This window comes from Dactylosporangium sp. NPDC005555 (assembly GCF_040605635.1).
Lineage (GTDB): Bacteria > Actinomycetota > Actinomycetes > Mycobacteriales > Micromonosporaceae > Dactylosporangium.
The window spans coordinates 1-57,671 of record NZ_JBEXDG010000062.1; the positions used below are offsets into that span (position 1 = coordinate 1).

Genomic DNA, 57,671 nt, shown 5'->3' on the forward strand with positions numbered 1-57,671 from the left:
CCAACTCCACACCCGCATCCTCGAACAAACCCTCCCCAACCGCCGCAACCGCATCAGCGACCGCACCACCAAACAACCCGGCCGCAAACAACGAAGCTGGACAGCAACCTTCACAGTCACCATCCAGCCCCATCCATCACCCTGAACGCTTAACTCACCGGCATTGCGTCAGAGCGGCAAAATGTCTTCCGGATCATGGAAGATGGCCGCGGCGCCCAGCCACCGGGATGCCACGCGCACGCGTGTGAGTCTGCCGCGCAAGCCGGCAGTGCGTCGCGGAGCGGCGCATTGGGGGGTTCCGGGGGTGAGAATCCCCCCGGCGGGACCCGCGCGAAGCGTGGGGCAGCGAGCCATCGCCGAAGGCGACCGGCGGGAAACAGCGCAGCGAGCCATCGCCGAAGGCGACCGGCGGGAAACAGCGCAGTGAGCGGTCGGCGAGGGCGACACGCGGGTAACAATGCTAAGAACAACGGATGAGTGAGCTGCGCGCCGAGGCGGAAGCCTGGCTGGCCGACGATCCCGACCCCGCCGCCCGGGACGAGCTGCGGGCCGTCCTCGACGATCGCCGGGAGCTGCAGGACCGGTTCGCGGGACCGCTGACGTTCGGCACCGCCGGGCTGCGAGGGCCGCTGCGGGCCGGGCCCAACGGCATGAACCTCGCCGTCGTGCGGGGTGCTGCGGCCGGGCTCGTCCGGTGGCTGGCGGACACGGGGGCCGAGGGGCCGCTCGTCGTCGGGTACGACGCCAGGCACGGCTCGAAAGCGTTCGCGGAGGAGACCGCCCGGGTCGCGACCGGGGCGGGGCGGCGGGCGCTGGTGCTGCCCCGGCCGCTGCCGACGCCGGTCCTGGCGTTCGCGGTGCGGCACCTCGGCGCGGCCGCGGGGGTCATGGTGACCGCGAGCCACAACCCGCCGCAGGACAACGGCTACAAGGTGTATCTCGGCGACGGCTCACAGATCGTGCCGCCCGCCGACCGGGAGATCGAGCGGGCGATCCGGGCCGTCGGGCCGCTGCGGGACGTCCCGCTCGGCGACCCCGGCGAGATCCTCGGCGAGGACGTGCTCGACGCGTACGTGGACGGGGCGCTGCGGGTGGTCGACCCCGAGGTGCCCCGGGACCTCGTCGTCGCGTACACGCCGATGCACGGCGTCGGCAGGGACGTGTTCGTCCGGACGATCACCGAGGCGGGGTATCCGGTGCCCGCGGTCGTGGCGGCGCAGGCCGAGCCCGACCCGGACTTCCCGACCGTGGCGTTTCCCAACCCGGAGGAGCCCGGCGCCACCGACCTGCTGCTGGCGCTCGCCGATGAGGCGGACGCGGACATCGCGATCGCCAACGACCCCGACGCCGACCGGTGCGCGGTCGCCGTGCGCACGACAAGGACGGACGGGCAGCAGTGGCGGCTGCTGCGGGGTGACGAGGTGGGGGTACTGCTCGCCGACCACCTGATGCGCCGCGGCGTGAAGGGCCGGTACGCGACGACGATCGTGAGCTCGAGCCTGCTCTCGCGGATGTGCGAGGCGCACGAGGTGAGCTACGGCGAGACGCTCACCGGCTTCAAGTGGATCGTGCGGGCCGGGGACGACCTGGTCTACGGCTACGAGGAGGCGCTCGGCTACTGCGTCGCCCCCGGCCACGTCCGCGACAAGGACGGGATCACCGCCGCGCTGCTGGTGTGCGAGCTCGCCGCGGGACTGAAGGCCGAGCTGCGCACGCTCGGCGACCGCCTCGACGAGCTCGCCCTGCTGCACGGGGTGCACGCGACGGACCAGCTCAGTGTCCGCGTCGAGGACCTCGCCGACATCGCGGCCGCGATGGCCACGATCCGGCGCAACCCGCCGGCGGCGCTGCTCGACGAGCCGGTGCGCGCGGTCGAGGACCTGCTGCCGGACGCCGACGTGCTGATCGTGCGGGCCGGCACGACCCGGGTGGTCGTGCGTCCGTCGGGGACGGAGCCGAAGCTGAAGGCCTACCTGGAGGTCGTCGAGCCGGTCACCGGCGGGGACGTGGCCGCCGCCCGCGAGAAGGCCCGGGCCTCCCTCGTCGCCCTGCGCACGGAGACCGCGCAGGCGCTGGGGCTCTAGAGCGTCACCGAGAAGGTCGTCGACGCGGCCAGCTTCCGGAACTCCTCGAGCGCCGGCTGGGAGCTGTCCGGCCGCGTGTCGCCCTTCGGCGCGTTCGGCGAGTCGAAGTAGACGAGGGCCTTGATCGCCGGGAACCGGCCGAGCTGCTGGCGGACCGTCGAGTAGATCCACGCCTTCTTCGTGGGGTCGGCGGCGTGCTCGTACACCCCCCACTCCGCGATCATCAGGGGCTTGTTGCCGTGCGTGCGGGTGATCCAGGTGTAGAACCCGGGCCACTTCGCGGGGTCCGAGGTGCGGTCGACCAGGTAGGCGAAGTCACCGTGGCCGTAGCCGCCGGGCCTGGCGAAGAGGTACGGGTCCATGCCGACCCAGTCGACGACGTCGTCGCCCGGGTACAGGTCGCCGAACCACGGCTGCACGCACCACGGCTCGTAGGCCATGTAGACCATCACGAAGACGACGTTGGTGACGCCGGCGGCGCGCAGGCGCAGGACCGTGTGCCGGTACATCGCGGCGTAGTCGCGGGCGGTCATGCCGCCGCCGGCGCGCACGTCGTTCTCCGGCTCGTGGTGCAGCGCGACGAACAGCTTGCCGGGGAACGCCTTCAGCCGGGCCGCGGCGCGGTCGATGCGGGCGTCCTGCCCGCCGGCGGCCACGTCGGCCCAGGTGGTGTCCCAGGCGACCTTCCAGTTGGCGAACAGGATCCGCTTGCGGGACTGCTCGACCACGGCGATCTCGTCGGCGGTCGGCCAGACCTCGTCGCCGCGGTGGTAGGAGTGCAGGATGTCGGCGGGCCGGCCGGTGGTGCGCTCGAAGTTCGCCAGGGCCTGCGACGACCTCAGGTCCGTGAACGCGCCCGGCGCGACGCCCCACAGCAGCCCGCAGCCCGGCACGAGCTTCGCGTCGAGGCCGCAGCGTCCGCCCGCCTTCGACGCGGGCGGCTTCCCCGCTGTCTTCGAGGGCGTGACCGCCGTGCCGAGGCCGGCCTTGTCAGCGTTCGGCGTCGCCGGTACCGGCTGCGCCGCCGACGAAGGAGTCCGGGCCTCGGGTCTGGTGGCGGCCGCGGTGGCCAGGGCTCCGGAGCCGGCGAGGACCCCGACCGTGACGACGACGGCGAGGACCGGATGGGTGCGAAGGAAGGAACGTCGGTGCTTCATCGCCGGTCACCGTAGGCCGCTGCTCGGCCCCTGAGGCAATGGCCGAGCAGCGGATATCCCCCGATCCGGCGACGAAGCTTAAGCCGGACTTCAGAATCTGGGCATGCCGCCGAACTGCCGGTCGCCCGCGTCGCCGAGGCCCGGGACGATGTACATGCGCTCGTTGAGCTTCTCGTCGATCGCGGCCGTGACGAGCCGGATCGGCAGCCCCGAGCCGGCGAGCCGCTCGATGCCGGCGGGCGCGGCGAGCACGCACAGGACCGTGATGTCGGTCGCGCCGCGGTCGACGAGCAGCCGCACGCAGTGCAGCAGCGAGCCGCCAGTGGCGAGCATCGGGTCGAGCACCAGGACCGGGATGCCGGTCAGGACGCCGGGCAGCGACTCCATGTAGGCGCGCGGCTCGTAGGTCTCCTCGTCGCGGGCGAGCCCGACGAAGCCCATCGAGGACTCCGGCAGCAGCGCGAGCGCGGAGTCGGCCATGCCGAGCCCGGCGCGCAGGACCGGCACGAGCAGCGGCGGGTTGGCCAGCCGGGTGCCCTCGGCCATCGCGACCGGGGTCTTGACCTGGAACTGCTCGGTGGCGAACGACCTGGCGGCCTCATACACGAGCATCGTGGTGAGCTCGTGCAACGCGGCACGGAACTGGCCGTTGTCGGTCCGTTCGTCACGCATCGCGGTCAGTCGCGACTTGGCCAAGGGGTGATCCACCACGAGTACGTCCACAGGGACTGAGCTTAGACTCAGGCCATGACCCTCACCGCCGAGGTCGCGCGCTCACAAGGCGCCCTGCGGACCTTCCTGCACGGTTTGCCCGGTGTCGACCAGGTCGGCGCGGAGCAACGCGCCGCCATGCTGAGCACCCGGTCGATCAAGACGACGGCGAAGGCGCAGGCCCTGGACCTGGCGATCCGCATGGTCGACCTGACCACCCTCGAAGGCTCCGACACGCCCGGCAAGGTGCGGGCGCTGTGCGCGAAGGCGGTCCGGCCGGACCCCGCCGACCCCACGTGCCCCAGCGCGGCCGCGATCTGCGTGTACCCGTCGATGATCGCCGTCGCCGCCGAGGCGCTGCGCGGCAGCGGGGTGCACCTGGCCAGCGTCGCGACCGCGTTCCCGTCGGGACAGGCGCCGCTGGCGGTGAAGCTCGCCGACACCCGCGCGGCGGTCGCCGACGGCGCCGACGAGATCGACATGGTGATCAAGCGCGGCGCGTTCCTCGCCGGGCACTACGCCGAGGTCCACGACGAGATCGTGGCGATCAAGGAGGCGTGCGGCGACGCGCACCTCAAGGTCATCCTCGAGACCGGCGAGCTGGCCACGCTCGACAACGTGCGCCGCGCCTCCTGGCTGGCGATGCTGGCCGGCGCCGACTTCATCAAGACCTCCACCGGCAAGATCCAGCCGGCCGCGACGATGCCGGTGACGCTGGTCATGCTGGAGGCCGTCCGCGACTTCCGGGCCGCGACCGGCCGGATCATCGGCGTCAAGCCCGCCGGCGGCATCCGCACCGCGAAGGACGCGATCAAGTATCTGGTCATGGTCAACGAGACCGCCGGGCCCGACTGGCTGGAGCCCGACCGTTTCCGCTTCGGCGCCTCCACCTTGCTCAACGACCTGCTCATGCAGCGGACCAAGCTCGCCACCGGCCACTACGCGGGCCCCGACTACTTCACCTTGGACTAGGGCGATGGACTTTCAGTACGCACCCGCGCCGGAGTCACGCTCGGTCGTCGACATCCGGTCCTCCTACGGCCTGTTCATCAACGGCGCCTTCGTCGACGGGCGGGGTGAGTCGTTCAAGTCGGTCAACCCCGCCACCGAGGAGGCCCTGGCCGACATCGCCACGGCCGACACCGCCGATGTGGACGCGGCGGTGCTGGCGGCCCGGCGCGCCTTCGACACGGTGTGGGGCCCGATGCCGGGGCGCGAACGCGCCAAGTACCTCTTCCGCATCGCCCGGATCATCCAGGAGCGGGCCCGGGAGCTGGCGGTGCTCGAGACGCTGGACAACGGCAAGCCGATCCGGGAGTCCCGGGACGTCGACGTGCCGCTCGTCGCCGCCCACTTCTTCTACTACGCCGGCTGGGCCGACAAGCTGCCGTACGCCGGCTTCGGCCCGGACCCGAAGCCGCTCGGCGTCGCCGCTCAGGTCATCCCGTGGAACTTTCCGTTGTTGATGTTGGCGTGGAAGATCGCGCCGGCGCTCGCCGCGGGCAACACCGTCGTGCTGAAGCCGGCCGAGACGACGCCGCTGACGGCGCTGCTCTTCGCCGAGATCTGCCAGCAGGCGGAGCTGCCGCCGGGCGTCGTCAACATCATCACCGGCGCCGGGGACACCGGGCGGCTCCTGGTGGAGCACGCCGGCGTCGACAAGGTGGCGTTCACCGGCTCGACCGAGGTCGGGCGGGCCATCGCCCGGTCCGTCGCCGGCACCCGCAAGAAGCTCACCCTGGAGCTCGGCGGCAAGGCCGCCAACATCGTCTTCGACGACGCGGCCGTCGACCAGGCGGTCGAGGGCGTCGTCAACGGCATCTTCTTCAACCAGGGGCACGTCTGCTGCGCCGGGTCGCGCCTGCTGCTGCAGGAGTCGCTGGCCGATGAGTTCCTCGACGCCTTGAAGCGGCGGATGGCGCAGCTGCGGGTCGGCGACCCGCTGGACAAGAACACCGACGTCGGCGCGATCAACTCCTCGGCGCAGCTGGCCCGCATCCGGCAGCTGTCGCAGATCGGCGAGGACGAGGGCGCCGAGCGCTGGTCGGCGCCGTGCGAGCTGCCGGCGCGCGGCTTCTGGTTCGCACCGACGATCTTCACCGGCGTGACGCAGGCGCACCGGATCGCCCGCGAGGAGATCTTCGGGCCCGTCCTGTCGGTGCTGACGTTCCGTACCCCCGACGAAGCCGTCGAAAAGGCCAACAACACGCCCTACGGGCTCTCCGCCGGGATCTGGACCGAGAAGGGGTCCCGCATCCTGCACGTCGCGGACAAGCTCCGGGCGGGCGTCGTGTGGGCCAACACGTTCAACAAGTTCGACCCGACGTCACCCTTCGGCGGCTACAAGGAGTCCGGCTACGGGCGTGAGGGCGGCCGTCACGGGCTGGAGGCCTACCTTGAGCACTGAGTCACCGGCACGGCTCGCCGTCCGCAAGACCTACAAACTCTTCATCGGCGGCGCGTTTCCCCGCAGCGAGTCCGGGAGGTCCTACCAGGTGCACTCCGCCTCCGGCGACTTCCTCGCCAACGCCGCGCTCGGCTCCCGCAAGGACGCCCGCGACGCGGTCAAGGCGGCCCGCGCGGCCGCCGGCAAGTGGTCCGGCGCGACCGCCTACAACCGCGGCCAGATCCTCTACCGGGTCGCCGAGGTCCTCGAGGGCCGGCACGACCAGTTCGTGGCCGAGGTGAAGGCCGCCGAGGGCGTCCCGCGCAAGGAGGCCGCCGCGCAGGTGGACGCCGCGATCGACCGCTGGGTCTGGTACGCGGGCTGGTCGGACAAGGTCGCGCAGATCCACGGCGGGGCCAACCCGGTCGCCGGGCCCTACTTCAACCTGTCCGCGCCGGAGCCGACCGGGGTCGTCGCCGTCGTCGCGCCCGCCGCGTCGTCGCTGCTCGGGCTGGTCAGCGTGATCGCGCCGGCGATCGTGACGGGCAACACCGTCGTGGTCGTCGCCTCCACCGACCGGCCGCTGCCGGCGATCTCCCTGACCGAGGTCCTCGCCACCTCCGACCTGCCCGGCGGGGTCGTCAACATGCTCACCGGGAAGGTCACGGAGATCGCGCCGTGGCTCGCGGCGCACATGGACGTCAACGCCATCGATCTCACCGGTGTGACGGACGACACTCTCGCGAAGGAGTTGGAGGTCGCGGCCGCGGAGAACCTGAAGCGGGTGATCCGACCTGCTGACCCCGACTGGACCGCTGACCCCGGGGTGTCCCGCATGCTGGCACTGCTGGAGATCAAGACGGTCTGGCACCCCAAGGGGGTCTGACCGTCGCAGACCGGGCACACTAGGGTGTTTGTGCGCGAGGCCATGTAAGTGAGCAGTGTGCCCGCACGCCGAGCCGACTACGGAGGTCTACAGTGGCCCGCCAGTCTTCCCGTCCGTCCTCATCACGTCCGGCGTCCTCGCGCCCAGCGGCAGCGAAGAAGAGCACGCCGGCCGCGGCTGAGCCAGCCTCCGTCGAGGAGCCGCTCGACGAGGCTCCCGAGGCTCCCGAGATCCCGGACACCACCGCCACGGCCGACGTCGTCGAGGACGTCGACGCGGTCGAGGACGACGAGGTCGAGGACGCCCTGGACGACGACGCCGACCTCGACGAGGAGGACAACCGCAAGGAGCGCTCCGCGCAGGCCGACGCGATGTGGAGCGACGTCAACGTCGAGCCGGTCGAGATCGCGCTGCGCACCGGCGTCGGCTACACGCTGCGGGCCTACCGGCTGTCGACCGAGCTCACCCCGACCGAGCTGGACGAGGAGGAGGACGACTTCGCGATCCTCCACCGCCGCGAGGCGGACGCCGACGAGGACGAGGTCGTCATCCTCGACGAGCACGCGGAGCTGTTCGCCGACGAGGAGCCGGCCGTTTCGACGGCGAAGCCGGCGAAGCCGGCGAAGAAGTCGCGCGACTCGGACGACGACGACTCCGAAGCCGACGACGCTGACGCCGTCGACCTGAACAAATCGGACGACGCCGACGACGACACCGACAAGGCGGACGACGCCGAGGCGGACGAGGAGGCCGAGGCCGACGTCATCGCCGACGACGAGGAGGAGGACGAGGAGGAGCCCGAGGAGGTTCCCGCGTTCCTCAGCCACCGCGGCAAGCTGCTGGTCTTCCGCAGCGCCGAGGGGCTCGTCGAGTTCGTGAAGTCCGACGCGGAGCACGACCTGCGCCAGCTCGACACGTGGGACAGCCTGAAGACCCGCATCACCGCCTCTTCGGTCGCGCCGAAGGACGAGGACCGCTACGAGCTCGACCTCGTCGTGGAGAACCTCCGCGGCGGCCAGGACGCGTGGGACGCCGACCTGCTCATCTCGGCCGGCGAGGTCGCCCGCGACCTGGCGCACGCGCTGCGGCTCGAGCCCGTCCGCACCGCCCTCGCCGCCGACTCCCCCCTCGACGACCTCGACGAAGCGCTTCGCGCGGCGGTCGGCGGCGGCGTCGGCGGCTTCTTCGCCAAGCGGCGGCTCAAGAAAATCGGGGCACAACAGGCAGCGCTCGGCTGGCGGACCATAATCGGCAAGATTTCTGCCGCCGTGGACTGGCGTGATTGATTTGTGACCGACAGGATCTAAGCCGTGGGCATTCTGGCACGGCGGGCACGGCCCGGCCTTTGACCGGACGGGTGCTGCGGTGCGCGACGATCAGCCGATGAGGCAGTTCAACCGAAACGGCTGATCGCGTCATCCGCCCGCAACCTGTTTAGTAGAGGTCGTTCAGTTTGACCTGCGGCAACACACACGGCGGGGCGCCGGGACACGTCCCCGCCGACGTGGTGAAAGCTCAACTGATGTCCCGAGAGGAGGACGACGCGGTGGCGCTCGTTCGGGTGTACTGCGGTCTGGCGTCGGCTGATCTCGCCGAGCCGCAGTCAAGCTCCGAAATCTGGTTGACCGTCGCGGTCGTCGACGACGCCGGCCGACTCATCGACATCTGCGAGGTGAGCGACGACGCCGGCGGCTACGCCGAGCTCAGCGCGCTGCTCGCGCAACGCTCCGGCGGGCAGGGGGGGGTCGCTGTCGCGGCCGAGAGCGACGACCACGTCGTCACCCAGCTGCTGACCGCCGCCGGGCGCAACCTCGCCTTCACCGACGACGACTCGGCCGACGACTATGCCGAGCGCTTCGCCGACGACGAGTCGCCGGAGGAGATCCAGTCCAACGCCGCCGAGCGGCGCGCCGTGGGCCTCGCCCGGGCGCTGCAGGCCGGCGTGCTCTCCGCGGTCGGGCAGTCCCCGCCGCGCGACATGCTGCCGCTCAAGCCGGTCCTCGCCGCGCACGCCGCCGTCGTCTCCGGCCGGCAGAGCGCCGCGGCGACGCTGCGGGAGGTGCTCCGCGAGCTGTATCCGGCCGCGCTACGCGCCTACCCGGACCCGGCCGAGGCCATCCCGCTGGCGATCCTCGACGCGCTGCCCGAGCCGGGCATCCTCGGCGGCGGCGCCGCCGGGCGCAACCGGGACGCCCAAGTCGCGGGCGAGCTCGCCGCGGGCGGGGTCGCCGACGCCGTGACACTCGGCGAGGCCATCACCGCGCTGCGGGTCGCGATCGCCGAGACCCCCCGCCGCACCGGCATCAACCGGGCACTCACCGCCGCGGTCGCCGAGACCATCCGCCAGTCCGTCGCCGCGGTCCGCGCCTGCGACGCCGCCGCCGCCTCGCTCGTCGGCGTCCTCGCCGACAAGATGAGCCCGTCGCGGCAGCCCGGCCGCCAGCGGACCGGCTCGCCGCTGACCCCGGTCGCGCCGCTGCGCTCCGCGCCGCCCGCGGCCACGCCGGCCGCCGCGCCCGCCGCCGTGCCCACGATCGGTGCCGTGCCCGCCGTCGGGCAGGACGCCCCGCCGACCCGCACCCGTGTCGCCGCCCGTGCCGCCGAGGCGGCCCGCGCCGCCGAGTCGACCGCGGCGGCCTTCCCCGCGCAGCCGGCCGGTGGTCGCACCAGTGCCGCGCAGGCGACCGGTGGACGCCGTCGCGCGCAGGCGGCACCCGCGCAGGCCCAGCCGCCGGCGGTCTCCGCTCCTCCGGCCGCGTCCGTCGTGTCCGGTCCGCCCGCGGTGCCCTCGGCCCCGCCGGCCACCGCTCCCGCGTATCAGCCGGCGGCGGCCTCCTACGGACAGCCGGTCACGTCCACGCCGCCCGGCTACACGCCGCCCGGCCAGCCGGTCACCTCGACGCCGCCCGCTTACGCGCCTCCGGTCACCTCCACGCCGCCGGCGTTCGGTCCTCCGGTCACCTCCGCGCCGCCCGCTTACGTGCCTCCGGTCACGTCGACGCCCCCGGCGTTCGGTCCCCCGGTCACGTCGACGCCGCCGGCCTTCGGGCAGCAGGTGCCTTCCGCCCCGCCGGCGTACGGGCAGCCCGTCACGTCGACCCCTCCCGGTTATGGCGTCACCTCGACACCGCCGGCATACGGGGTCACCTCGACGCCGCCCGGGTATCAGCCCGCCGCGGCCCCCTACGGGCAGCCGGTCACGTCCACGCCGCCCGGCTACACGCCGACCTTCCCGGGGGCGTTCGACGCACCGGGCGGGCCGGCACAGGCCACGCCGCCGTATCAGCCGGCCGCCTACCAGCCGCCGACGCCGACCTACGCGCCCGCGCCGCCGATCCCTCCGACGTACCAGCAGCAGCCGGTCCCGGCCTCGATGCAGTCGATCCCGGTCCCGCTGCAGCCGGCGCCGCCGCAGCCCGTGCCGGTGGCTCCCCTGCCCGTCGCGCCCGCCCCGGTCGCGCCGCCGCCGGTCGCCCCGGCCCCGGTGATCCCGCCGCTGGCCGCCACGGAGCAGCCCACGTTCGCGTCGCTGATGCCGCCGCCTCCGCCGGGCATCGCCCCGCTGCTGGCCGACACCGGCTTCGACTTCACCCGCCCCTCCTCCGCGCCTCCGGCCGCACAGGAGAGCGACAGCGGCGCGATCAGGCTCAGTGACCTCAGCTCCCTCGGCGAGCCGCCGACCCTGGCCCCGACCACGGCGGCGCCCGCGTCGCGGACCAGCTGGCCGCCGGCCGGCGCGGACGCGACCGACGCGTTCGACGGCGACCCGCTGAACATGACGACGTCGGCGTTCGCCACCCCGGCGTCCGACCTCAGCAGCCTGCCGCGGATGAGCGACCTGCCGAAGCCGCCGGCCGAGCTGCAGGACCTGGAGACCACCGGCGACTTCGGCCGCCGGTCCGAGCGCTCCGAGCTGCTCAGCAGGTCCGACCTCAGCCGGTCGGCCGCCTCCGAGACCGCACAGACCTCGCAGACCGGGGCGGAGCCCACGCGTGGGCGGCGCGCCAGTCGTGCCGACGAGCCGGCCTCGACCGGACGCCGCTCCCGCTCCGAGCCGGCGGCCCCCGCCGCTTCGGAGTCCGCCGCGACGCCTTCGCGGTCCGAGCGGTCCCGGACGGAGATCCCCCGCTCGGAGCGGTCGCGGACCGAGATCCCGCGGTCCGAGCGGTCGCGCGCCGAGACCCCCCGCACCGAGATCCCCCGGTCGGAGCGGTCCCGGGCCGAGCGCCCAGTCGAGCTGCCCCGCCAGCGTGAGGGTCGCGTCCCGCCGCCGTGGCAGACCGGCGACCTGCCGGCCGAGCCCGCCGGTCTGCGCCTCGTCGAGCCCGCCCCGGTGCCGGACCCGGCGCTCACCGGCTACGGCGACGAGTTCAGCGGTGAATACAGCGGCGAGTTCCGCTTCGAGCCGCCGGCGCTGCGCCTCGTCGAGGACCGCCCCGCCGCCGAGCGGGCCACGGCCCGTAGCAGCGGCACCGGCGCGGGCCGCAGCCGCCGCGCCGCGGCCGCGGAGTCCTCCGCTCTTGCCGGCTCCGGTTCCGCCTCTGGTCCTGGCTCCGGCTCCGGTTCCACTTCCGCCTCCGCTGAGGCGGACGGTGACCTGTTGATATTCGCCGCGGCACGATCCGCGTGGTTCACCGACTGGGACGCCGACAGCGAGGCCGAGGCCCCGGCGGCCGAGCGCCCCGCGGTCAGCTGGGAGAACCAGAACGACTCCGCCTGGCGCCTGGCCGAGGAGGCCAGCCAGCCGAAGCTCGGCGACGAGACCTCGACGGGCCTGCCGCGGCGCGTACCGCAGCAGAACCTGGTGCCCGGCTCGCCGATCAACTCCCCGGAGCGTCCGCTGCGCATCGTCCGTGACGCGGCGCAGATCGCGGCGCACACCACCGGCTACTTCCGCGGCTGGCGCCGGGGCCAGGAGGTCGGCGGCTTCGCGGTCGGCGGCCGCCCCGGTCGCGAGGCCGCGGGCGGCTGGGACTTCAGCCGCGAACGCGAGGCCAGCCGCGAATACCAGGAACGCGAGTTCGAATACCGCTCGGCGCGCCGCTAGATCGCTCTTGGCAAGGGCCGTCCTCGATGTTCGAGGGCGGCCCTTGCTGTTTGCCCGGGTCCGTTGCCGTGCGTGACTCGACGGCTTCGCAACGTCCATGTCGGCCCTTGCCGGTGGACGGGGCATGGGGCGACCGCGAGGATGTCCTTCAGCGCGACGGAGCGTTCCGCGATGCCGCCACCCACACCCGAACGCGTCCCGGCGGCCGTCGGGCGCCTCAGGCCTTCTCAGGCGGCCTTACGGCACGTTCGCCGACCCATCCACCGCAGCGACCGCACGACCCTCGGCGCTACCCAGGCACCGACCGGACCACCACATGGCATTGGCACGAACCGGACCGTCAAACACGGCAGTGGACGGGGACCGCTGCGCCAGCCGCCTCGACGGCGGCCCAGCACCGGGAAGCGGCTCCGGTGCCGGGGGCATCCGCGCCGTTGAAGAGGTGGGAAGACGGGAACACCCGCGCCGCTGAGGGGGAGGGGGTGGGAAACGGGAACACCCGGGCCGCTGAGGGAGGGTGGGAAACGGGAGCGTCCGCGCCGTTGACGAGGGCGGCAGAAACGAGCGCGCACCGTGGCCGCCCTGCTGAGGAGGCGGAAACGGTGCGCGCGCGGAGCGTGCGGGAGAGGGGTGGTGCGTTACGCGGGGGCCGTGGCCCGGGTGCGACGCATCGAGAGGACGTATTCGACGAGGGAGATGAGGACGTTCTTCGTCGACTCGCGGGAGCGTGCGTCGCAGGAGACGACCGGGATATCGCTGGAGATGGCCAGCGCCTCACGGACGTCGTCGGCGTTGTGATACTGCACGCCGTCGAAGCAGTTGATGGCCACGAGGTACGGCAGGCGCCGATGCTCGAAGAAGTCGATCGCGGCGAAACAGTCGGCGAGTCGCCGCGTGTCCACCATGACGACAGCGCCGATGGCGCCGCGGACCAGTTCGTCCCACATGAACCAGAAACGGGTCTGGCCGGGGGTGCCGAACAGGTACAGGATCAGGTCACGGTCGATCGAGATACGACCGAAGTCCATCGCGACCGTGGTCGTCGTCTTGCCGGGGACGTTGCGAGTGTCATCCACACCGACGCCGGCGGACGTCATGATGGCCTCGGTGGTCAGCGGCGTGATCTCCGAGACCGATCCGACGAGTGTGGTCTTACCCACGCCGAACCCTCCGGCGATGACGATCTTCGCTGACGTGACCCGCCCTGGGCGGACTGCCACGTCAGAGCCTCCGAAGTCCACTCAGCACCCTCTCAAGCAGTTCTGTGCCCACCGACTCGTTATCGTCGAGCGAGGTCGGCTCGTACACCGCGACGAGTCCGTCGGCAGCCATGTCCGCCACGATGACGCGCGCGACACCCAGCGGAAGCTGCATGCGCGCCGCGATCTCAGCGAGAGACTGCAAGCGACCGTCGCAAAGCGTGGAAATGTATTGCTGTTCTTGTCCGTGAGCACCGCCCGGCCGAGAGTTGGCCGCGCGCCCGCGCACGGTGGTCTCGACCAGCGCCTCGATCGCAATGTCCAGCTTGGGCCGGGTGCGACCTCGGGTGACGGCGTACGGCCTGACCAACGCGCCGGTTGGTTCATCGCGCTCGGCCATGGTCGCCGTTCACCTCCTCACTCGTCGGGCCTCGTCAACAGCTGATGCGTCAACAGTTATTACGTCCGCTAATGCGTAAAGCACCTAGTTCAGTCTCAACCGAGCATCGATGCGGTCGGCCGGGGTGGCGGTGTCAATGCGTCACCGACCCGGTCGACCAGCAGCGCCATTTCGTAGCCGACCTGGCCGACATCGCACGCCCGGGCCGCGAGGACCGCGAACGAGGAGCCGTCGGAGATCGACATGAGGAACAGGAAGCCGTTGTCCATTTCGACGACGGTCTGCAGCACCGCACCGCCCTCGAAGCAGCGGGAAGCGCCCTGCGTGAGGCTCACCAAGCCGGAAGCGATCGCGGCGAGCTGGTCGCCACGGTCGCGCGGCAGGTCACGAGAGGCGGCCAACAGCAGACCGTCTGCCGAGACGGCTACCGCGTGGGCGACGCCCGGCACTCGGTCCGCGAAGTTGGCGAGCAGCCAACCGAGATCCTGCGTAGATGTCATGCCTCTTGCTCCTTGCCAACCTGCGAGTTTTGAGGCCCGGCCGAGGTGTGCTCCGGGGTTTTCGAGTCGTCGGACCGGGTGCGGCCGCGCTGAACGCCTCGGTGATACGCGGACAACAGACCACGCACGGACTCCGGCGTCCGCCGGTGGACCGTGGCGGGGTTCTTCTCCACCCCGCCGGGGACCAGCTGCGCTTGCGGCACGCGTTTTGGCAAACCCGTGTCGGTCGTCGCAAATTCCTGCTCCTCGGCGAGTGCGGCGGCCGCCTGCCATCCTTCGTCTGCCGCAGTCTGCCAGTTTACCGCCGGACCGCCGGATCCCCGGTCGGCCGAACCTCGCGAAGCTTCACCCGGAACCCGGGTTTCAAATCGCTGCGGCGGCACGTATGCCGTGTCGCTGTAGGTCACCTCGACCGGCCGCGTCGAGGCGCCGTTCGACATGGGTGCCGGCGCCGCGGGAGCGACCGGGGCCGCCGGTGCGGCGGCGACGGGCTCGTCGTCGAAGTTCGGCGCCTTGCTGGTGGTCTGGAACCAGGCCGACTCCAGCTCGCGGAAGATCGGCAGCTCCATCGTCTCGTCGACGAAGCGCTGGCGGGAGTCGCCGGCGTCGCTGTCGGAGGCCGAGGGGTCCCAGTCGAGCCGCACCTTCGGGATCTCCGCGGTCATGTCGACCGGGACCGCGGAGGGCTCGGGCTGCCGGTAGGGATCCGCGGCAGCGTACCGATCGGGCTGCTGCGAAACTCCGGGAGCGCCGGGACCAGAGGAGACCGGCGGCCAGGCGGGCGGTGCCGCCGCGGCCGGGGGCGGTCCACCGGCGTTGTACGCCGCGGGTGCGTCATAGCCGCGCGGGCCGGGCGCCTCGGGGCGCTGCCGCGGGATCTGGCCGCTGACCTCGTCCTCGGCGACCTCGCCGTCGACGGTCCAGTTCTCGTTGGCGCGGCGCTGCGGCAGCGGGTTGAGGTCGCCGGGCGACCGGCGGTCCTGGTCACCCTCGCCGTCGACGCCGGTCAGGTCCGACCATGCGGGCAGGCTGCGACCGGCACCGGGACCCTGCTGCGCCGGAGGCCGCGGGCCGAAGCCACCGTCACGGGGACCGGGGCCGACCTCACGAGACCCGCCGTCGTGGAAGGCGCCGGGTCCACCATTGCCGCCACCGTACGGAGGCTGCCCGTTGGACGCCGGGGGCGTCTCCCGCCGCGGCGGGGCGCCGTTGGCGAAGCCGTTGACCGTCGGCCGCTCACCCGTGTGCGGGCCGGCGCCGAAGAGGCCGCTGCTGGTGAGCGTGCCGAAGCGTGGCCCGCCACCGTTGCCGCCGCCACCGATCGGCGCCGGGCCGCTCTCCAGCGCGAGCGGCGAGGCGAGCGGGGAGCGCGGCGCGGGCGTCGACGGGATCGGCCGGGCCTGGACCGTGTCGTTGGGTCCGACGGCGGGCATGCCCGCGGTCGGCATGCCGGCGTTGGCGCGGCCGGACAGGGCCCGCGGCACGAGGACACCGGCGGGCAGCGTCATGTCGGCGATAGTGCCGCGCTCGCGCGCGGCCCGCAGCTCGACCTTGACGCCGTGCCGGGCGGCCAGCCGGGCGACCACGACGAGGCCCATCATCCGGGAGACGGCGACGTCGACCATCGGCGGGTTGGCGAGGCGCTCGTTGAGCTCGTTGAGCTGCTCGGGCGAGACGCCGATGCCGTGGTCCTCCACCAGCAGGACGGCGCGGTCGCCGACGCGGCGGGCCTCCACGATGACCGCCGAGTCCGGCGGGGAGAAGGCGGTCGCGTTGTCGAGCAGCTCGGCGACCAGGTGGACCATGTCGTTGACCGCGTGGGCGGCCATCTCGATGTCCCGGTCGATCATGCCGAACTCGATGCGCGTGTAGTGCTCGACCTCGGACTGGGCGGCGCGGAGCACGTCCATGAGCGGGGCGGGCTCGCGCTGGATGCGGGTGGAGTCGGCGCCGGCGAGGACCAGGAGGTTCTCGTCGTTACGGCGCATCCGGGTGGCGAGGTGGTCGAGCTGGAAGAGCTCGGCCAGCCGGTCCGGGTCCTCCTCGCCGCGCTCCAGGCGGTCCAGGTGACCGATGAGCCGGTCGACCAGGATCTGGGAGCGGCGGGCGAGGTTGACGAACATCGTCGCGACGCTGGCGCGCAGTGCGGCCTGCTCGGCGGCGGTGCGGACGGCTTCGAGGTGGACGGCGTTGAACGCCTCGGCCACCTGGCCGAACTCGTCGCGGCTGCGGACCGGGAGTGGCTCCGCGATCTGCAACGCCAGCTGGTGCGGCGACATCTGACCGGCCAGGGCCGGGTCACGCAGTCGCTGCACGGCCTGGGGCAGCCCGTACTGCGCGACGGTCAGCGCGCCGTGGCGCAGCTCCCGCAGCGAGCGGGCCATGGACCGGGCCACGATCCAGGCGAAGAGGATGGCCAGCAGCAGCATGCCCAGCAGGGCACCGGCGGTGACGAGCACCTGGCGCTGCAGGTCGTTGCGGTGCGCGGTCGCGGCCTCGATGTTGTGCTCGTCGAACTCGACCTCGATGCCGCGCAGCAGGTTGGCCTTGTTGACCATCGAGTTGTCCCAGTCGGCCGGGCTGAACAGGCCGCCGGGCAGGGTTTCGGTGGTGAGCGGCGTGAGCTGGCCCTCGAACTTGGCGGCCTCACGCAGGTCGGAGCCGGCGATCTTCTTGTCGAAGAGGTCGCGGTGCCACGGCTCGGAGACGACCCGGAACTGCTCCTCGGCCTGCTCCTGGCCGTTGATCGAGGCGTTGAACTCCTTGCGCAGCTGCGGCGTGAAGGCCTTGCTCGTCAGGACCCGCAGCACGACGACCCGCTCGAGGGAGACCTGCTCCTTCATCTCGGAGATCGCCGCGGCGGCGCGCATGTCGGCGCCGAGCGTCGGGTTGTTGGACAGCTCGGCGGCGGCGTCGCGGATGCTCAGCAGGTCGTCGATGAGCGTGCGATACCTGCTCACGACGGTGCTGGCGAGGATCTCCTTGCCGCCCTCGGAGATCTGCTTGCGCATCCCCGGAAGGTCGAGCAACTGGGTGTCGATCGAGGCCAGCTGCTTGCGGAAGTCCTCCGGCGGGTCGGCCAGGCCGGACCGGGTGAGCCGGTAGCCCTTGCTCGCTTCCTCGGACTTCTGGACCTGGCGGTCGAAGGTGGCGCGCGCCTCGACGGCGACGGGCTGCTGGTCGAGCACGCCGAGGAGCAGCGCCGCGTTGGCGCGCTCACTCTGCAGCTCGTGCACGAGGGCCGAGGCCTGGGCCGACAGACCCGACAGGGTCCGGGCACGGTCGGCGTCGTTGGCCTGACCGATGTTGTTGACGAGACCGTTGGTGCCGACCACGATCGTCGCGATGATCGGGACGATCATGATGAGGCCGAGCTTCGACCAGATCGGCAGGTCTCGGAGCCGGCCCACCGGGAGACGCAGACGCGACGAGACCGGCTCCCGCGTCGTTGGCCGTTTGCTCACTTCACCGCCCTCCGAACCGGGGCCTCGTGCATCAGCAGGCACCCGCGACCGGCCGACCCTACTGGGCCGAACCTCCGAGATTCCACCATGTCCCGTCGCAAGAAGAAAGCCCAGGCCTCCCGGTAGCCGTTATGTTTCAGCTCAAGAAAAAAGTCCGTTTACAGCTAACTTCATCCCATCGTTCCCTTACGCTGGGCGATTTACCCGATACACGCGGATGATGGTGGCTGACAAATGCGGACAAAGTCACGACATCAACTTCGCGTATGCGGGCTTGATCACGTCGTTGATCAAGGCGAGGCGCTCATCAAACGGAATGAAGGCACTTTTCATTGCATTCACCGTGAACCACTGCAACTCGGACCATCCGTAGCCGAAGGCCTCCACCAGCAGCGTCATCTCGCGGCTCATGGAGGTCCCGCTCATCAGCCGGTTGTCGGTGTTGACGGTGACCCGGAAGCGCAGGTCACGCAGCAGCCCGATCGGGTGCTCCCGGATCGAGGCGGCGGCGCCGGTCTGGACGTTGGACGACGGGCAGAGCTCCAGCGGGATGCGCTTGTCCCGCACGTACGCGGCGAGCCGGCCGAGGGAATTGTCCGGCGCGACGTCGTCGACGATGCGCACACCGTGTCCGAGCCGGTCGGCGCCGCACCACTGGATCGCCTGCCAGATCGACGGCAGGCCGAACGCCTCGCCCGCGTGGATGGTGAAATGCGAGTTCTCGCGCTGGAGGTATTCGAAGGCGTCCAGGTGCCGGGTGGGCGGGTAGCCCGCCTCCGCGCCGGCGATGTCGAAGCCGACCACGCCGGCGTCGCGGTACTGCACCGACAGCTCGGCGATCTCCATCGAGCGGGCCGCGTGCCGCATGGCGGTCAGCAGCGTGCCGACCCTGATCGGGTTTCCCGCGGCGGCCGCCTCGGCGGAGCCCTCCCGGAAGCCGTCCAGGACCGCCTCCACCACCTCGGTCAGCACGAGGCCCTGGGCGAGGTGCTGCTCCGGGGCGAAGCGCACCTCGGCGTAGACGACGCCGTCGGCCGCGAGGTCCAGCGCGCACTCCCGGGCGACCCTGGCGAGGGACTCCCTGGTCTGCATCACCGCGACCGTGTGGGCGAACGTCTCCAGGTAGCGTTCCAGCGAGCCGGAGTCCGCGGCGGCGACGAACCACTCCCCGAGCCCTTCCGGGGTCGCGGCGGGCAGCTCGTGGCCGATGGCGGCGGCGAGGTCGAGGATCGTGGCGGGGCGCAGGCCCCCGTCGAGGTGGTCGTGGAGGAGGGCCTTCGGCGCGCGACGGATCTCGTCGTAGGTGGGAGCAACCATGGAACGACACTAGTAGCGTGCACGCCTCCGTCATCACACATCTGCGGTGTCCGGTCTGCGCCGGCTCCCTCAATGCCGCGAACCGGGCACTGCGCTGCGCCGCCGGCCACTCGTTCGACCTCGCGCGGCAGGGCTACGCCGACCTGACCGCCGGCCGATCCGTGCACGCCGGCGACAGCGCCGACATGGTGGCGGCCCGGGAGGCCCTGCTGGAGGCGGGGCACTTCGATGTCGTGTCCGACGCCGTTTCCGCGGCGGCGGCAGGTGTACCGGGAAAAGGCCTGATCCTGGAGGTGGGCGCCGGCACCGGCAGGTACCTGGCCCGTGCGCTGGGTCCGGCCCGGGTGGGCCTGGCCGTGGACGTGTCGAAGGCGGCGCTGCGCCGCGCGGCCCGGGCCGACCCGCGGATCGGTGCGGTGCGCGCCGACGTGTGGCGGGGCCTGCCGGTGCGCGACGCGACCGCCGACGTCCTGCTCGACATCTTCGCGCCGCGGTCGGGCGCGGAGTTCGCCCGGGTGCTGCGCCCCGGCGGCGTCGCGGTCGTGGTCACCCCCGCCCCCGGCCACCTCGCGGAGCTGGTGGCGGCGCTGGGCATGGTCGGCGTCGACCCGGCGAAGCCGGAGCGGCTCGCGGCGAGCCTCCAGCCGTGGCTCACCCACCTGGGCACGACGCCGCTGCGAGCGGACCTGACGCTGGACCGCGCCGCCGCGGCCGCGCTCGTCGGCATGGGCCCGAGCGCGTGGCACACCGACCCGGCCGAGGTCACCGCCACCCTGGCCACGATGGCGGAGCCGATCACGGCCACGCTGGAGGTGCACCTGAGCCTCTGGCAGGCAGCCTGAGTCAGGTGGAAAGGTCGACGTCCTCCCATCCCGGCGGGTCCCCGTGATAGGGGCCGGTGAAGACGACCGCCCACTCCAGGGCCCAGCGACGCTGGCCGACGGCGTTGGAGTCGAGCTGCCCGGGCAGCGGCAGCCGCCGGCGCTCCGCCTCCAGATATGACCAGTCCAGGCAGTAGTAGAGGTCGAGCTGCGCCGCGGCGGCGCCCGCCCCGCGCGGCGCGGCCAGGGTGCGCTGCCGCCAGGCCGCGAAGGTCTCCCCCTGCGGCAGGTTGGGCAGCCGCTCCATGAGCCCGCCGGCCGCCGGCAGCAGCGGGTCGAGGTCCATGGCGATGCCCAGCAGCCAGGACAGCGCGAACAACGCCTCCAGGTGCAGCGCGAAGGACCGCCCGTCGCCGTCGCCGTCGGAGACGAACTGCCACTCGGGCGGGGTCAGCCGCTCCTCCAGCCGCGCCTCGCGCAGCCACTGCGTCGCGAGCTGCGACGGCATGCCGAAGGCCCGGGCGAGGACCACGTTGAGGATCGCGGCGCGCGCCTCGATCTCCTCCCCGGGACGCAGCTCCACCTGGTCGCCCGGCTCCCAGGCGAGGGGGAAGTTGGGCGGTGGCAGGGGGAGCCGCAGGCGGTGCAGCTCTTCGAGGCTCGCCTCCCGCACCCGCTGCGGATCCGGCGCCGTCACGGTCACCCGGGCACTGTAGCCGCCCGGCCAGGCGGTGTCTCCAGTGCCGTTCCTAGGCGTCCCGGCGGGCCAGGTCCGGTCCGAAGGCGGGCAGGCAGACCGCGACGTACTCCGCGCCCTCCGGGGTCGGGGTGGTGTAGCGGATCCGTTCCCCCGCCCGGGTGACGATGGCCTGACCCGCCGCGACGTCGAAGTGGCCGCCGTCGTGCTCGACCCTGACCGTGCCGCGGAGCACGATCGTGAACTCGTCGAACTCAGGGGTCTGGAAGGGCTCGGTCCAGCCGCCGGGCGCGATCATCTTCGCGATCGACACCGAGGACTCGCCGGAGTTGACCCGGCCGACGTATTCGTCGATGACCTTGCCGCCCGGGACCGGGATCTGCGTCGGGGCGTCGATGAGCTGGGGCATCAGGAGATCCTGTCGAGAATCAGGGGTCGGGACGGTGGCGGCGTGTCGGAGATGGCGACGGCGTCGCGGGCCACGGACAGCGCCGCCGGCAGCTTCGCCGCGTCCTCCGCCCGCAGTTCCATGATCACATCGCCGGCCCGGACGGCGTCGCCGGGCTTGCGGTGCAGGACGATGCCGGCCGAGGCGCTGACCGGATCCTCCTTGCGGGCCCGGCCCGCGCCGAGACGCCAGGCGGCCACGCCGACAGCGTAGGCGTCCATGGTGGCGACGAAGCCGTCGCGGTCGGCGGTGATCGTCTCGACCTCGTGCGCCACGGGCAGCGGCGCGTCCGGGTCGCCGCCCTGCGCGCGGACGAGGGCCCGCCACGAGTCCATGGCCCGCCCGTCGGCGATCGCGGCCTGCGGATCGGCGTCGCCGAGACCTGCCGCGTCGAGCATCTCCCGGGCGAAGGCCAGGGTCAGCGCGACCACGTCCTGCGGACCACCTCCGGCGAGGACCTCCAGGGACTCCTCGACCTCCACGGAGTGCCCGACCGTGCGGCCCAGCGGGACCTCCATGTCGGTGAGCAGGGCGACGGTGGTCACGCCGTGCGCCTTGCCCAGCTCGACCATGGTGCGGGCCAGTTCCCGGGCGTCGGCGACCTGGCGCATGAACGCGCCCGAGCCGAACTTCACGTCGAGGACCAGCGCGCCGGTGCCCTCCGCGATCTTCTTGCTCATGATCGAGCTGGCGATCAGCGGGATGGCCTCGACCGTGCCGGTGACGTCGCGCAGCGCGTACAGCTTCCGGTCGGCGGGCGCGAGCCCGTCGCCGGCGGCGCAGATCGCGGCGCCGACGGTACGCAGCTGCTCGACGAACCGCTCGTTGGACAGCCTCGTCCCGAAGCCCGCGACGGCCTCGAGCTTGTCCAGGGTGCCGCCGGTGTGCCCCAGCCCGCGCCCGGACAGCTGCGGCACCGCGGCGCCGCAGGCGGCGACCAGTGGGGTCAGCGGCAGCGTGATCTTGTCGCCGACGCCGCCGGTGGAGTGCTTGTCGACCGTCGGCCGGCCGACCCCGGACAGGTCCAGCCGCTCCCCGGAGGCGATCATCGCCGCGGTCCAGCGGGCGATCTCGCCGGCGCTCATGCCGTTGAGCAGGATCGCCATCGCGAGCGCGGACATCTGCTCGTCGGCGACGGCCCCTTTGGTGTACGCGTCGACGACCCAGTCGATCTGCGCGTCGCTCAGCACGCCCTTGTCGCGCTTGGCGCGGATCACGTCCACGGCCGCGAAGGTCATCCCATGCTCCAGTCCTGGTCGATGCCCGCCGGCCTGGGGGTGTCCCCGGCCCAGCGGGAGGTGCCCTGCGCGTCCACCACGACCACCCGTGGCGTGCGGATCCGGCCCCAGGCCACGGCCTCCCCGGCGGTGGCCCAGGTCGGCCCCTCCTCCAGGATGCCTGCCGGCTCACCGTCGGCGGTGCCGGACGATCGCTCCCAGTAGGCGGTCCAGACCTGCCTGACGTCGGCCACGTCGGGGTGCACGAACACCGTCCCCGTCCCGACCTTCAACGCGAGCGCGGCCGGGACGGTGGGCGCCGGGGGCGCCGTGCCCCCGCCGATCCGCCCGAGGTCGCGGTCGTCGAACGCGTACGGCAGCAGCGCCGACATCGGCAGCGGACCGTCGGCGTGGTCGATGAGGCAGTCCGGGCCGCCGTGCTCCCACAGCAGCTGCCGGCAGCGCCCGCACGGCATGAGCGGCTGCCCGTCGCCGTCGACGCAGGCCAGGGCCACCAGCCGGCCGCCGCCGGTGACCTGGAGGTTGGAGACCAGGCCGCACTCGGCGCACAGGCCGAGACCGTAGGAGGCGTTCTCGACGTTGCAGCCGACGACGACCCTGCCGTCGTCGACCAGCGCCGCCGCACCGACCGGGAACTTCGAGTACGGCGCGTAGGCGCGCGCCATCACGGTGACGGCCGCCGTGCGCAGCGCCACCCAGTCAACGTCCGCCACGCTCAGCCTCCACGCCGGTACGGCTTGCCGTCCGCGGCGGGCGGTCTGAGCCGCTGGGCCGCGAGCGCCAGCACCACAAGCACGGTGATGTACGGCGCCGCCTGCACCATCGCGGTCGGGATGGTGTCCACAGCAAAGAACAATACGTAGGACAGGACGCCGAGGACGGCGGAAGCGATCGCCACGACTCTGTTGCGGCGGATGAACTCCCACACGGCGAGCGCCAGCAGCAGCGCCCCGACGAGGATGAGCAGGGCGTGCACGGACTCGCTGCCGCGCCGCAGCTGCAGCGCGTCGGTGTAGCCGAACAGGGAGGCGCCGACGGCGAGGCCGCCCGGCCGCCAGTTGCCGAAGATCATCGCGGCGAGGCCGATGTACCCGCGGCCGCCGGTCTGCCCCTCGCGGTAGATGGCGGAGGTGACCGTGGACAGGTACACGCCGCCGAGCCCGGCCATCGCGCCGGAGATGACGACGCCGTAGTACTTGTAGCGGTAGACGTTGAGGCCGAGGCTCTCCGCCGCGTGCGGGTCCTCGCCGACGGAGCGCACCCGCAGGCCGAAGGCGGTCTTCCACAGCAGCCACGCGGAGAGCGGGATCAGCAGCACGGCGAGGATCGTCACCAGCGAGACCTCGTGGAGCAGGCCGCGCAGTACCCCGGCGACGTCGCTCACCAGGAACCACTCGTGGTCCTCGATGCCCTTGAGGCTGTCGACGCCGGGCACCGAGATCCTGGGCACCTGGTCCACGACCTGCGGCGACTGGGTCGCGCCGGCGCTGCCCCAGGTGATGTACGACAAGTAGCGCACGACCCCGGGCGCCAGGATCGTCATCGCGACGCCGGAGATGATGTGGTCGACGCCGAACGTGACGGTGGCGACCGCGTGGACGAGACCGCCGATCGCGCCGCCGAGGATGCCGATGAGCAGCCCGATCCACGGCCCGAACTCCAGGCTGCCCCACGCGCCGAACCAGGTGCCGAGGATCATCTGGCCCTCGAGGCCGATGTTGACCACGCCGGCGCGCTCCGCCCAGAGGCCGCCGAGACCGGCGAGCCCCAGCGGGACCGCCGCCTGGAGCGCGGCCTGGATGGCGCCCGACGACGTGACGTCGGGGGCGCTGGCGAGCTGGTGGACCAGGGACAGCCCGACCAGCGCGCCGGCGATGATCAGCAGGATCGTGCCGGTGGACATGCGCCGGCTGCGGGGCTTGGCCGCGGGCTGCGCCGCTGCCGAGAGCATCGTGTCGGTGCTCACTTCGACTCCTCCACTACCGCGGCTGCGGGCACGGCCGCGGCGGTGGCCACGCCGACCCGCCGTTGCTGCGCCCGCCTGCCGACGCGGGCCGCGAGCTCGTAGGCGATGACGACCGACAGGACGGTGACGCCCTGCATGATCAGGATGATCTCTTTCGGGATCCCGTCGAGGTCGAGGATGATCTGGGAGCTCGCCAGGAAGCCCCACAGGATCGCGCCGAGGGCCATGCCGATCGGGTGGTTGCGGCCGAGCAGGGCGACGGCGATGCCGGTGAAGCCGATGCCGCCGAAGCCCTCCGTGTAGGTGTGGCTCTCCCCGAGCATCCGGGGCAGGTTGACCAGCCCGGCGACGGCGCCGGAGATCAGCATCGCGGTGATCACCATGCGCTTGGCGTTGACGCCGCTGGCGACCGCCGCGAAGGGGTTGTAGCCGGTGGCCCGCAGGTCGAAGCCGAAGCGGGTGCGGTTGATGGTGAACCAGTACGCGACGCCGAGGATCACGGCGATCGCGAAGAAGCCGAGCACCTTCTGCTCGGTGCCGGAGACAATCGGCAGCCCGGGCATCCAGGAGCTCTCCGGCAGGATGCCGGTGGTCTTGATCTGAGCGCCGGGCTCCGTCACGCCCCAGTGGTCGTTGAGCAGCCAGGTCACCAGCAGGCCGCCGATCGCGTTGAGCATCAGCGTGGAGATGACCTCGCTGACGCCCCGCTGGGTCTTCAGCAGCGCCGCGATGGACGCCCACAGCGCGCCGACGATCATCGCGACCACGACGATGAGCACGATCCGCAGGCCGCCGGGCATCCACTTCATGAACGACGCGCTGGCCAGGGCGCCGGCGAAGAACGCGGCGACCTTGGACTGTCCCTCGACGCCGATGTTGAACAGGCCCATCTTGAAGCCGAACGCCACCGCGACGGCGGCGATGTAGAGCTCGCTGGCCTTGTTGAGGATCTCGACCTTCTGGTCGGGCTGCGTGCCGAACTCGTACATGTGCTGGAAGGCCAGCAGGGGGTCCTTGTCACTGATCAGCAGCGCGACCGAGGAGATCGCGGCGGCGATGACCAGTGCGGCGACCGGTGCGATCAGCTGCGGGAGCAGCTTCGCGACGTCGATCCGCCGGGCCCCGACGGCGGGAGCGGCGCTCATGCCGCCACCTCCGCTGCGCTCCGGACCGTTCATGAAGGGATCTCCTCACCTGTGGCGCCGGTCATGGCGACGCCGAGCTGCTCGGGGGTGACGGTCGACGGGTCGGCGTCGGCCACCAGCCGCCCACCGTAGATCACCTTCAGCGAGTCGGACAGACCGATCAGCTCGTCCAGGTCGGCCGAGATGAGCAGCACGCCCATGCCGGCGATCCGGGCGTTGCGGATGTGGTCCCAGATGGCGGCCTGGGCGCCGACGTCCACACCGCGGGTCGGGTGGGCGGCGATCAGCAACTTCGGCTGATGGCTCATCTCCCGGCCGACGATGAGCTTCTGCTGGTTGCCGCCGGACAGCGCGACCGCGGCGACGTCGATGCTGGGGGTGCGCACGTCGTACTCGGCGACGATCCGGGTGGTGTCGCGGCGGGCGCCGCCGACGTTGATCAGGGCGCCGATGGCGTTGGGCTTCTCGGTCTGGTGGCCGAGGATGCGGTTCTCCCAGAGCGGGGCGTCGAGCAGCAGGCCCTGCCGGTGCCGGTCCTCCGGGATGTAGCCGAGGCCCGCCTCGCGGCGCTGCCGGGTCCGCCAGCCGGAGATGTCGGCGCCGTCGAGGACGACGGTGCCGGTGGATCCGCGCATGCCCATGATGGCCTCGGCAAGCTCGGCCTGGCCGTTGCCCTCGACGCCGGCGATGCCGACGACCTCGCCCTTGTGGATCGTGAAGGTGGCGCCGTCGACGAGCGGCCGCCCGTCGGGGGCGCGGACCGTGAGCTTCTCCACGGCCAGGACCGGCACGTCGGTGACGGTCGACTCGCGCGCCTCTGGGCTGGGCAGCTCGCTGCCGACCATGAGGGTCGCCAGCTGGCGGGCGGTGACCTGGTCGGGCTTGACGGACGCGACGGTCGTGCCGCGCCGGATGACGGTGATGTCGTCGGCGACGCCGCGGACCTCGTCGAGCTTGTGGGAGATGAACAGCACGGTCAGGCCCTCGCGGATGAGCTCGCGCAGGTTGCCGAAGAGCTCGTCGACCTCCTGCGGGACCAGCACCGCGGTCGGCTCGTCGAGGATGAGGATGCGGGCGCCCCGGTAGAGCACCTTGAGGATCTCGACCCGCTGGCGGTCGCCGACACCGAGGTCCTCGACCAGCGCGTCGGGCTCCACGCCCAGCCCGTACCGCTCGGAGATCTCGCTGATCTTCAGCTTCGCCCGGTCGCCGATGCCGTGCAGCTTCTCGGCACCGAGGACCACGTTCTCCGTTACCGTGAAGTTGTCGGCCAGCATGAAGTGCTGGTGCACCATGCCGATGCCGACCGCGATCGCGCCCTGCGGCGAAGAGAACCTCACCGGGCTGCCCTCGATGAGGATCTCGCCCTCGTCCGGCGGCTGCATCCCGTAAAGGATCTTCATGAGGGTCGACTTGCCGGCCCCGTTCTCACCGACGATCGCGTGGATCGTGCCCTTGCGAACGGTGAGGTTGACGTCCGAGTTCGCCACGACGCCGGGGAACCGCTTGGTGATCCCCTTCAGCTCGACGGCGGGTGGGTCCGCGGTCACGAGATGCTCCTTCAACGAGTGATGGCGGGGGACCGGATCACAGTCCCCCGCCTCACGTCCAGCTATGGATTACTTGGTCGGCACCGTGATCTTGCCGGAGACGATGTCGGCCTTGAGCTCGTCGAGCTTGGTCTTGATGTCGTCGACCTGACCGCCGGAGGTGGCGTAGCCCACGCCGTCCGCCTTGAGGTCGAAGACCGTCGCGCCCGCCTTGAACTTCTCCTCGGAGAAGTCCTTGACGAAGTTGAACACCGCGTTGTCGACCCGCTTGAGCATCGAGGTCATGATGACCGTCTTGAGCGACGCGTCGGTCACGGTGTTGTACTGGTCGGAGTCGACGCCGATGGCCAGTGCGCTCTTGGCCTTGGCGGCCTCGAAGACGCCGGTGCCGGAGCCGCCCGCGGCCGCGTAGATGATGTCGGCCTTCTGGTCGTACATACCGGTGGCCGCGGTCTTGCCACCCGCGGGGTCGTTGAAGCCCTTGCAGGCCTCGGCCGGGGTCGACAGGTAGTTGGTCAGCACCTTGACGTCGGCCTTGGCGGCCTTGGCGCCCGCGGTGAAGCCCGCCTCGAACTTCTTGATCAGGTCGACCTGGCAGCCACCGATGAAGCCGACCGTGCCGGTCTTCGTCTTCAGGGCCGCGGCCGCACCGACCAGGAAGGAGCCCTGCTCCTCGGCGAACACGAGGTCGGCCACGTTGTCGGCGGTGGTGCCGCCGTCGACGATGGCGAACTTGGTGTTCGGGCAGTCCTTCGCCGCACGGGCGAGCGGGCCGTTCTTCGCGTCCGCGCCGTCGTAGACGAAGCCGACCGCGATGACCGGGTTGTAACCCGTCGTGCAGAGCAGCTTCAGCCGCGAGTACTTGTCGTTCTCGCTCTCGCCGGCGACCGCGGCCAGGTCCTTGACCTCGATGTTGAGGTCGGTCTTGACCCGGTCCAGGCCGGCTGCGGCGGAGTCGTTGAACGACTTGTCGCCACGGCCGCCGATGTCGAACGCGAGGCCGACCTTGACGCTCTTCTTCGTCGCGCCGCTGCTGCTGCCGCTGCCCGGGTCACTGCCCTTGTCATCGCCGCAAGCGGCCATGCTCCCCAACGCGACAATCGCCACCGCGGCGGCCGCGAGAACCTTCATCCCACGCACTCGGCGCAAGACGGTCTCCCTTCACCAAAGCACCGCCCCAACGCGGTGAATCCCAACGGCGGGAGCGTACGCCCTCGGACCGGCAGTTCCCCCGTTTGCTGCCGGGTTGGGAGGAGTGCGTTATAGGGCCGTGACGTGCCGGAGGTCCTTTGAGCCTACCGAGATCGATCTTGTAACGCCCGCTTTACTTCCAAAAGACGGCAACGGCGGCGTTAACGAGCGTTAAACCCACCAAAGCCAGGAAATGCCCCCGGTTGACCTGCTCGCGCTTGCGCGAGAAGAACGCCATGGCGAAGATCGCCAGGCCGATGACCGCCTTGACGGCGAGCTTGGCGCTCGGCGGCTCGTCGCCGTCGCGCAATGGCGCCGACAGCGCGATGCCGGTCACCACCTGGACGATCGCACCCCACAGCATGGCGTTGTTGATCCGCAGCGGGCCGGCGAGGTACTGGGTGATCGATCCACCCAGCAGCAGCGCGAAGCCGATGAGATGGGCAAAGAGGAGGATGAGCCGCAAAGGTTCCACCTGGGCAACGTAGTGGTTCCTTGACTCTCCAGCCGCTGGAGGGTCCACGATGGCCGCATGAACATCGGCGAGCTGTCGAGGCTGTCCGGGCTGCCGGTCAAGACCATCCGGTACTACTCCGACGTCGGACTGGTGCCGGAGGCCGATCGCTCCCCCGCCGGGTACCGCCGCTACGACCACGACAGCCTGGTCCGGCTGGACTTCGTCCGCACGCTGCGCGAACTCGGCCTGGACATCGCCACCATCAAGCGGGTCCTGGAGCGCGGCGAGGACCTCGGCGCAGTGGCCGCCGCGCACGCCGAGGCCCTCGGCGTGCAGATCCGGGTGCTGCGGTTGCGCCGCGCGGCCCTGCGCGCCGTGTCCCGCCGCGAACCGACCCCGGCGGAGCTGGACCGGATGACCAGGATCGCCCGGGCCGGCACGGACGAGCGCCGGCGGATCGTGGACGAGTTCTTCGACAGCATCTTCGCCGGGATCGCCGAGACCCCGCAGGCCGCGCAGTTCACCGCGCGGATGCGCAGCGTCTCCCCCGACCTGCCCGACGACCCCACCGACGCGCAGGTCGACGCCTGGATCGAGCTCGCCGGGATGCTCCGCGAGCAGGACTTCCGGGCCCGGCTCCAGGAGATGAGCAAGCGGAGCTTCGACCCGGGCGAGCGCCGGCTGACACCCACCGACATGTCGGAAATATCATGGTTCACCGGGCACATCGCCGAGCACATGGACGCGGGCGTCGCGCCCGGCAGCCCGGCGGCGGTCCCGGTGGTCGCCGCGGTGCTGACCCGGTGGGGTGTCGCCGACGAGGACCGCGATCAGCTCATCGACCAGCTCACCCTCGCGGTCGACGAGCGGGCCGAGCGCTACTGGCGGCTGATGGCGGTGATCAACGGCTGGCCGCCGATCCCGGCGACGATGCACCGGTGGGAGTGGTTCCTGAACGCCCTCCGGGAGTGCCGCGGCCCGTTAGCGTGACCTGGTGGAGTGGTGGCGGCACGCGGTCATCTATCAGGTCTATCCGCGCAGCTTCGCCGACGCCGACGGGGACGGCGTCGGGGATCTGCCGGGCATCACCGCCCGGCTCGGCCACCTCGCCGACCTCGGCGTCGACGCCCTGTGGCTCTCCCCGTTCTACCGCTCCCCCATGGTCGACGGCGGCTACGACGTCAGCGACCACCGCGACGTCGACCCGGTCTTCGGCACTCTGGCCGACTTCGACGCCCTGCTCGCCGAGGCGCACCGCCTCGGGCTGCGGGTGATCGTCGACATCGTGCCCAACCACACGTCCTCGCGGCACCCGTGGTTCGTGGACGGGCGGCGCGACCGGTACGTCTTCCGCGACGAGCCGAACGGGTGGCAGTCGCTCTTCGGCGGCCCCGCCTGGACGCGGGTCGCCGACGGGCAGTGGTACCTGCACCTGTTCGACCCCGAGCAGCCCGACCTGAACTGGCACAACCCGGAGGTCCGCGAGGAGTTCGACGACATCCTGCGCTTCTGGCTGGACCGGGGCGTGGACGGCTTCCGGGTCGACGTCGCCCACGGCATGATCAAGGACCTGGCCGGCGTGACGCTCTTCGACCACGAGGACGTGCACGAGATCCACCGCCGCTGGCGGAAGATCCTGGACTCCTACCCGGGCGAGCGGATGGCGGTCGCCGAGGTGTTCGACACCGCGCCGGCCCGGGTCGCCCGCTACGTGTCCGTCGGCGAGCTGCACCAGGCGTTCAACTTCGACTTCCTGGAGGCGCCGTGGGAACCGGCGGTCCTGCGCCGCATCATCGACGCCTCGCTCAGGGCCGCGGCCGCGGTCGGCGCGCCGCCGACCTGGGTGCTGTCCAACCACGACCGGCGCCGGCACGTGACCCGGTTCGGCGGCGTGCGGCGGGCCCGGGCGGCGGTCCTGCTGATGCTCGGCCTGCCCGGCAGCGCCTACCTGTACCAGGGCGAGGAGCTCGGCCTGCCGGAGGTCCTGGACCTGCCGGACGAGGTGCGCACCGACCCGCAATGGGTCCGCTCCGGCGGCGAGGAGCCCGGCCGGGACGGCTGCCGGGTGCCGTTGCCCTGGTCCGGTGACGCGCCGCCGTTCGGCTTCGGCCCGGGCGGCTCGTGGCTGCCGCAGCCGGCGGACTGGGCCGGCCTGACGGTCGAGGCGCAGCGGCTGGACCCGCACTCGACGCTGTCGCTCTACCGGGACGCGCTGCGGCTGCGCCGGCCGTCCGACGCGCTGCGCTGGCTGGACGCGCCCGACGGGGTGCTGCTCTTCGAGACGGACACGATGCGCGTGGCGGCGAACCTGAGCGGGGTCCCGATCCGCGTAATGCCGGCCACCCCGCTGCTGAGCAGCAACGAGATGGCCGGCGAGCTGCCACCGGACACGACCGCCTGGTGGACGATCTAAGCGGTCAGCCTGGCCGCGATCCGGGCGAAGCCGGCGCGGATCTCCTCGATCGACGGGGCTTCGTGCGTGTGGTCCGGGTCGTCGTGGTCGTGGTCGTGGTGGCCGTCGCCGTAGTCCGCGAGCTCCTCGTCGAGCGCCGCGGTCTCCACGTCCTCGTTCTCCGCCGCCAGGCGGGAGGCGGCGATGTCACCGAGGATCTGCTCGGCGGTGACGTGCGGCTGGAGCGGCTCGACCACCGCCATCAGGTCCTCGTCGGCCACGACGGCCTCGGCGAGGGCGAGCGCGTGCGCCCGCTCGTAGGGCCCGGCCACGACGGGCTCCCACTCCTCGTCCTCGTTCAACGGGCCGAAGGTGATGATCCACGGCAGGGTCAGCGCCGGCGCGTCGGCCGGCAGGTCCAAAGTCACAAGTGCACCCACGGCGCCCATCATGACCCCTCGCGCGGCTCCGGTGTCGCCGAACCGCCGGACGGCGCGATCCGCCCGGCCATGTCGGCGGCCACCGCCACCGAATCGGGGTCCGCGCCACCCGGGTGGGGTGGGTGGTCGGCGCGCACCTCGGCCGCGACCCGCTGGGTGGTCTCCGCGGCCTCCTCGACCAGCTCGGCCGCGCGCAGCGCCGCCTTCACGTCGCTGCGCGGCTCACCCCCGGCCAGGTCCTTGGCCCGGCCGTGGGTGTCGGTGGCGGCGAGCGCGGCGGCGAACAGCAGCAGCTGGTGCAGCAGGTACATGTAGAGCAGCAGCCCGATCGTGCCGGCCACCAGCTGGTAGGCCGGGTTGTCCTCGATCCGGGTGATGTAGAGCTTGCCGAGCGTCTTGAGCAGGCCGAGGCCGACCGCGAAGAGCGCCGCCGAGGGCAGCAGCCGGCGCAGCGACATCCGCAGCCGCGGCACGCCGGCCAGCAGCGCCATGCCCAGGACCAGGTCGACGATCCCCGACAGCAGCGTCGACGTGCCCCGCAGCGCCACCCGGACCGGGTCCTGCTCGAAGTCGCCGGCCAGCCAGTACAGCAGCTCCTGGACACCGGCGAAGATGGCGATCGACACGATCAGCAGCAGGCCGAGCGCCACCAGGACGCCGAGGTCGACGAGCCAGCGCACGAAGTAGTTGCCGGGGTGCTCCTGCAGGTGCCACAGGGCGCGCTGCGACGAGCGCAGGTTCTCCACCCAGCCGACCCCGGCGATGACCAGGCCGACCAGCGCGATCAGCCCGATCTGCTGGCTGCCGGCGAAGATCTGGTCGGAGTGCAGCTGCGGCAGGTTGACCGCCAGGTAGCCCTGGACCCTGGCGACGACGGCGTCGTTGCCGCCGAGCACCCGGCCGAGGATGAAGAACGCCACGACCACCATCGCGAAGACGGCGAAGAAGCCGTAATAGGCCGTGGCGGCGGCCAGGCGGGCCGCGTCGACGTCGAAGTAGCGCTCCTGGGCCCGCCAGACGTGGTCGAACACGCGGGAGCGGCGGCGGCCGGCGGCCACCGCCCGGTCGAAGCCGGCTTCCAGCCGGTCCAGCAGGCTCACAGTTCTATCGTCGCTGATCGGCGGCGGACCGGCGCGGCGACAGCCGGTACTTCGCGTGCGACCGCCATCGACCGCCCTCGTCGTGCTCGAAGAGCGCGAAGCCGTCGACGGCGAAGACCGCCTCGTAGCCGGCGAGGTCGGCGAAGACGGCGTCGAGCGCCTCCGGCGCCACGTTGTGCGCGACCGTCACGTGCGGGTGGTACGGGAACGGCACCGACGTCTCGATCGCGGCGGCGCCCAGCACGGCCTCGTGCAGCCGCTCGCACTCGCTGATGCCGGCCGCGACCGCCACGAAGACCACCTGGGTCAGCGGCCGGAACGTGCCGGTCCCGCGCAGCCGCACCTCGAACGCGCTGTGCCGGGCCGCGACGCCGGTGAGGTGCCGGTCGATCGCGGGCAGGTCCGCGGCGGCGACGACGGTCGGGCCGAGCAGGGTCACGTGCGCGGGCACGTGCGCGGCGGCCGGGTCGCCCGCGGCGAGCCGGGCGGCGGTGAGCTCGCTGCCCCACGGGTCGGGGAGGTCGATCGCGACGCCGATGGTGGTCCGCTCGCGCGCCACGTCAGTGCGCAGCACCCGGTGCGAGGAACCCGATCCGGTCGTAGACCGTGCTCAGGGTGGCCGCGGCGACCGTGCGGGCCTTGTCGGCGCCGATCGCGAGCAGCTTGTCCAGCTGCGCGGGGTCCTCCAGATAGGTGTTGGTGCGCTGCTGGATCGGGCGCAGGAACTCCACCACGACCTCGGCGAGGTCCTTCTTCAGGTCGCCGTAGCCCTTGCCGTCGTAGGCGGCGACGAGGTCCTCGATGCTCCGCCCGGTCAGCGCCGAGTAGATCGTGAGCAGGTTGGAGATGCCCGGCTTGGCGGCCTGGTCGAAGATGATCTCGCGGCCGGTGTCGGTGACCGCCGACTTGATCTTCTTCGCGGCCTTCGCCGGGTCTTCGAGCAGCTCGACCAGGCCGGCCGCGGTCGACGCCGACTTCGACATCTTCGCCGTCGGCTCCTGCAGGTCGGTGATCTTCGCCGTGTCCTTGATGATGTACGGCGCCGGCACGGTGAACGTCGGGCCGAACGTGGTGTTGAAGCGCTGCGCCAGGTCGCGGGTCAGCTCCAGGTGCTGCCGCTGGTCCTCGCCGACGGGCACCGCGTCCGCCTGGTACAGCAGGATGTCGGCCGCCTGGAGGATCGGGTAGGTGAAGAGCCCGACGCTGGAGCGGTCCGCACCCTGCTTCTGGGACTTGTCCTTGAACTGCGTCATCCGGCTGGCCTCGCCGAAGCCGGTGATGCAGCCCATCACCCAGCCGAGCTGCGCGTGCTGCGGCACATGGCTCTGCACGAACAGCGTGCACCGCTCCGGCTCGAGCCCGACCGCCAGCAGCTGCGCCGTGCTCACCCGGGTGCGCTTGCGCAGCAGCGCCGGGTCGTGGCCCGCGGTGATCGCGTGCAGATCGACGACGCAGTAGAACGTATCGTGCGTGTCCTGCATCGCCACCCAGTTGCGCAGCGCACCGAGATAGTTCCCCAGATGGAACGAGTCGGCGGTGGGCTGGATCCCGGAGAGCACCCGAGGCCGGGCGGTGCTGACGGACGACGACATGCGCGCCATTCTGTCAGCACCACCACAGCGGTGGCGCAACCGGGAGCGCGACACAGAGGTCTTCATCGGTGAGGGGGTGACGGGGTGGGTGAAGAGCTCGAGGCACGCGAAGCCGTCCGTGACGCGTATGAGGCGCACTACCGGCGACTGGTCGCCGCCCTCTACGCGCTCACCGGCGACCACGCCGAGGCCCAGGACCTGGTCCAGGAGGCCTACGCGCGCGCCCTCGCCCGGCCCCGGCAGTTCCTCGACGTCGCCGACCCGGAGGCGTGGTTACGCACCGTCGCGATGAATCTCGCCCGGACCCGCTGGCGGCGCCGCCGCCTGTTCGACACGCTGGTCCGCAGCGGGCGGGTCGCCCGCCCGGTGGAGAGCGTCCCCGGCGTCGACCCGAACCGGGTCGCCCTCGTCGCCGCGCTGCAGCAGCTGTCGCAGGCGACGCGGGAGACGATCGTGCTGCACCACCTGGCCGACATGTCCGTCCACGAGGTCGCCGACGCCCTGGGCGTGCCGGTGGGCACGGTGAAGGCGCGCCTGTCGCGCGGCCGCGCCATGCTCGCCACCCTGCTCAGCGACACCGAGGCCGACCCCAGGATCGACTACCGGGCCGACGGTCCCCGCCGCCGTCCCGCAGCCCTTGCCCAACCCGACGTCCAGGAGCTGCGAGATGCGCCCTGACCTGGACTTCCGCACCCTCCGTGCGCAGGTCGAGTCGGCGACGTGGATGCCCGACTTCAGCCTGCTGTCCCGCCGTGCGGGCCGGGTCCGCAGGCGCGACCGGATGGCCGTCGTCGGCGCCCTCGTCGGCACGCTCGCCGTGTTCGCGCCCGTCGCCCTCGCCGGCGTGTTCGGCCGGCCGACCCCCGCCGCCCTCGGCCCCAACCCCGACATCGGCGACCCCTGGAGCCCGCTGCCGACGGCGTCCGCCCCGCCGAGCGGCTCCTTCGAGACGACCCGGTCGATCCGGGCGGCCGCCGGCGACCTGCCCGGCGGCGTGGTCGCGGCCATCGACATCTGCGACGAGGCGCCCCAGGCCCGCCGGTGCAACCTGCAGGTGATCATGCTCCGGGTCGAGACCGCGCACCGCCGCGTCCCGTTCGTCACCGACGCGCTGCGCACCAGCCCGCTGGACAAGCTCGACCACGTCGAGCTGGTCCGCATGTCCCCGCAGACGTTCATGCTCAGCGCCGAGGTCAGCGGCGGATCGCGCACCAGCGTCAAGTTCCGCATCGACGAGGCCGCCAAGGACCCCGACGCCGGCCCGGTGGCCAGCGGCCCGGTCATCGGGCCGGAGACCCGCGAGACGCTCGCCACCGGCGACCAGGCGGTGCAGCTGGTGCAGTACGGCGACCTCTTCGGCGTCCGGCAGGACAACGGCGCCCTGAGCCTGCTCGTCGACCAGCCGCCGATGGCCCGGCGGGCCCTCGTCGGCGACCTGCCGGCCGCGGCCGGCTGGTGGGTCACCGGCACCGACCTGCACACCGGCGCCCCCGCGGTCGCGGTCAGCGCCGACCAGGGCCGGCACTGGCAGGCCGTCACCCTCAACGCGCCAGCGGGCATCGACGCGCCGACCGTGACCACCGGCGACGGCGTCACGGCCTACGCGTTCATCCGCTACAGCAAGGGCATCCGGCACTTCCGTACCCGCGACGCCGGCCGCACCTGGCAGGAGGTGAGCACCAAGATCGAGCTGCCGGCGCCCCTGAACAACGACGGCGCCCTCAACGGCCGTCCCTTCGGCGCGGCGGTCCGCCCGGACCGGTCCGTGGTGCTGTGGGTCGAGGGCAGCTCCGAGACCGTCTACCTGGACAGTCCCGACGGCGAGCGCTTCGGGATCGTCGCCGGGCCGGGCGGCCCGATCGACGCCGTCAGCAACGGCTACGCCTCGCTCGGCGGCCAGCCCAGGCTCTCCGTCGACGGCCGCGAGTGGCCCGCCGCGACGATGTCCGGGACCATGCTGCCCAACTGACCGCGGTTCGCGTGGAACCGGCGGCCGGTGTCGGGGATCGTGAGCGGTGTGAGCGAGCTCGAGGGGGTCTACCACGCCTGTTACCGCAGGCTGGTGACGCAGCTCTACGCGTTCACGACCGACCTGACCGAGGCCCAGGACGTGGTGCAGGAGGCGTTCGCCCGCGCCGCCGCCCGCCCCGGCGGCTTCACCGGCATCGACAACCCCGAGGCGTGGCTGCGCACCGTGGCGGTCAACGTCGTCCGCCGCCGCTGGCGCCGGCGGAAACTGCTCGACCTGATCCTGCTCCGCGAGCGCGCCGTCCAGCGGCACGTCGAGGCCGGCCCCTCGCCGGAGCGCACCGATCTGACCGAGGCCCTCGACGCCATCCCCCGCACCTACCGGGAGGTCATCGTGCTGCACTACTACGCCGACCTCAGCGTCGAGGAGATCTCCGCCGCGCTCGGCGTGCCCGGCGGCACCGTCAAGTCGCGGCTGTCCCGCGGGCGGGCCGCCCTCGCCGAGCGGCTGCCCGGCTACCGCCCCGCACCCGCGAAGGAGGTGCGTCATGCCTGACGAGCTGGAGACCCTGCTCCGCGCCCAGCGACTCGACTTCACCCAGCCGCCCATGGCCGCGATCACCGCCAGGGCCCGCGTCCTGCGCCGCCGGCGGCGCGCCGTCCGGGCCGGCGCGGTCGCCCTGGTCGCGCTGGTCGCGCTGGCCGCCTCCTCGTTCCTGATCCCTCGCGGGACCCCCGCGCCGCAGGTCGCCGCGTCGTCGCCGGCACCGCCCGGAGGTGTCTGGTCCGGCGGCGGCATCACCGTCAACGGGCTGCCGGGCCTGCCCCGGGACCTGCCCGGGAAGATCGTGGACGCGGAGTTCATCGACGCCGACCGGGGGTTCCTGCTGACGAAGGAGTGCGCCGGCTCCTGCACCGCCTGGGTCAGCGCCTCGACCGACGGCGGCCGGACGTGGAGCACGCAGCGCGCACCCGGCGCGTTCGGCGTCCCCGACGCCGGTGACGCGCTCTCGCTGGTCGTCACCGGCTCGCGGATCACGCTGATCGGCGGGCCGGGCCGGGCGAGCAGCGAGGACGGCGCCGCGTGGGACACCGCCGACGACGCGCCCACCACCGCCGTCCTGCCCGGTGACGCCCGCCTCGTCCTGCGCGACGGGCGGGTCATGGCGCTGCTGCACGACGGGACGACGCTGATCGCGCCGCCCGCCCAGCCGCCGATCGGTGCCGCCTGGGTCGCTCCGGTGCGAGCCGGCGACGGCTCCTGGTGGGTCGGCGGGACGGACGGCGGCCACCCGGCGGTGGCGGTGTCCCGCGACGGGGGCGCCACGTGGGCCTCGACGACCTTCCCCGGCACCGGCACGGCGCGGGTGTCGTTCCTCGGCCGGGACGTCTACGCGGCGCTGACGGACCCCACCACCACGCCGCCGGCCCTGGTGGGCGTCGCCGCGTCCTCGGACGGCGGCGCGACCTTCGCCCCGCCCCGGCCGCTCACCGCCACGACCATCGGCGGCGACCTGGTCCCGCTGCTGGACGACCGCCTCCTCATCGTCGACGGCGACGGCCACTGGCTGGTCTCCACCGACCGCGGCGGCACCTGGCAGCGGGTGACCGGCCTGCACCCGACCGACCGCCTGGCGAGGACGCAGGCCGGGTGGATCGCCTACGGGATGTCGACGATCTACACGGCCTACTCGGTCGACGGCACCACCTGGCAGAAGCTGGACGCCCAATAGCCCAGTCGCGGAACCCAGCCGCGGAACCCAGCCGCGGAACTCAGCCGCGGAACTCAGCCGCGGATGAAGTCCCAGGCGTCCTGGACCATCGTCGACAGCTCGGCGAACCGCGGGGTCCAGGCCAGCTCGGACCTCGCCTTGTCGGAGGCGGCGACCAGCTGCGCGGGGTCGCCGGGGCGGCGGGGCGCCATCTCGACCGGGATCGGGTGGCCGGTGACCTCGCGGACGACCTCGACGACCTGCCGGTTGGAGAAGCCGGTGCCGTTGCCCAGGTTGAAGACGCGGTGGCCCGGGCCGTCCATGGTGCCCAGGGCGAGGAGGTGCGCCGCGCCGAGGTCGCCGACGTGGATGTAGTCGCGGACGTTGGTGCCGTCGGGGGTGTCGTAGTCGTCGCCGAAGAGCTGGAGCTTCTCCCGGCGGCCGAGGGCGACCTGCAGCGCGATCGGGATCAGGTGCGTCTCCGGGTCGTGCCGCTCCCCGATCATGGAGCCGTCCGGGCGGCGCAGGGCGCCGGCGACGTTGAAGTAGCGGAGGCTGACGGCGGAGATGCCGTGCCCGACGGCCTCGCCGGTGAGCGCGTGGTCGGCGGCGAGCTTCGAGGTCGCGTACGGGTTCGGCGGGCGCACCGCGGCGGTCTCCGGGATCGGCACGACGTCGGGGTCGCCGTAGACGTTGGCCGTGGAGGAGAAGACCAGGCGGCGGGTGCCGGCGGCGCGCATCGCGTCCAGCAGCAGCAGCGTGCCGACGGTGTTGTTCTCCCAGTACTTCTCGGGCTTCTGCACGCTCTCGCCGGCGGCGATGAACGCGGCGAAGTGCAGCACGCCGTCGAACGCGGCGTCGCGGGTCAGCACGTCGCCGATCCCGTCGTGGACCCGGCCGCGGACGAAGACCGCGCCCTGCGGCACGGACGACTCGTGGCCGGTGGAGAGGTCGTCGAGCACTGTGACGTCGTGACCGGCGTCCAGCAGCAGGGCGGTGACGACGCTGCCGATGTAGCCGGCGCCCCCGGTGACGAGCAGTTTCACGGTGTTCCTCCAAAAGTCATCAGGAACCAACAAATTTACACGTCGACAGTGAACGGTGGGGTGCCCGCCGCCTACAATTCCGGCATGCCGGAGCTCGGCCCCGGAACCATGAGACACGCCGTCGCGCGTCTGCTGAGCCGCTGGGCACATCGGCTTCACGCTACCAACGGGCCCGCGGACGTCAGCGAGGCCGAGCTGCGGACCCTGATCGCCAGTGGCACCGGCACCGGACACGTCCGGGAGGTGATGGTCCCGCGCACCGAGGTGCTGTTCCTCGACGCGGGCCTGACGGTCGCGGAGGCGGTGACGACGGTGCGGGCCACCCGGCACTCGCGGTTTCCGGTCATCGACGGCGACCAGGACGACGTGCTCGGCTTCGTCCACGTGCGCGACCTGACACTGCTGCCCGCGGTCGACCCGTGCCTGCGCCTGCGGGAGCTGACCCGCGAGGTGAAGCGGCTCCCGGCGAGCAAGCGGGTCCTGTCCGCGCTGTCCGAGATGCGCCGGGAGGGCCACCACCTGGCGGTCGTCATGGACGAGTACGGCGGCACCGCGGGCATCGTGACCCTGGAGGACCTCATCGAGGAGCTCGTCGGTGAGATCCACGACGAGTACGACGCGCCGCCCGCGCCGGAGGAGCCGGCGGAGGTGGACGGCCGCCTGAACCTCGCGGACCTCGCCGAGCGGACCGGTCTGGTGCTCCCCACTGGACCGTACGAGACGATCGCGGGCTTCGTCATGGCCCGCCTGGGCCGGCTGCCGAGGACCGGCGACGAGGTGCGGCACGACGGCTGGCACCTGCACGTCGGCACGGTGGAGGGCCGCCGGGTGGCGCGGGTGTCGGTGATCCGCCCGCGCCAGCCGTAGAGGAACCCGCGCCAGCCATAGAGGAAGCTGTCGCCGGCTGCCCCACCGCAGGCGGCGGGTCGGGGTGCGGGGTTCCCACCCCGCACCCCCCCATGCTTCGCCTCGAGCCTCAGCCGGCCTCGATGATCATGCCGGCGCCGACGGTGCGGTTGGTCCCCTCGTCGATGATGATGAAGCCGCCGGTGGTGCGGTTGCGCCGGTACTCGTCGGCGAGCAGCGGCACCGTGGTGCGCAGCTTGACCCGGCCGATCTCGTTGAGCGCCAGGGACGTCGCCGACTCGTCGCGGTGCAGCGTGTTGACGTCGAGCCGGTACTGCAGGCCACGGACAACGGCACGGGCCGCGCGGGTCGTGTGCTTGATGGAGTACTTCGCGCCGACCGTCAGCGGGCGGGACTCGTCCATCCAGCAGATCATCGCCTCGATGTCCTGGGCGACCGCCGGCGCGTTGTTGGGCCGGCAGATCAGGTCACCGCGGGCGATGTCGATCTCGTCGGCGAGCCGGATCGTCACCGACATCGGCGGGTAGGCCTCCTGCAGCTCCCCGTCGGCCGTCTCGATGTGCGTGATCTTCGTGGTGAAGCCGGACGGGAGCACCATGACCTCGTCGCCGGGCTTCAGGACGCCCGAGGCGACCTGACCGGCGTAGCCGCGGTAGTCCGCGACCGTCGTGGACTGCGGCCGGATCACGTACTGCACCGGGAAGCGCACGTCGACCAGGTTGCGGTCCGAGGCGATGTGCACGTGCTCCAGGTGGTGCAGCAGCGACGGGCCCTCGTACCACGGCATCTTCTCGGACCGGGTGACCAGGTTGTCGCCGTGCAGCGCCGAGATCGGGACGACCGTCAGGTCGGGCGCCTCGAGCTTCGCGGCGAACGAGGTGAACTCGTCGGCGATCCGCTCGAACACCTCCTGCGAGTAGTCGACGAGGTCCATCTTGTTGACGCACAGCACCAGGTGCGGCACGCGCAGCAGCGAGCACAGGAAGGCGTGCCGCCGGGACTGCTCGACCAGGCCCTTGCGGGCGTCGACCAGGATCAGCGCCAGGTCCGCGGTGGAGGCTCCGGTCACCATGTTGCGCGTGTACTGGATGTGCCCCGGCGTGTCGGCGATGATGAACTTCCGCCGCGGGGTCGCGAAGTAGCGGTATGCCACGTCGATGGTGATGCCCTGCTCCCGCTCGGCCCGCAGGCCGTCGGTCAGCAGCGCGAGGTTGGTGTACTCGTCGCCGCGCGAGCGCGAGGTCGCCTCGACGGCCTCCAGCTGGTCGGTGAAGATCGCCTTCGAGTCGTACAGCAGCCGGCCGATGAGGGTCGACTTGCCGTCGTCGACGGAACCGGCGGTCGCGAACCGCAGCAGGTCCATCTGCCGCTGTGCGGGGGTCTCAACAACGGCGGTCATCTTAGAAATACCCCTCACGCTTGCGGTCTTCCATGGCCGCCTCGCTGACCTTGTCGTCGCCGCGGGTCGCGCCGCGCTCGGTGATGCGGGTCGCGGCTACCTCGTCGATGACCTTGTCGATCGTGTCCGCGTCGCTGCGGACCGCCGCGGTGCAGGACGCGTCGCCGACGGTGCGGTAGCGGACCCGCTCCACGAACGGCTTCTCGCCCGCCTTCAGCGGCAGGAACTCGTTGATCGCGTAGAACATGCCGTTGCGGTCGACGACCTCGCGGTCGTGCGCGAAGTAGATGTCCGGCAGGTCGATGGCCTCGCGGGCGATGTAGTGCCAGACGTCCAGCTCGGTCCAGTTGGACAGCGGGAACACGCGGATCGACTCGCCGGGCGCGATGCGGGCGTTGTAGAGCGCCCACAGCTCGGGCCGCTGGTTGCGCGGGTCCCACTGGCCGAAGTCGTCGCGGAAGCTGAACACGCGCTCCTTGGCACGGGCCTTCTCCTCGTCGCGGCGGGCGCCGCCGAACAGCGCGTCGAAGCGGTACTTCTCGACGGCCTCCAGCAGGACCGGGGTCTGGATCCGGTTGCGCATGCCGTCGCCGGACTCGCGCACGAGGCCGCTGTCGATCGCCTCCTGGACGCTCGCCACGATGAGCTGCACGTTGAGCTCGCCGACCCGGCGGTCGCGGTACGCGAGGACCTCCGGGAAGTTGTGCCCGGTGTCGACGTGCATGACCGGGAACGGGATCCGGCCCGGCGCGAACGCCTTCTCGGCGAGGCGGAGCATGACGATCGAGTCCTTGCCGCCGGAGAACAGCAGGACCGGACGCTCGAACTCGGCGACCACCTCACGCATGATGAACAGGCTCTCGGCCTCGAGAGCGTCCAGATGCGAGACGCGGTAGGGCGCGCGACTCATGGTTGGCGGAAACCTTTCCCTAGGAAGCGGCAGACGCGCTGATCGCGGCCAGCAACTGAGGCGCCAGTGCCTTCCGACACACCACCAGGTCAGGCAACCGTGGGTCGGGCTGGTTGTATTCCAACGTAGTCCCGTCGATCCGGGAAGCATGCAGACCCGTGGCGACCGCCACAGCGACCGGGGCGGCGGAGTCCCACTCGTACTGACCACCGGCGTGGACATAGGCGTCGACCGCGCCGTCGATCACCGCGGCGATCTTCGCACCGGCGGAGCCCATCGGCACCAGCTCGATCGGCAGGCGCTCGGCGAGCGCCGCGAGCAGCGCCGGCGGGCGGGTGCGGCTGGCGGCCAGGCGGATCGGCTCGCCCTGCACACCCGGCATCGGCGGGAACGGCGGCGGCGTGTCGGTGCCGAGGACGCAGTGCTGCGCCGGCAGGGCCACCGCGCCCGCGAGGAGCCGGCCCCAACCGGCGGAGCGCTCCGGCCGCGGGGTGCCGTCGCCCGCATACTCGGTGATCCGCGCGGACGTGCGGCCCCACAGGGCGACGTGGACCGCCCAGTCGGCGCGACCGTCCTCGCCGAACTCGCGGGTGCCGTCGAGCGGGTCGACGATCCAGACCCGGTCGGCGCCCAGCCGGGTGGCGCTGTCGGCGCCCTCCTCGGACAGGACCGCGTCGGCCGGGCGCCAGCGCTCCAGCTGGGCGACCAGCAGCTCGTGCGACAGCTGGTCACCGGCCTTACGCAGGGCGGCCGGGTCGCCGTACCCCATCTCCTCGCGCAACTTGAGCAGCAGGTCGCCGGCGCGCTGGGCGAGCCAGCGGGCGAACCCGCCGTCGGTGGCGGGTGGCAGATCGGTCATCAGTACGCTCCAGCCCCTCGGGTCACCGCGCTCAACGTCCGCAGCATGATCACCAGGTCGAGCGACAGCGACCAGTTCTCCACATACTGCAGGTCGAGGCGGACCGCTTCGTCCCACGATAGGTCCGACCGGCCGGACACCTGCCAGAGGCCGGTCATCCCGGGCCGCACGGCCAGCCTGCGCCGGGCGTCGTCCGGATACACGGCGACCTCCTCCGGCAGCGGCGGGCGCGGCCCGACCAGTGACATGCTGCCCCCGAGCACATTGAGCAGCTGGGGCAGCTCGTCGAGCGAAAACTTGCGCAGAAACCGTCCGACGCGGGTGACCCGTGGGTCGTTGCGCAGTTTGAACAGCGCGCCGTCGACTTCGTTGAGGTGCCGCAGCTCGGCGAGGCGGGCTTCGGCGTCCGTGTGCATGGTGCGGAACTTGACGATCACGAACTCATGGCCGTCTTTTCCAACCCGTACTTGACGAAACAGTACCGGCCCTTTGGACTCCGCGCGAACCGCGAGCGCGAGACCAGCCAGAAGGGGACTCAACGCGACCAGCAGGACGACGGCGCCGACCCGGTCGACGACCGCCTTGAGGACCCGCCGCGCGCCGGTGAGCGTGGGATGCTCCACGTGCAGCATCGGCAGTCCGTCGACGGGCCGGATGGTGGTACGGCTGCCGGCGACGTCGATCAGGGTGCTGGCCACGATCAGGTCGATGTCGTCGCGCTCCAGGCGCCACGCGAGCCGGCGCAGCGCGTGCCCGTCCAGCTCGTGGCACGACAGGACGAGCACCGTGTCGGCCCTCGCCCGGCGGACCGCCCCGGCGATCTCGTCGAACGTGCCCAGCACCGGCACGCCCTGCACGCTGCCCTTGGCGGCGAGGCAGGCGCCGACGACCTTCAGCCCGTGATACCGCTCCCGGCACAGCTGCCGGGTCATCGCCTCGACCGCCAGTTCGTGCCCGACCACCACGACCCGCCGCATGCAGGCGCCGCGCGTCTTGCGGGCCCGGTGCAGCAGCTGCCGCAGCACGAACCGCGCGGCCAGGCAGCCGAACGTGACCAGCGGCAGCGCGAGCGCGAACCAGCCGCGGGCGATCTCGATCTCCGCGGCGTAGGCGCCGACGATGGTCGCGGCGGTCAGCGCCAGGCCGGCCCGCAGGACCCGCTGGTATTCGTCGGTGCCGACGAACAGGTAGCGCTTCTCGTAGGCACGGTTCGCGGCGAGCGTCGCGGTGAACGCGACCGGCAGGAGCGCGGACAGCAGCGCGTACCGGCTGTTGTAGTTGGTCAGCACCGAGCCGAAGCGGACCTCGAACGCGAACAGCCCGGCGAGGACCCCGATCACGCTGTCGGTCAGCAGCAGGGTCCGCAGGTAACGGCCCTCCCATGCCCAGCGGGCCCGGTGCCGCGGCGCCCTCGTGGGCTCCAGCGCGGGCTCCGGCTTGCGGGGGTCCGCCGCCGGGACGAACGTGGCCGCCTGACTGACGGCCTCCTCCACCTCGGCCTCGAGCTGGGCGGAGACGTGCGCGGGCGGGACGGGTGGTCCGGGGGCCGGCGACACGGGGGCGGCGGCGGTGCGGGCCGCCGCGGACGGCATCCGCTCGGGCCGCCGGACGGCGCCGCCGCTCATCGGGCTGGGCCGCCTGCGGACCACCTGCCGCTCGACCGGCTCGACGCGCTGGTCAGCGGGGCGCTGGTCCGACTGCAGTGCGTTGCTCTGCCGCTCGGGGCGGCGCAGACCACCGGAGCGATCCTCGCGGCGCCTGCCGCCCGGCCGTTCCTCCCACCGCAACCCGCCGGGACGCTCGTCCCTGCGGGCACCGGCGGCGCGCGGCTGCCGGGCGGCGATCTCGTGATCGTCGTTCCGCACCCCGACGGGCCGGTCACGCGTGGGAATCGCAGGCCCGTCACCGCCTTCCCGCGGCGCGCCCTTGTGATCGTCGTTCCGCGTCCCGAAGGAGCGATCACCGTTGATCAGGGCGTCGGTGCGCAGAGGGTGGCGCAGGTCGTCGGCGCGCTCCCCGCGGCGGACGCCGCCGGGGCGATCCTCTGGGCGCGAGTGTGCCGGGCGGTGGAAGCCGTCCCGCGTTCGCCCGCTGTCGACAGCCACGCACGCCTCCTCAAGTCCGCCTTCTTTGCAAAAGGTGCGACTTGGAGTACAACGTGCAACTCGGACATGCGTCACGGCGCCACACGGAACGGCATGCATGGTTCAGACCGGACAGCCGATGGACAACCGGGCCGTTACGACGCGTGATACTGGTTCTGGGCCGGCTCGAGCCCGCGCTCGATTACCATCTCCACGGCGTCGGCGGCGCGGTCGACGAAGAAGTCGAGCTCCTTGCGCTCCGCCGTGCCGAAGTCGGACAGCACGAAGTCGGCCGGGTTCTGCCGGCCGGGCGGGCGGCCGATGCCGAAGCGCACCCGCACGTAGTCCTTGCTGCCCAGCGACTGCGACATGGACCGCAGCCCGTTGTGGCCGCCCTCGCCGCCGCCCTGCTTGAGCCGCAGCTGCTCGTAGGGCACGTCGAGCTCGTCGTGCACGGCGATCACCTGGGCGACCGGCACCTTGTAGAACTGCGCCAGCCCGGCGACCGGCCCGCCGGACAGGTTCATGAAGGTCATCGGCTTCACCAGCACCACCCGCGGCCCGCCGATGCCGAGGCGGCCCTCGGCGACGTCGGCGGCGACCCGGCGGTGCCGAGAGAAGCGCAGCCCGGCCCGCTGCGCGATCAGGTCGGCGACCATGAAGCCCACGTTGTGCCGGTGGCGCGCGTACTCCGGGCCAGGGTTGCCCAGCCCGACGATCAGCCAGGGCGCGGTGTCGGTCATCGTGTCCCCTCAGCGGTTCCGGTCATCGGGTCCTCATCCGGCCGGGCACGGTGCCCGCCCTCGTGTCCACCACGCCGACCGGCACGCCGCGTTCCGGCTCGTGCGGCGCCTGGCGGTCCCCTGACATACGGCAAGGTCGCGGGTGCCCTCGGGCGCCCGCGACCTTGAACGAACCGGCTCAGGCGTCGGCGGTCTCCGGCGTCGCCTCGGCCTCTTCGACCTCGGCGGCGGGGGCCTCCGCGGTCTCGCCCTCGAGCGCCTCGGCGGTCGGGGCGGCGGACACGACGGCGACGACGGTCTCGGCGTCGGCGGCCAGCTCCGCACCGGCGGGCAGCTGGACGTCACCGGCGGTGACGCGACTGCCGGCCTCGAGGCCCGCGATGGAGACCTCGACGAACTCGGGCAGCTTGGTCGCGTCGGCCAGGATGGCGAGCGTGGTGTTCTCCACCATGACGAGCGTGTCGCGGGCGGCCTCACCGGTCAGGTGGACCGGGATCTCGACGGTGACCTTCTCGCCGCGGCGCACGATGAGCAGGTCGACGTGCTCGTAGGTGTCCTTGATCGGGTCGCGCTGGATGGCCTTCGGCAGGGCGAGCGCGGTGCCGCCGCCGGTGATGTCGATGTTGAAGATCTGGTTCTTGCCGCCGTGCCGGATGGCGGCGGCGAACTCGCGGGCGGGGAGGGCGATGTGGCGGGGGGCTTCGCCGTGGCCGTACAGCACGGCGGGCACCTTGCCGGCCCGGCGCGTGCGGCGGGCACCACCCTTGCCGAACTCGGTGCGGGGCTCGGCGCTGATCTTTACCTCGGACACGGCAAAAACTCCTGATGCGGTTGTGCGGCGGGCACCGGCCGGCGCGACCGGTAACAGTTGTCGTGGTGCGGCGCTCGGGCGAGGAGGCGCCCGGGGCACAGGCCCGGAGCACCGCGTCGATCACGGAGCCCGATGGCCGTCATGCTCACCCGGCGACCGCTTCGCGGTGGTCGCTGGATCGCACGCCCGGCCCTTGGAGCACCCTCGCCGTGGCAACCGCACTAGCTTACCCGAGACTCCCGAGCACCCTCACACTGCACCCGTCCGGTTGTGCAGATCACGCGCCTGCGTCCAACCGGACGGGCCGACGGGTCCGCCGGAAGATCAGGACAGACCACCGAAAAGGGTCGTGACCGACCCGTCGTCGAACACCTCGCGGATGGCGCGGGCCAGCAGCGGGGCGATCGAGAGCTGGGTGATCTTGTCGACCTTCTTGTCACTCGGGAGTGGCAGGGTGTTGGTCACCACGACCTCGCTGATCCGGCTGGCGGCGAGGCGGTCGCACGCCGGGTCGGACAGCACCGCGTGGGTGGCGGCGACGATGACGTCGGCGGCACCCTCCTGGAAGAGGATGTCCGCGGCGCTGACGATCGTGCCGCCGGTGTCGATCATGTCGTCGACGATCAGGCAGACCCGGCCCTCGACCTCGCCGACGACCCGGTTGGCCACCACCTGGTTGGGCTTCAGCGGGTCGCGGGTCTTGTGGATGAACGCGAGGGGGCAGCCGCCGAGGCGGTCCGTCCACCGCTCCGCGACCCGCACCCGACCGGAGTCCGGCGCGACCACGGTGATCGGGCGGCCCGCGTACTTGGCGTCGATGTGATCAGCCAGGGTGTTCATCGCGAAGAGGTGGTCGACCGGACCGTCGAAGAAGCCCTGGATCTGCGCGGTGTGCAGGTCCACGGTGAGGATCCGGTTGGCGCCTGCCGTCTTGAGCAGGTCGGCGACCAGCCGGGCGGAGATCGGCTCGCGGCCGCGGTGCTTCTTGTCCTGCCGCGCGTAGGGGTAGAACGGCAGGACGACCGTGATCCGCTTGGTCGAGCCGCGCTTGAGCGCGTCGACCATGATCAGGCACTCCATCAGCCAGTCGTTGATCGGCGCGACCATCGACTGCACGACGAAGGCGTCCGAGCCGCGCACCGACTCCCGGTAGCGGATGAAGATCTCGCCGCTGGCGAAGTCGTAGGCGTCCATCGGTGTCGGCTCGATGCCGAGGACCGCCCCGATCTCCTCAGCGAGCCCGGGAAACCCCCGGCCGGAGAAGAGCATGAGGTTCTTGCGGTTCTCCGAACTGATGCTGGCCATTAGGGTCGCCCGCTCCCGATCTCGTGGTTGGGCTCATTGTTCGTCGGGTTGCCCCACGTCGGCCACCTGCCCGGTGCCGACGTGGTCTTGTTCACGTGCGAGGGCGTCGCGCGCAGCCTGCGCGGCGGCCGTGCCGGGCCGCTTGCGCTCCACCCAGCCCTCGATGTTGCGCTGGTGGGCCCGGGAGACGCCGAGCGCGCCCGGCGGCACGTCCTTGACGATCACGCTGCCGGCGGCGGTGTAGGCACCGTCGCCGACGTGCACCGGCGCGACGAACATGTTGTCCGCGCCGGTGCGGGCGTGCGCGCCGATCACCGAGCGGCGCTTCTGCACACCGTCGTAGTTGACGAAGACCGTCGCGGCGCCGATGTTGGTGCCCTCGCCGATCTCGGCGTCGCCGACATAGGACAGGTGCGGGACCTTCGCCCCGTCGCCGACGTCGGCCGCCTTGGTCTCGACGAACGTGCCGATCTTCGACTTGCGCCCGAGCCGCGTGCCGGGGCGCAGGTAGGCGAACGGGCCGACCGACGCCTGCGGGCCGATCTCCGAGGACAGCGCGTGCGTCCGTATGACGGCGGCGCCCTCCCCCACGACGACGTCGATGAGCGACGTGTCGGGGCCGACGACCGCACCCTCGCCGATGCGGGTCGCGCCGCGCAGGTGGGTGTTGGGCTCGACGACCACGTCGCGGGACAGGGTGACCGTGACGTCGATCCAGGTGGTCGCCGGGTCGACGATCGCGACGCCGGCGCGCATCCACTCGTCGTTGATCCGGTCCCGCATGAGCGCCCGCAGCCCGGCGAGCTCGGCGCGGTCGTTGGCGCCGAGGGTCTCCGTGGCGTCCGGGGCGCGGTGCGCGACGATCGGCGCGCCGGCCTCGGCGAGCAGGCCGATGACGTCGGTCAGGTATTCCTCGCCCTGGTCGTTGTCCGTGGAGAGCTTGCCGAGCATCTCGCGCAGCCGCTCCGCGTCGAACACGTAGGCCCCGGAGTTGATCTCGCGGACGGCCCGCTGCTCGGGGGTGGCGTCGCGCTCCTCGACGATCGCGGCGAACTCGCCGCCCCGGTTGCGCACGATGCGGCCGAGCCCGGTGGGGTCGTCGACCTCGGCGGTCAGCACGGTGGCGGCGGCCTTGGTGCTCTCGTGCGTGTGCACGAGCGCGCTGAGGGTCTCCGCGCGCAGCAGCGGGATGTCGCCGTTGAGCACGACGACGGTGCCGGTCAGGTCCGGGCTCTCGTCGAGCGCGATGCGCACGGCGTGGCCGGTGCCGCGCCGCTCGATCTGGGTGACCGGCACGGCGGCCGGCGCGATCTGCTCCAGATGGGCCCGGACGACCTCGCCGCCGTGGCCGACGACCACGGTGGCGGCGCCGCCGATGGCCTCCTCGGCGGCGGCGAGCACGTGGCCCACCAGGGTCCGGCCGAGCAGTGGGTGCAGCACCTTGGGCAGGGCCGACTTCATCCGCTTTCCCTCGCCGGCGGCCAGGATGATCACATTTCGCACGGGCGCGCTCCTCGACGGTGTCGGTGCGCCTCATCGTAGTCAGGTGGCTGGGGTGCCAGGATTCGAACCTGGACTGCGAGGCTCCAAAGGCCTGCGGGCTGCCGTTACCCCACACCCCAAAGATCTGCGTGTGCAGCGTACCGGTTGCGGCATTGCGGCTCGTATCGAGGCTGGTTCCCTCACCCCGTCGGCGGTCCGGCCGATCTTTCCTGACGAAGATCACACAAGACCGCGGGTAATCGGCTTGACACAGAGCTCGTATGGCGAACCTACGCTTCCGTAAGTTACGGTGACGTAGGCGTAGCGTCGATCCCCTGAGAGGTACCATGTCCGCTGTACTCCTAGATCCCGTCCCTGGTCAGAGCCCTGAGCGTGGGCCGAGAGCCCTGACCGAGGGCCGCCAGAGCATCGGGATCCTGGTCGCCCTCTGGGGCTTCGTGGTCCTGCCGTTCGTCGCCCTCCTGGCGGCCGTCCCCGTCGCCTGGGGATGGGGACTCACCTGGCTCGACGTCGCCCTCGGCACCGTCTTCTACGTGATCGGCGGCCTCGGCATCGGGTCGGGCTTCCACCGGTACCTCACCCACGGCGCGTTCAAGGCGAACCGTGGCCTGCGCATCGCGCTGACGATCGCCGGCAGCACCGCGATCGAGGGCAACCCGACCCAGTGGGTCGCCGACCACCGGCGCCACCACGCCTTCTCCGACCGCGAGGGCGACCCGCACTCCCCGTGGCGCTTCGGCGAGTCCTTCGGCGGCCTGGTCAAGGGACTGTTCTACGCGCACGTGGGCTGGCTGTTCTACCGCGAGCTGTCCAACCGGGAGCGCTTCGCCCCCGACCTCGTGGCCGACAAGGACATCCGGCGCATCGACAAGCTCTTCCCGCTGATCGTGGCGCTCTCCGCGACGCTGCCCGCGATCATCGCCGGCCTGGTCACCTGGTCGTGGCAGGGCGCGCTGTCGGCGTTCTTCTGGGCGGGGATCGTCCGCATCGGCCTGCTGCACCATGTCACCTGGTCGATCAACTCGATCTGCCACGTGTACGGAGAGCGCCCGTTCTCCACGCGCGACGGCGACAAGGCCAGCAACTTCTGGCCCCTGGCCATCCTGTCCTTCGGCGAGAGCTGGCACAACCTGCACCACGCCGACCCCACCTGCGCCCGGCACGGGGTCGACAAGGGCCAGATCGACATCAACGCCCGGCTCATCTGGATCTTCGAGAAGCTCGGCTGGGCCACGGACGTGCGCTGGCCGAAGCGTGACCGGCTCGATGCGAAGCGGGTCGCCGCCACGTCCGGCGCGGCTGGCACGATGAGCGGGTGACCGACCTACCGGAGGAAACACCGCACGTCCGGCGCTCGACGAGCCCAGTGCCACCGCCGAAGTCCCGGGTGCGGATGTCCGCCGCCCAGCGCCGCGAGCAGCTCATCGCCATCGGGCGGGCGCTGTTCGCGGAGCGGGGGTTCGACGCCACCTCCATCGAGGAGGTGGCGTCGCGCGCGAAGGTCTCCAAACCCGTCGTCTACGAGCACTTCGGCGGCAAGGAAGGGCTCTACGCGGTGGTCGTGGACCGCGAGGTGCGCAACCTGCTCGACCGCATCACCAACGCGCTGACCGCGGGCCACCCGCACGAGCTGCTGGAACAGGCGGCCCTGGCGCTGCTGGACTACATCGAGCACGAGACCGACGGCTTCCGGGTCCTGGTCCGCGAGTCGCCGGTCATGTCGCCGACCGGCAACTTCATGAGCGTCCTCAACGATGTCGCACACCAGGCCGAGCACATCCTCGGCTCGGAGTTCAAGCGCCGCGGCTTCGACCCGAAGCTCGCCGAGCTCTACTCGCAGGCCCTCGTAGGGATGGTCGCGCTCACCGGCCGCTGGTGGCTGGAGGTGCGCAAGCCCCGCAAGGAGGTCGTCGCGGCGCATCTGGTCAACCTGGCCTGGAACGGCCTGTCCAACATGGAGGGCAAGCCCACGCTCGTCACGGGCCAGGGCAAGTAGGACGACGAAGGCGGCGCCTCAGGGGGCGCCGCCTTCGATCGTTCACGCGAAGCGGGTCCAAGCTTCCGGGTCGTGCCTTCACGCCCCGCGCGGGCGGTGCCTTCGCGCCGCCCGCGGGCCGTGCCTTCAGGCGGTGCGGGGACCGTGCCGGAACTGCTCCTCGGCGTCGGCGGCGGACGAGCTGCCGACCCGGTCGTAGAGGCTGGCGGTGCCGGTGATGCCCGCGAGGATGAACGTGACGACCACGTTGACCATCGAGAACGCGAAGATGTTGGCCTCGGTCTGCAGCAGCGCGAGCGAGCCCATGCCGACCACCGTCAGCACGATGCCGGCCAGCTGGTTGACGTGGTGGGCCAGGTTGCGCCCGATGAGGTTGGCGCCGAGCACGACGACACCGGCGACCAGCGACAGCAGCGCGAAGGCGGGGTTGGTGCGCAGCCCCAGCACCCACTCGCCCCCGTCCAGACCGGTGAACTGGTTGCCCGACGTCTGGACGAATCCGACCACGCCGAAGACCAGCATGTAGAGACCGGCGATGACGCACAGCAGCCGGTACAGGGGCCGGAGGTGGTGGTTGATCGGAAAGTGAGCGGCCATGACCGCATTCTAGGGCCGGGTCACCCGGCGATCTCCGCGAGGGCGAGCCATTGCTCCTCGATGAGGGTTTTCTCCTCCTGTACGGCGCGCAGCTCCGCGTCCAGCGAGGTGATCCGGGCGTAGTCCGTGGCGTGCTCCGCCAGCTGGGCGTGCAACGCCGCCTCCTTCTGGGTGAGCCGGTCCATGCTGCGCTCCAGCTTGGACAGCTCCTTCTTCGCGGCCCGCGCGTCCTTGTCCGACGCCCGCAGGTCCGCGGCCTTGTCCCTGCCGGCGGCGGACGGCGTGGTGCCCTGCCCCGCGCCGAAGCCCTCCCCGGCGACGTCGACGCGCTCCAGGTATTCGTCCACCCCGCCCGGCAGGTGGACGAGGTGCCCGTCGCCGAACATGCCGTAGACGACGTCGGCGACCCGCTCGACCAGGTACCGGTCGTGACTGGCCACCACGATGGTGCCCGGCCACGAGTCGAGCAGGTCCTCCAGCGCCGCCAGGGTGTCGATGTCCAGGTCGTTGGTGGGCTCGTCGAGCAGCAGCACGTTGGGCTCCGTGGCGAGCAGGCGCAGCAGCTGCAGCCGGCGCCGCTCACCGCCGGACAGGTCCGCCACCGGCGTCCACACCCGGGCGCCGGTGAAGCCGAAGACCTCCGCCAGCTGCGACGCGGTCAGCTCACGGTCGCCGAGCTTGACCCGCTTGGCGACCTCCTCGACCGCCTCCAGCAGCCGCAGGCCGGACGGCAGCTCCCTGAGCTCCTGCGACAGGAACGCGGCGCGCACCGTGCTGCCGCGCAGGAGCCGGCCGCCGTCGGGATCCCGTACCCCCGCCAGAACCCGCAGAAGGGTCGTCTTGCCGGCCCCGTTGGCGCCGAGGATCGCGATCCGGTCACCGGGTCCCACCAGCCAGTCCACATCGGACAGCAGGGTCCGCGCTCCGGCTCGCAGATCCACCTTGGACAGTTCGTAGACCTGCTTGCCCAGCCGGGTGACGGCGAGGCGCTGCAACGACACCGTGTCGCGGGCGGGCGGCACGTCGGCGATGAGCGCGTTGGCCGCGTCGATGCGGAACTTCGGCTTGCTGGTCCGGGCCGGCGGTCCGCGCCGCAGCCAGGCGATCTCCTTGCGCAGCAGGTTCTGCCGGCGGGACTCGGTCTCGGCGGCGACCCGCAGCCGCTCGGCCCGCGCGAGGGTCCAGGCCGCGTAGCCGCCCTCGTAGGCGCGCACGGTCGCGTCGGCGACCTCCCACGTGGTCGTGCAGACCGCGTCGAGGAACCAGCGGTCGTGGGTGACGACCATGAGCGCGCCGCGGCGCTGCAGCAGGTGCCGCGCCAGCCAGGCGATGCCGGCGACGTCGAGGTGGTTGGTCGGCTCGTCGAGGATCAGCAGGTCGGCGGGGCGCACCAGCAGCGCGGCGATCGCGATGCGGCGCCGCTCACCGCCGGACATCGGCCCGACGGGCGCGTCCAGGCCGAGGTGCGGCATGCCGAGCCCGTTGAGCACGGTGCGCACGCCGGAGTCGCCGGCCCACTCGTGCTCGGCGGCGAACGCGGCGGGCAGCCAGGCGGTGCCGATGATGACGTCGCGGACGGTCGCCGTGGGCGGCAGGTCCAGGTTCTGCGGCAGGGCCGACACCCGCAGGTCGCGGCGGTGCGTGACGCGGCCCTCGTCGGGCTCCTCCGCCTTGGTGAGCATCCGCAGCAGGGTCGTCTTGCCGGCCCCGTTGAGCCCGACGACACCGATGCGGTCGGTGTCGTCGACGCCGAGGGACACCTCGTCGAAGATCCGCCCCGCCGGGTAGGTCTTGCCGACCTTGTCCAGGTTGATGATGTTGGCCATCTACAGCACTCTCGCTCCGGGCACGGGACCGACGGCGGTGCGCACCGCGCGGCAGCAGTTGGCGGCCTCCAGGTCGGCCGCGAGCAGCGCGGCGTGCCGGGCGTCCTCGGCCAGGAAGACGATGGTCGGACCGGAGCCGGAGACCAGACCGGCGAGGGCGCCGGCGTCCAGCCCCGCGTCGAGTACACCTCGAAGCTCCGGACGAAGGTGCAGCGCCGCGGCCTGCAGGTCGTTGGCGAGGTGCCCGGCCAGCACGTCGGGGTCCTTCTGCCGCAGCGCCGCCATCAGCCCGTCCGGCGGGCCGGCCTCGCTCTGCGCGCCCAGCTCGTCGAACGTCTTGTAGACCGTCGGGGTCGACAGGCCCTCCTCGGCCACCGCCAGGACCCAGTGCCAGGCGTGCCCGCCGGTCAGGATCGGGCTGACCAGCTCGCCACGGCCGGTGCCCAGCGCGGTGCCGCCCAGGACCAGGAACGGGATGTCCGAGCCCAGGGTCGCGGCGATGCCGGCCAGGTCGTCGCGGGACAGCCCGGTCCCCCACAGCTGGTCGCAGGCGACCAGCGCGGCGGCCGCGTCGGCGCTGCCGCCGGCCAGCCCCGCGGCGATCGGGATCTGCTTCTTCAGGTGCAGCCGGGCGTGCGGGTCATGGCCCGTCTCGGCGGCCAGGGCCCGCGCCGCCCGGACGACGAGGTTGTCCTCGCCGAGCGACAGGTGGCCGGTCCCCTCGCCCTCCATGGTGAGCGTCAGCGTGTCGCCGCGGCGGGCGGTGATCTCGTCGTACAGCCCGATCGCGTGATAGACGGTGGTCAGCTCGTGGAAGCCGTCCGGCCGGGACGGGCCGACGTGCAGGTGGAGGTTGATCTTCGCGGGCACGCGGACCCGGACCGGTCCGTGCGCGGCCAGGCGCGGCCGGTCGAACTCCTCGTCATCTTCGGAGAAGAGCGGCTCGGTCACGTGGTGCACCCTACCCGTGCGGCGCCTGCGACTGCCGCTGGCTCGCGATGCGGGTGAAGTCCCGCACCGTGAGCTGCTCCCCGCGAGCGCCCGGGTCGACGTCCGCGGCACGCAGGATCCGCTCGGCGACGTCGGGTCCACCGGCCCATCCGGCGAGCGCGGCCCGCAGCGTCTTGCGGCGCTGGGCGAACGCGGCGTCCACCACGGCGAACGTCGCCTTGCGGTCTTCCTGGGACGGCTCGTTGCGGTCTTCCTGGGGCGGCTCGCGCCGGGTGAACGCCACCAGGCCCGAGTCGACGTTCGGCACCGGCCAGAACACGCTCGGCGGGACCTTGCCGGCCAGCTTCGACGTCGCGTACCAGGCGAGCTTCACGCTCGGGACGCCGTAGACGCGGCTGCCGGGCCCGGCGACGAGCCGGTCGGCGACCTCCTTCTGCACCATGACCAGGCCCTTGCGCAGCGACGGCAGGGTGGCCAGCAGGTGCAGCACGACGGGCACGGCGACGTTGTACGGCAGGTTGGCCACCAGCGCGGTCGGTTGCTCGTCGACGTCGACCCGCAGGGCGTCGCCCTCGATCACGTGCAGCTTCCCGGCGTGCTCGGGAGCGAACCTGCGCACGGTGTCCGGCAGCGCCTTCGCCAGCACGGGATCGATCTCCACCGCACAGACCTTGGCCGCCTCCTCCAGCAGGCCCAGCGTGAGAGAGCCGAGCCCAGGGCCGACCTCCAGGGCCACGTCGTCGCCGGTGAGCTCGGCGGCGCGCACGATCCGCCGGACCGTGTTGGGGTCGTGGACGAAGTTCTGCCCCAGCTGCTTGGTCGGCCGGACGCCGAGCGACGCCGCGAGCTCCCGGATCTCCGCCGGGCCGAGCAGCGTCATCGCCATTCCCCGAACGCGCGGGTGCCGTTGGCGGAGATGGCGGCGCACAACGCCGCCAGGTCGTGCCCGGTCACCTCGGCGAGCGCTCGCACCGTCAACGGGATCAGGTAGCTGGCGTTCGGCCGGCCGCGGAACGGCACCGGGGTCAGGAACGGCGCGTCGGTCTCCACGAGCATCCCGTCCAGCGGCGTGACGGCCGCCGCGGCCCGCAGGTCGCCGGCGTTGCCGAAGGTGACGGTGCCGGCGAAGCTCAGCAGGAACCCCCGGTCGAGGCACTCCCGGGCGAACGTCTCGTCGCCGGAGAAGCAGTGCATGACGACCTGGTCGGGGGCGCCCTCCTCGTCCAGGACGCGCAGGATGTCGTCGTGCGCGTCGCGGTCGTGGATGACCAGGGTCTTGCCGTGCCGCTTCGCGATCGCGATGTGCGCGCGGAAGCTCTCGTGCTGGGCCTTGCGCCCGTCGTCGCCGGTGCGGAAGTAGTCCAGGCCGGTCTCGCCGATGCCACGGACCCGCGGGTGGGCGGCCAGGCGCTCGATCTCGCGCAGCGCGCCGTCCAGGTCCTTCTGCCTCGGCGCGTCGTTGGGGTGCAGAGCGACCGTCGCCACCACCTCGGGGTGCTCCTGCGCCACCTGTACGCCCCAGCGCGACGACTCGACGTCGACACCGACCTGGACGAGACGGTCGACGCCGGCGGCTTTGGCTTTCTCCAGCGCATCCGCTACGGTCGATGGGACGTCGTCCGCTCGGCCCTTCAGCGTGATGTCGATGTGGGTATGACTGTCCAGCACCGCCACAGGCAACGGCTCGGTCGGTGGGGGAAACGCCCCTTGACGGCTGTGTTCTCTCGCGCTCACGCTGCCGGCTCGCTTCGCTCACCGGCACCGCGAGGCACGGCGCGCTGCAACATGATTCGCTCACTTCGCTCACTCATCGGCGTTAAGCATGCCACCCCCGGTCCGGCGTTCATGCTCCGTTCACCTGGGGCACACCACCCCGCCTTAGCGTCGCGAATGTGACAGTCATCGGGCATACGGCAGGGTCGGCGACCCACAGCGTGACGCTCGACGGGACCACGTACCCCGCCGACGAGATCGCGCAGGGCGCCGCGTTCGAGGTGTACTCGGCGCAGCCCGGACCCGGCTTCCTGCCCAACCCGCGGCCGGGCGCCCGCTGGCCGTTCCGGCGCTTCGTGCACGCCACCGACGTCGTCACCTCGCTCGACGGCCTCTCGGGTTTCGAGGACGAGCCGCTGGCGATGCCGGTCACCCGCGCCATGGACTGGGCGGGCCTGCACAAACTCACCCAGACCCCGTCGGCGAGCGGCCACCTCGCCCCGATCCGTCGCACCGCCACCGTCCGCCGCGGCACCCGCATGATCAAGTTTCTGACGGGCCGGCAGCTCGGCGGCCACCTGCGCGGCTGGCCGATCAGCGGCTTCTGCTACCGCGCCTTCGACGTCGCCCACCTGCGGACCCCGCAGGACCTGGCGATCCTCAGCGAAGGCACCCCCTCCTCGGACGACGTGGTGTTCGCCATCCGCTGGCGTGCCGTCGACCCGTGGGACTACGAGGTGCCGCTCGCCGACTCGTACGGTGGCCTCGTCACCATGCCGCCGCACGACCGGCTCGGCTCGCCCGTCATCGGCACCGGCTTCGCGCCCAGCGGCCGGCACATCGTGCCCGAGTTCGTCACCCGCGACCTGGCCGAGCTCCCCGTCCCGGCGAACACCTCACTGGTCGCCTACACCGGCGACGGCACCGAGGTCACGCTGTACACGTACCTGCCGGAGCAGCGGGCGTGGAGCCGCATGCACGGCCCCCAGTGGCGCCACCTGCTCCCCGACACGATCGCGGGCGACCAGGAGTACTTCCCGACCACCACGCCACTGGCGTGCTACGTGGGCCGCTACCGCGAGAACATCTACGAGGCGATCGTCGACCCGCCCGGCGAGTTCCGGGTCGCGGCGAAGACCCGCGCCGCCCGCTACCCCCTCGACGCCCTGGCCCGCCGCGTCCCGTCCGCCACC

General features: G+C 72.0%; 51 protein-coding genes and 1 tRNA gene (1 of these 52 running past the window's edge). 17 read left to right on the forward strand and 35 right to left on the reverse strand.

Annotation, left to right across the window (positions count from 1 at the left end; translation table 11 throughout):
- The first annotated feature begins 473 nt into the window (after window positions 1-473).
- Complete coding sequence (locus tag ABZS58_RS41855) at window positions 474-2,084, forward strand: phospho-sugar mutase (protein WP_354789451.1); 1,611 nt, start codon at window positions 474-476, stop codon at window positions 2,082-2,084.
- Here the strand turns inward: ABZS58_RS41855 and ABZS58_RS41860 are convergent.
- Together ABZS58_RS41860 and upp are read right to left on the reverse strand one after the other, a co-directional pair.
- Window positions 2,081-3,241, reverse strand: coding sequence for an endoglucanase (locus ABZS58_RS41860; RefSeq protein WP_354789453.1), 1,161 nt, complete (start codon window positions 3,239-3,241; stop codon window positions 2,081-2,083). The two genes, ABZS58_RS41855 and ABZS58_RS41860, sit on opposite strands and share 4 nt — an antisense overlap.
- Window positions 3,242-3,331: 90 nt before the next feature.
- A complete protein-coding gene (gene upp, locus ABZS58_RS41865; protein WP_354789454.1) occupies window positions 3,332-3,964 on the reverse strand; it encodes a uracil phosphoribosyltransferase in 633 nt (210 codons plus the stop codon).
- Between the two features lie 24 nt (window positions 3,965-3,988).
- Here upp and deoC point away from each other — a divergent pair, with 24 nt between their 5' ends.
- From deoC to ABZS58_RS41890, 5 genes are all read left to right on the forward strand, one after another.
- Window positions 3,989-4,924, forward strand: coding sequence for a deoxyribose-phosphate aldolase (gene deoC, locus ABZS58_RS41870; RefSeq protein WP_354789455.1), 936 nt, complete (start codon window positions 3,989-3,991; stop codon window positions 4,922-4,924).
- 4 nt (window positions 4,925-4,928) lie between these two features.
- Entirely contained in the window at window positions 4,929-6,359 is a 1,431-nt protein-coding gene (locus tag ABZS58_RS41875; RefSeq protein WP_354789457.1) for an aldehyde dehydrogenase family protein, read from the forward strand.
- A complete protein-coding gene (locus ABZS58_RS41880; protein WP_354789459.1) occupies window positions 6,349-7,224 on the forward strand; it encodes an aldehyde dehydrogenase family protein in 876 nt (291 codons plus the stop codon). The genes ABZS58_RS41875 and ABZS58_RS41880 overlap by 11 nt, the downstream gene beginning before the upstream one ends.
- 92 nt (window positions 7,225-7,316) lie before the next feature.
- Window positions 7,317-8,510: a DNA primase gene (locus tag ABZS58_RS41885; RefSeq protein ID WP_354789461.1), complete on the forward strand. Its 1,194-nt coding sequence runs from the start codon at window positions 7,317-7,319 to the stop codon at window positions 8,508-8,510.
- 236 nt (window positions 8,511-8,746) lie between these two features.
- A complete protein-coding gene (locus tag ABZS58_RS41890) occupies window positions 8,747-12,271 on the forward strand; it encodes a hypothetical protein (RefSeq protein ID WP_354789462.1) in 3,525 nt (1,174 codons plus the stop codon).
- A 638-nt stretch (window positions 12,272-12,909) separates the two neighbouring features.
- On the opposite strand, the gene ABZS58_RS41895 is transcribed toward ABZS58_RS41890, so the two are convergent.
- The 5 genes from ABZS58_RS41895 to ABZS58_RS41915 form a co-directional block, all read right to left on the reverse strand.
- Window positions 12,910-13,512, reverse strand: a complete 603-nt coding sequence (locus ABZS58_RS41895; protein WP_354789463.1) for an ATP/GTP-binding protein — start codon at window positions 13,510-13,512, stop codon at window positions 12,910-12,912.
- The gene (locus ABZS58_RS41900; protein ID WP_354789464.1) at window positions 13,493-13,870 is read right to left on the reverse strand and encodes a DUF742 domain-containing protein; all 378 of its coding nucleotides are present in this window, start codon (window positions 13,868-13,870) and stop codon (window positions 13,493-13,495) included. The genes ABZS58_RS41895 and ABZS58_RS41900 overlap by 20 nt, the downstream gene beginning before the upstream one ends.
- Before the next feature lie 95 nt (window positions 13,871-13,965).
- Window positions 13,966-14,370 carry a roadblock/LC7 domain-containing protein gene (locus ABZS58_RS41905; RefSeq protein ID WP_033358336.1) on the reverse strand — a complete coding sequence of 135 codons (405 nt, stop codon included), beginning with the start codon at window positions 14,368-14,370 and terminating at the stop codon, window positions 13,966-13,968.
- Complete coding sequence (locus ABZS58_RS41910) at window positions 14,367-17,780, reverse strand: sensor histidine kinase (RefSeq protein WP_354789466.1); 3,414 nt, start codon at window positions 17,778-17,780, stop codon at window positions 14,367-14,369. The genes ABZS58_RS41905 and ABZS58_RS41910 overlap by 4 nt, the downstream gene beginning before the upstream one ends.
- 300 nt (window positions 17,781-18,080) lie before the next feature.
- Complete coding sequence (locus ABZS58_RS41915; protein ID WP_354789467.1) at window positions 18,081-19,151, reverse strand: adenosine deaminase; 1,071 nt, start codon at window positions 19,149-19,151, stop codon at window positions 18,081-18,083.
- Between the two features lie 17 nt (window positions 19,152-19,168).
- Here ABZS58_RS41915 and ABZS58_RS41920 point away from each other — a divergent pair, with 17 nt between their 5' ends.
- Complete coding sequence (locus tag ABZS58_RS41920; RefSeq protein WP_354789469.1) at window positions 19,169-19,993, forward strand: putative RNA methyltransferase; 825 nt, start codon at window positions 19,169-19,171, stop codon at window positions 19,991-19,993.
- Window position 19,994: 1 nt separating this feature from the next.
- Here the strand turns inward: ABZS58_RS41920 and ABZS58_RS41925 are convergent, their stop codons facing one another.
- The 9 genes from ABZS58_RS41925 to ABZS58_RS41965 form a co-directional block, all read right to left on the reverse strand.
- Entirely contained in the window at window positions 19,995-20,675 is a 681-nt protein-coding gene (locus ABZS58_RS41925) for a DUF4272 domain-containing protein (RefSeq protein WP_354789471.1), read from the reverse strand.
- A 46-nt stretch (window positions 20,676-20,721) separates the two neighbouring features.
- Window positions 20,722-21,078, reverse strand: coding sequence for a cupin domain-containing protein (locus ABZS58_RS41930; RefSeq protein ID WP_354789473.1), 357 nt, complete (start codon window positions 21,076-21,078; stop codon window positions 20,722-20,724).
- Entirely contained in the window at window positions 21,078-22,355 is a 1,278-nt protein-coding gene (locus tag ABZS58_RS41935; protein WP_354789474.1) for a thymidine phosphorylase, read from the reverse strand. Before ABZS58_RS41935 ends, ABZS58_RS41930 begins: the two co-directional genes overlap by 1 nt.
- Complete coding sequence (locus tag ABZS58_RS41940) at window positions 22,352-23,068, reverse strand: cytidine deaminase (protein WP_354789476.1); 717 nt, start codon at window positions 23,066-23,068, stop codon at window positions 22,352-22,354. The genes ABZS58_RS41935 and ABZS58_RS41940 overlap by 4 nt, the downstream gene beginning before the upstream one ends.
- A 2-nt stretch (window positions 23,069-23,070) precedes the next feature.
- Entirely contained in the window at window positions 23,071-24,321 is a 1,251-nt protein-coding gene (locus ABZS58_RS41945) for an ABC transporter permease (RefSeq protein WP_354789478.1), read from the reverse strand.
- Window positions 24,318-25,466 (reverse strand): ABC transporter permease, encoded by a 1,149-nt coding sequence (locus ABZS58_RS41950; RefSeq protein ID WP_354789479.1) that lies wholly within the window; start codon window positions 25,464-25,466, stop codon window positions 24,318-24,320. Before ABZS58_RS41950 ends, ABZS58_RS41945 begins: the two co-directional genes overlap by 4 nt.
- 29 nt (window positions 25,467-25,495) lie before the next feature.
- Entirely contained in the window at window positions 25,496-27,016 is a 1,521-nt protein-coding gene (locus tag ABZS58_RS41955) for an ABC transporter ATP-binding protein (RefSeq protein ID WP_354789481.1), read from the reverse strand.
- Between the two features lie 69 nt (window positions 27,017-27,085).
- Window positions 27,086-28,147: a BMP family ABC transporter substrate-binding protein gene (locus ABZS58_RS41960; protein WP_354789482.1), complete on the reverse strand. Its 1,062-nt coding sequence runs from the start codon at window positions 28,145-28,147 to the stop codon at window positions 27,086-27,088.
- A 193-nt stretch (window positions 28,148-28,340) separates the two neighbouring features.
- Window positions 28,341-28,682 carry a hypothetical protein gene (locus ABZS58_RS41965; protein WP_354789484.1) on the reverse strand — a complete coding sequence of 114 codons (342 nt, stop codon included), beginning with the start codon at window positions 28,680-28,682 and terminating at the stop codon, window positions 28,341-28,343.
- A 57-nt stretch (window positions 28,683-28,739) separates the two neighbouring features.
- Here ABZS58_RS41965 and ABZS58_RS41970 point away from each other — a divergent pair, with 57 nt between their 5' ends.
- Both ABZS58_RS41970 and ABZS58_RS41975 read left to right on the forward strand, forming a co-directional pair.
- Window positions 28,740-29,654 carry a MerR family transcriptional regulator gene (locus tag ABZS58_RS41970; protein WP_354789485.1) on the forward strand — a complete coding sequence of 305 codons (915 nt, stop codon included), beginning with the start codon at window positions 28,740-28,742 and terminating at the stop codon, window positions 29,652-29,654.
- A gap of 1 nt (window position 29,655) precedes the next feature.
- Window positions 29,656-31,077, forward strand: coding sequence for a glycoside hydrolase family 13 protein (locus tag ABZS58_RS41975; protein ID WP_354789529.1), 1,422 nt, complete (start codon window positions 29,656-29,658; stop codon window positions 31,075-31,077).
- Here ABZS58_RS41975 and ABZS58_RS41980 read toward each other — a convergent pair.
- From ABZS58_RS41980 to trpS, 4 genes are read right to left on the reverse strand one after another with little or no spacing between them, the layout of a single operon-like run.
- Window positions 31,074-31,496, reverse strand: coding sequence for a hypothetical protein (locus ABZS58_RS41980; RefSeq protein WP_354789486.1), 423 nt, complete (start codon window positions 31,494-31,496; stop codon window positions 31,074-31,076). The genes ABZS58_RS41975 and ABZS58_RS41980 overlap by 4 nt on opposite strands.
- 8 nt (window positions 31,497-31,504) lie before the next feature.
- Entirely contained in the window at window positions 31,505-32,596 is a 1,092-nt protein-coding gene (locus tag ABZS58_RS41985) for a YhjD/YihY/BrkB family envelope integrity protein (RefSeq protein WP_354789487.1), read from the reverse strand.
- A gap of 4 nt (window positions 32,597-32,600) precedes the next feature.
- Window positions 32,601-33,170 carry a 2'-5' RNA ligase family protein gene (locus ABZS58_RS41990; RefSeq protein WP_354789489.1) on the reverse strand — a complete coding sequence of 190 codons (570 nt, stop codon included), beginning with the start codon at window positions 33,168-33,170 and terminating at the stop codon, window positions 32,601-32,603.
- A complete protein-coding gene (trpS, locus tag ABZS58_RS41995; protein ID WP_354789491.1) occupies window positions 33,157-34,197 on the reverse strand; it encodes a tryptophan--tRNA ligase in 1,041 nt (346 codons plus the stop codon). Before trpS ends, ABZS58_RS41990 begins: the two co-directional genes overlap by 14 nt.
- A gap of 75 nt (window positions 34,198-34,272) precedes the next feature.
- Here trpS and ABZS58_RS42000 point away from each other — a divergent pair, with 75 nt between their 5' ends.
- Genes ABZS58_RS42000 through ABZS58_RS42015 form a run of 4 tightly spaced genes read left to right on the forward strand, consistent with a single transcriptional unit; the run spans window position 34,273 to window position 37,889 of the window.
- Window positions 34,273-34,866: a sigma-70 family RNA polymerase sigma factor gene (locus ABZS58_RS42000; protein ID WP_354789493.1), complete on the forward strand. Its 594-nt coding sequence runs from the start codon at window positions 34,273-34,275 to the stop codon at window positions 34,864-34,866.
- Window positions 34,856-36,157, forward strand: a complete 1,302-nt coding sequence (locus tag ABZS58_RS42005) for a sialidase family protein (RefSeq protein WP_354789495.1) — start codon at window positions 34,856-34,858, stop codon at window positions 36,155-36,157. Before ABZS58_RS42000 ends, ABZS58_RS42005 begins: the two co-directional genes overlap by 11 nt.
- 48 nt (window positions 36,158-36,205) lie before the next feature.
- A complete protein-coding gene (locus ABZS58_RS42010; protein WP_354789497.1) occupies window positions 36,206-36,712 on the forward strand; it encodes a sigma-70 family RNA polymerase sigma factor in 507 nt (168 codons plus the stop codon).
- The gene (locus ABZS58_RS42015) at window positions 36,705-37,889 is read left to right on the forward strand and encodes a hypothetical protein (RefSeq protein ID WP_354789499.1); all 1,185 of its coding nucleotides are present in this window, start codon (window positions 36,705-36,707) and stop codon (window positions 37,887-37,889) included. The genes ABZS58_RS42010 and ABZS58_RS42015 overlap by 8 nt, the downstream gene beginning before the upstream one ends.
- Window positions 37,890-37,942: 53 nt before the next feature.
- On the opposite strand, the gene galE is transcribed toward ABZS58_RS42015, so the two are convergent.
- Window positions 37,943-38,914: a UDP-glucose 4-epimerase GalE gene (gene galE, locus ABZS58_RS42020; RefSeq protein ID WP_354789500.1), complete on the reverse strand. Its 972-nt coding sequence runs from the start codon at window positions 38,912-38,914 to the stop codon at window positions 37,943-37,945.
- Window positions 38,915-38,998: 84 nt separating this feature from the next.
- Between galE and ABZS58_RS42025 the strand changes: the two genes are divergently transcribed.
- A complete protein-coding gene (locus ABZS58_RS42025; RefSeq protein WP_354789502.1) occupies window positions 38,999-39,781 on the forward strand; it encodes a hemolysin family protein in 783 nt (260 codons plus the stop codon).
- A 109-nt stretch (window positions 39,782-39,890) separates the two neighbouring features.
- On the opposite strand, the gene cysN is transcribed toward ABZS58_RS42025, so the two are convergent.
- The 9 genes from cysN to ABZS58_RS42070 all read right to left on the reverse strand — a co-directional run bounded on the left by cysN (window position 39,891) and on the right by ABZS58_RS42070 (window position 49,514).
- A complete protein-coding gene (gene cysN / locus ABZS58_RS42030) occupies window positions 39,891-41,180 on the reverse strand; it encodes a sulfate adenylyltransferase subunit CysN (protein WP_354789504.1) in 1,290 nt (429 codons plus the stop codon).
- A 1-nt stretch (window position 41,181) separates the two neighbouring features.
- Entirely contained in the window at window positions 41,182-42,090 is a 909-nt protein-coding gene (cysD, locus tag ABZS58_RS42035) for a sulfate adenylyltransferase subunit CysD (protein ID WP_354789505.1), read from the reverse strand.
- Between the two features lie 19 nt (window positions 42,091-42,109).
- A complete protein-coding gene (locus ABZS58_RS42040) occupies window positions 42,110-42,949 on the reverse strand; it encodes an inositol monophosphatase family protein (RefSeq protein WP_354789506.1) in 840 nt (279 codons plus the stop codon).
- Window positions 42,949-45,054: a sugar transferase gene (locus ABZS58_RS42045; protein ID WP_354789508.1), complete on the reverse strand. Its 2,106-nt coding sequence runs from the start codon at window positions 45,052-45,054 to the stop codon at window positions 42,949-42,951. Before ABZS58_RS42045 ends, ABZS58_RS42040 begins: the two co-directional genes overlap by 1 nt.
- Before the next feature lie 134 nt (window positions 45,055-45,188).
- Complete coding sequence (gene pth / locus ABZS58_RS42050) at window positions 45,189-45,776, reverse strand: aminoacyl-tRNA hydrolase (RefSeq protein WP_354789509.1); 588 nt, start codon at window positions 45,774-45,776, stop codon at window positions 45,189-45,191.
- A 178-nt stretch (window positions 45,777-45,954) separates the two neighbouring features.
- A complete protein-coding gene (locus ABZS58_RS42055) occupies window positions 45,955-46,587 on the reverse strand; it encodes a 50S ribosomal protein L25/general stress protein Ctc (RefSeq protein ID WP_354789510.1) in 633 nt (210 codons plus the stop codon).
- A 324-nt stretch (window positions 46,588-46,911) separates the two neighbouring features.
- Complete coding sequence (locus tag ABZS58_RS42060) at window positions 46,912-47,892, reverse strand: ribose-phosphate diphosphokinase (protein WP_354789512.1); 981 nt, start codon at window positions 47,890-47,892, stop codon at window positions 46,912-46,914.
- A 33-nt stretch (window positions 47,893-47,925) separates the two neighbouring features.
- On the reverse strand, window positions 47,926-49,395 hold the full coding sequence (glmU, locus tag ABZS58_RS42065; RefSeq protein WP_354789514.1) for a bifunctional UDP-N-acetylglucosamine diphosphorylase/glucosamine-1-phosphate N-acetyltransferase GlmU: 1,470 nt from the start codon (window positions 49,393-49,395) through the stop codon (window positions 47,926-47,928).
- A 44-nt stretch (window positions 49,396-49,439) separates the two neighbouring features.
- Window positions 49,440-49,514, reverse strand: a tRNA-Gln gene (locus ABZS58_RS42070).
- Between the two features lie 207 nt (window positions 49,515-49,721).
- Here ABZS58_RS42070 and ABZS58_RS42075 point away from each other — a divergent pair.
- Together ABZS58_RS42075 and ABZS58_RS42080 are read left to right on the forward strand one after the other, a co-directional pair.
- Complete coding sequence (locus ABZS58_RS42075; RefSeq protein ID WP_354789516.1) at window positions 49,722-50,714, forward strand: acyl-CoA desaturase; 993 nt, start codon at window positions 49,722-49,724, stop codon at window positions 50,712-50,714.
- 74 nt (window positions 50,715-50,788) lie between these two features.
- Window positions 50,789-51,391 (forward strand): TetR/AcrR family transcriptional regulator, encoded by a 603-nt coding sequence (locus ABZS58_RS42080; RefSeq protein ID WP_354789530.1) that lies wholly within the window; start codon window positions 50,789-50,791, stop codon window positions 51,389-51,391.
- A 126-nt stretch (window positions 51,392-51,517) separates the two neighbouring features.
- On the opposite strand, the gene ABZS58_RS42085 is transcribed toward ABZS58_RS42080, so the two are convergent.
- The 5 genes from ABZS58_RS42085 to ABZS58_RS42105 form a co-directional block, all read right to left on the reverse strand.
- Window positions 51,518-51,988 (reverse strand): DUF4383 domain-containing protein, encoded by a 471-nt coding sequence (locus ABZS58_RS42085; RefSeq protein ID WP_354789518.1) that lies wholly within the window; start codon window positions 51,986-51,988, stop codon window positions 51,518-51,520.
- A 20-nt stretch (window positions 51,989-52,008) separates the two neighbouring features.
- Window positions 52,009-53,814, reverse strand: a complete 1,806-nt coding sequence (locus ABZS58_RS42090; protein WP_354789519.1) for an ABC-F family ATP-binding cassette domain-containing protein — start codon at window positions 53,812-53,814, stop codon at window positions 52,009-52,011.
- Entirely contained in the window at window positions 53,815-54,714 is a 900-nt protein-coding gene (locus tag ABZS58_RS42095; RefSeq protein WP_354789532.1) for a 4-(cytidine 5'-diphospho)-2-C-methyl-D-erythritol kinase, read from the reverse strand.
- A gap of 61 nt (window positions 54,715-54,775) precedes the next feature.
- A complete protein-coding gene (gene rsmA, locus ABZS58_RS42100) occupies window positions 54,776-55,645 on the reverse strand; it encodes a 16S rRNA (adenine(1518)-N(6)/adenine(1519)-N(6))-dimethyltransferase RsmA (RefSeq protein ID WP_354789520.1) in 870 nt (289 codons plus the stop codon).
- The gene (locus ABZS58_RS42105; protein WP_354789521.1) at window positions 55,642-56,499 is read right to left on the reverse strand and encodes a TatD family hydrolase; all 858 of its coding nucleotides are present in this window, start codon (window positions 56,497-56,499) and stop codon (window positions 55,642-55,644) included. Before ABZS58_RS42105 ends, rsmA begins: the two co-directional genes overlap by 4 nt.
- Before the next feature lie 158 nt (window positions 56,500-56,657).
- Between ABZS58_RS42105 and ABZS58_RS42110 the strand changes: the two genes are divergently transcribed.
- A protein-coding gene (locus ABZS58_RS42110; RefSeq protein ID WP_354789522.1) for a hypothetical protein crosses the window boundary here: on the forward strand, window positions 56,658-57,671 show its 5' portion. It continues 228 nt past the right edge of the window; only the first 1,014 of its 1,242 coding nucleotides appear in the window; its start codon is at window positions 56,658-56,660; the stop codon falls past the right edge of the window.

Coding starts and splice junctions, on each gene's coding strand:
- ABZS58_RS41855 (WP_354789451.1), top strand. CDS start 474: ATGAGTGAGCTGCGCGCCGAGGCGGAAGCCTGGCTGGCCGACGATCCC.
- ABZS58_RS41860 (WP_354789453.1), bottom strand. CDS start 3,241: ATGAAGCACCGACGTTCCTTCCTTCGCACCCATCCGGTCCTCGCCGTC.
- deoC (WP_354789455.1), top strand. CDS start 3,989: ATGACCCTCACCGCCGAGGTCGCGCGCTCACAAGGCGCCCTGCGGACC.
- ABZS58_RS41875 (WP_354789457.1), top strand. CDS start 4,929: ATGGACTTTCAGTACGCACCCGCGCCGGAGTCACGCTCGGTCGTCGAC.
- ABZS58_RS41890 (WP_354789462.1), top strand. CDS start 8,747: ATGTCCCGAGAGGAGGACGACGCGGTGGCGCTCGTTCGGGTGTACTGC.
- ABZS58_RS41900 (WP_354789464.1), bottom strand. CDS start 13,870: ATGGCCGAGCGCGATGAACCAACCGGCGCGTTGGTCAGGCCGTACGCC.
- ABZS58_RS41905 (WP_033358336.1), bottom strand. CDS start 14,370: ATGACATCTACGCAGGATCTCGGTTGGCTGCTCGCCAACTTCGCGGAC.
- ABZS58_RS41915 (WP_354789467.1), bottom strand. CDS start 19,151: ATGGTTGCTCCCACCTACGACGAGATCCGTCGCGCGCCGAAGGCCCTC.
- ABZS58_RS41930 (WP_354789473.1), bottom strand. CDS start 21,078: ATGCCCCAGCTCATCGACGCCCCGACGCAGATCCCGGTCCCGGGCGGC.
- ABZS58_RS41935 (WP_354789474.1), bottom strand. CDS start 22,355: ATGACCTTCGCGGCCGTGGACGTGATCCGCGCCAAGCGCGACAAGGGC.
- ABZS58_RS41950 (WP_354789479.1), bottom strand. CDS start 25,466: ATGAGCGCCGCTCCCGCCGTCGGGGCCCGGCGGATCGACGTCGCGAAG.
- ABZS58_RS41960 (WP_354789482.1), bottom strand. CDS start 28,147: ATGAAGGTTCTCGCGGCCGCCGCGGTGGCGATTGTCGCGTTGGGGAGC.
- ABZS58_RS41970 (WP_354789485.1), top strand. CDS start 28,740: ATGAACATCGGCGAGCTGTCGAGGCTGTCCGGGCTGCCGGTCAAGACC.
- trpS (WP_354789491.1), bottom strand. CDS start 34,197: ATGGCGCGCATGTCGTCGTCCGTCAGCACCGCCCGGCCTCGGGTGCTC.
- ABZS58_RS42005 (WP_354789495.1), top strand. CDS start 34,856: ATGCGCCCTGACCTGGACTTCCGCACCCTCCGTGCGCAGGTCGAGTCG.
- ABZS58_RS42015 (WP_354789499.1), top strand. CDS start 36,705: ATGCCTGACGAGCTGGAGACCCTGCTCCGCGCCCAGCGACTCGACTTC.
- ABZS58_RS42025 (WP_354789502.1), top strand. CDS start 38,999: ATGCCGGAGCTCGGCCCCGGAACCATGAGACACGCCGTCGCGCGTCTG.
- cysN (WP_354789504.1), bottom strand. CDS start 41,180: ATGACCGCCGTTGTTGAGACCCCCGCACAGCGGCAGATGGACCTGCTG.
- cysD (WP_354789505.1), bottom strand. CDS start 42,090: ATGAGTCGCGCGCCCTACCGCGTCTCGCATCTGGACGCTCTCGAGGCC.
- ABZS58_RS42040 (WP_354789506.1), bottom strand. CDS start 42,949: ATGACCGATCTGCCACCCGCCACCGACGGCGGGTTCGCCCGCTGGCTC.
- pth (WP_354789509.1), bottom strand. CDS start 45,776: ATGACCGACACCGCGCCCTGGCTGATCGTCGGGCTGGGCAACCCTGGC.
- ABZS58_RS42060 (WP_354789512.1), bottom strand. CDS start 47,892: ATGGCCAGCATCAGTTCGGAGAACCGCAAGAACCTCATGCTCTTCTCC.
- ABZS58_RS42075 (WP_354789516.1), top strand. CDS start 49,722: ATGTCCGCTGTACTCCTAGATCCCGTCCCTGGTCAGAGCCCTGAGCGT.
- ABZS58_RS42080 (WP_354789530.1), top strand. CDS start 50,789: ATGTCCGCCGCCCAGCGCCGCGAGCAGCTCATCGCCATCGGGCGGGCG.
- ABZS58_RS42085 (WP_354789518.1), bottom strand. CDS start 51,988: ATGGCCGCTCACTTTCCGATCAACCACCACCTCCGGCCCCTGTACCGG.
- ABZS58_RS42090 (WP_354789519.1), bottom strand. CDS start 53,814: ATGGCCAACATCATCAACCTGGACAAGGTCGGCAAGACCTACCCGGCG.
- rsmA (WP_354789520.1), bottom strand. CDS start 55,645: ATGACGCTGCTCGGCCCGGCGGAGATCCGGGAGCTCGCGGCGTCGCTC.